At 74.8% G+C, this 57,671-nt stretch carries 45 protein-coding genes and 1 tRNA gene (1 of these 46 only partly in view); 33 read left to right on the plus strand and 13 right to left on the minus strand.

Annotated features, from left to right (window positions below; genetic code table 11):
• Positions 1-116: 116 nt before the first annotated feature.
• Entirely contained in the window at positions 117-1,124 is a 1,008-nt protein-coding gene (locus tag ACIRS1_RS09275; RefSeq protein ID WP_402838095.1) for an ATP-binding protein, read from the minus strand.
• A gap of 219 nt (positions 1,125-1,343) precedes the next feature.
• Here ACIRS1_RS09275 and ACIRS1_RS09280 point away from each other — a divergent pair, with 219 nt between their 5' ends.
• Complete coding sequence (locus ACIRS1_RS09280) at positions 1,344-2,234, plus strand: oxidoreductase (RefSeq protein WP_402838096.1); 891 nt, start codon at positions 1,344-1,346, stop codon at positions 2,232-2,234.
• Positions 2,235-2,669: 435 nt separating this feature from the next.
• On the opposite strand, the gene ACIRS1_RS09285 is transcribed toward ACIRS1_RS09280, so the two are convergent.
• Positions 2,670-3,467: an HAD family hydrolase gene (locus ACIRS1_RS09285; RefSeq protein WP_402838210.1), complete on the minus strand. Its 798-nt coding sequence runs from the start codon at positions 3,465-3,467 to the stop codon at positions 2,670-2,672.
• A gap of 827 nt (positions 3,468-4,294) precedes the next feature.
• Between ACIRS1_RS09285 and ssd the strand changes: the two genes are divergently transcribed.
• The 7 genes from ssd to ACIRS1_RS09320 all read left to right on the plus strand — a co-directional run bounded on the left by ssd (position 4,295) and on the right by ACIRS1_RS09320 (position 10,525).
• The gene (gene ssd, locus ACIRS1_RS09290; protein WP_402838097.1) at positions 4,295-5,419 is read left to right on the plus strand and encodes a septum site-determining protein Ssd; all 1,125 of its coding nucleotides are present in this window, start codon (positions 4,295-4,297) and stop codon (positions 5,417-5,419) included.
• Positions 5,419-6,780, plus strand: a complete 1,362-nt coding sequence (locus ACIRS1_RS09295; protein WP_402838099.1) for a TadA family conjugal transfer-associated ATPase — start codon at positions 5,419-5,421, stop codon at positions 6,778-6,780. Before ssd ends, ACIRS1_RS09295 begins: the two co-directional genes overlap by 1 nt.
• A 354-nt stretch (positions 6,781-7,134) precedes the next feature.
• On the plus strand, positions 7,135-8,007 hold the full coding sequence (locus tag ACIRS1_RS09300) for a type II secretion system F family protein (protein WP_402838101.1): 873 nt from the start codon (positions 7,135-7,137) through the stop codon (positions 8,005-8,007).
• 23 nt (positions 8,008-8,030) lie between these two features.
• On the plus strand, positions 8,031-8,777 hold the full coding sequence (locus ACIRS1_RS09305; protein ID WP_402838103.1) for a hypothetical protein: 747 nt from the start codon (positions 8,031-8,033) through the stop codon (positions 8,775-8,777).
• 173 nt (positions 8,778-8,950) lie between these two features.
• Positions 8,951-9,175, plus strand: coding sequence for a DUF4244 domain-containing protein (locus tag ACIRS1_RS09310; protein ID WP_402838212.1), 225 nt, complete (start codon positions 8,951-8,953; stop codon positions 9,173-9,175).
• A 424-nt stretch (positions 9,176-9,599) separates the two neighbouring features.
• The gene (locus ACIRS1_RS09315) at positions 9,600-9,944 is read left to right on the plus strand and encodes a TadE family type IV pilus minor pilin (protein ID WP_360217141.1); all 345 of its coding nucleotides are present in this window, start codon (positions 9,600-9,602) and stop codon (positions 9,942-9,944) included.
• Positions 9,941-10,525: an Rv3654c family TadE-like protein gene (locus ACIRS1_RS09320; protein WP_402838105.1), complete on the plus strand. Its 585-nt coding sequence runs from the start codon at positions 9,941-9,943 to the stop codon at positions 10,523-10,525. Before ACIRS1_RS09315 ends, ACIRS1_RS09320 begins: the two co-directional genes overlap by 4 nt.
• On the opposite strand, the gene ACIRS1_RS09325 is transcribed toward ACIRS1_RS09320, so the two are convergent.
• The gene (locus ACIRS1_RS09325; RefSeq protein WP_402838107.1) at positions 10,520-13,012 is read right to left on the minus strand and encodes a DEAD/DEAH box helicase; all 2,493 of its coding nucleotides are present in this window, start codon (positions 13,010-13,012) and stop codon (positions 10,520-10,522) included. The genes ACIRS1_RS09320 and ACIRS1_RS09325 overlap by 6 nt on opposite strands.
• Before the next feature lie 221 nt (positions 13,013-13,233).
• Between ACIRS1_RS09325 and bldG the strand changes: the two genes are divergently transcribed.
• The 14 genes from bldG to ACIRS1_RS09395 all read left to right on the plus strand — a co-directional run bounded on the left by bldG (position 13,234) and on the right by ACIRS1_RS09395 (position 31,602).
• A complete protein-coding gene (bldG, locus tag ACIRS1_RS09330) occupies positions 13,234-13,575 on the plus strand; it encodes an anti-sigma factor antagonist BldG (protein ID WP_049659132.1) in 342 nt (113 codons plus the stop codon).
• A gap of 161 nt (positions 13,576-13,736) precedes the next feature.
• Positions 13,737-14,153, plus strand: a complete 417-nt coding sequence (locus ACIRS1_RS09335) for an ATP-binding protein (RefSeq protein ID WP_360217132.1) — start codon at positions 13,737-13,739, stop codon at positions 14,151-14,153.
• 369 nt (positions 14,154-14,522) lie between these two features.
• A complete protein-coding gene (locus tag ACIRS1_RS09340) occupies positions 14,523-14,891 on the plus strand; it encodes a cyclophilin-like fold protein (protein WP_387900704.1) in 369 nt (122 codons plus the stop codon).
• A 107-nt stretch (positions 14,892-14,998) separates the two neighbouring features.
• Positions 14,999-15,748 (plus strand): small secreted protein, encoded by a 750-nt coding sequence (locus ACIRS1_RS09345; protein ID WP_402838110.1) that lies wholly within the window; start codon positions 14,999-15,001, stop codon positions 15,746-15,748.
• Positions 15,749-15,899: 151 nt separating this feature from the next.
• Positions 15,900-17,432: a methyltransferase gene (locus ACIRS1_RS09350; RefSeq protein ID WP_402838112.1), complete on the plus strand. Its 1,533-nt coding sequence runs from the start codon at positions 15,900-15,902 to the stop codon at positions 17,430-17,432.
• Between the two features lie 162 nt (positions 17,433-17,594).
• The gene (locus ACIRS1_RS09355; RefSeq protein WP_387900708.1) at positions 17,595-18,053 is read left to right on the plus strand and encodes a DUF3592 domain-containing protein; all 459 of its coding nucleotides are present in this window, start codon (positions 17,595-17,597) and stop codon (positions 18,051-18,053) included.
• 440 nt (positions 18,054-18,493) lie between these two features.
• On the plus strand, positions 18,494-21,358 hold the full coding sequence (gene topA, locus ACIRS1_RS09360; RefSeq protein ID WP_360217117.1) for a type I DNA topoisomerase: 2,865 nt from the start codon (positions 18,494-18,496) through the stop codon (positions 21,356-21,358).
• A 158-nt stretch (positions 21,359-21,516) separates the two neighbouring features.
• A complete protein-coding gene (tmk, locus tag ACIRS1_RS09365; RefSeq protein ID WP_402838114.1) occupies positions 21,517-24,951 on the plus strand; it encodes a dTMP kinase in 3,435 nt (1,144 codons plus the stop codon).
• A 198-nt stretch (positions 24,952-25,149) separates the two neighbouring features.
• Positions 25,150-26,361, plus strand: coding sequence for a DNA polymerase III subunit delta' (locus ACIRS1_RS09370; RefSeq protein ID WP_402838116.1), 1,212 nt, complete (start codon positions 25,150-25,152; stop codon positions 26,359-26,361).
• Positions 26,362-26,604: 243 nt separating this feature from the next.
• Positions 26,605-27,744 (plus strand): hypothetical protein, encoded by a 1,140-nt coding sequence (locus ACIRS1_RS09375; RefSeq protein ID WP_360217108.1) that lies wholly within the window; start codon positions 26,605-26,607, stop codon positions 27,742-27,744.
• 131 nt (positions 27,745-27,875) lie between these two features.
• The gene (locus tag ACIRS1_RS09380; RefSeq protein ID WP_402838118.1) at positions 27,876-29,492 is read left to right on the plus strand and encodes an alpha/beta hydrolase; all 1,617 of its coding nucleotides are present in this window, start codon (positions 27,876-27,878) and stop codon (positions 29,490-29,492) included.
• A 126-nt stretch (positions 29,493-29,618) separates the two neighbouring features.
• The gene (leuE, locus tag ACIRS1_RS09385) at positions 29,619-30,269 is read left to right on the plus strand and encodes a leucine efflux protein LeuE (RefSeq protein ID WP_402838120.1); all 651 of its coding nucleotides are present in this window, start codon (positions 29,619-29,621) and stop codon (positions 30,267-30,269) included.
• Between the two features lie 114 nt (positions 30,270-30,383).
• Positions 30,384-30,457: transfer RNA gene (locus tag ACIRS1_RS09390), tRNA-Thr, on the plus strand.
• Positions 30,458-30,741: 284 nt separating this feature from the next.
• Positions 30,742-31,602, plus strand: coding sequence for an AraC family transcriptional regulator (locus ACIRS1_RS09395; protein ID WP_360217084.1), 861 nt, complete (start codon positions 30,742-30,744; stop codon positions 31,600-31,602).
• 10 nt (positions 31,603-31,612) lie between these two features.
• Here ACIRS1_RS09395 and ACIRS1_RS09400 read toward each other — a convergent pair whose 3' ends face one another.
• The 3 genes from ACIRS1_RS09400 to ACIRS1_RS09410 all read right to left on the minus strand — a co-directional run bounded on the left by ACIRS1_RS09400 (position 31,613) and on the right by ACIRS1_RS09410 (position 34,715).
• Entirely contained in the window at positions 31,613-32,803 is a 1,191-nt protein-coding gene (locus ACIRS1_RS09400) for a ParB N-terminal domain-containing protein (protein WP_360217081.1), read from the minus strand.
• A 149-nt stretch (positions 32,804-32,952) separates the two neighbouring features.
• Complete coding sequence (locus tag ACIRS1_RS09405) at positions 32,953-33,792, minus strand: ABC transporter permease (protein ID WP_402838123.1); 840 nt, start codon at positions 33,790-33,792, stop codon at positions 32,953-32,955.
• Positions 33,789-34,715, minus strand: a complete 927-nt coding sequence (locus tag ACIRS1_RS09410; protein WP_402838125.1) for an ABC transporter ATP-binding protein — start codon at positions 34,713-34,715, stop codon at positions 33,789-33,791. Before ACIRS1_RS09410 ends, ACIRS1_RS09405 begins: the two co-directional genes overlap by 4 nt.
• Before the next feature lie 242 nt (positions 34,716-34,957).
• Here ACIRS1_RS09410 and ACIRS1_RS09415 point away from each other — a divergent pair, with 242 nt between their 5' ends.
• Both ACIRS1_RS09415 and ACIRS1_RS09420 read left to right on the plus strand, forming a co-directional pair.
• Entirely contained in the window at positions 34,958-35,701 is a 744-nt protein-coding gene (locus ACIRS1_RS09415) for a gamma-glutamyl-gamma-aminobutyrate hydrolase family protein (RefSeq protein WP_402838127.1), read from the plus strand.
• 135 nt (positions 35,702-35,836) lie between these two features.
• Positions 35,837-36,292: a carboxymuconolactone decarboxylase family protein gene (locus ACIRS1_RS09420; RefSeq protein ID WP_402838129.1), complete on the plus strand. Its 456-nt coding sequence runs from the start codon at positions 35,837-35,839 to the stop codon at positions 36,290-36,292.
• Positions 36,293-36,383: 91 nt separating this feature from the next.
• Here the strand turns inward: ACIRS1_RS09420 and ACIRS1_RS09425 are convergent, their stop codons facing one another.
• The 4 genes from ACIRS1_RS09425 to ACIRS1_RS09440 form a co-directional block, all read right to left on the minus strand.
• The gene (locus ACIRS1_RS09425; RefSeq protein ID WP_360217066.1) at positions 36,384-37,766 is read right to left on the minus strand and encodes an NDP-hexose 2,3-dehydratase family protein; all 1,383 of its coding nucleotides are present in this window, start codon (positions 37,764-37,766) and stop codon (positions 36,384-36,386) included.
• Positions 37,763-38,743 (minus strand): dTDP-glucose 4,6-dehydratase, encoded by a 981-nt coding sequence (gene rfbB, locus ACIRS1_RS09430; protein ID WP_402838131.1) that lies wholly within the window; start codon positions 38,741-38,743, stop codon positions 37,763-37,765. Before rfbB ends, ACIRS1_RS09425 begins: the two co-directional genes overlap by 4 nt.
• A gap of 205 nt (positions 38,744-38,948) precedes the next feature.
• A complete protein-coding gene (locus ACIRS1_RS09435) occupies positions 38,949-41,348 on the minus strand; it encodes an ATP-binding cassette domain-containing protein (RefSeq protein ID WP_402838133.1) in 2,400 nt (799 codons plus the stop codon).
• Between the two features lie 131 nt (positions 41,349-41,479).
• Entirely contained in the window at positions 41,480-41,836 is a 357-nt protein-coding gene (locus tag ACIRS1_RS09440; RefSeq protein WP_360217424.1) for a VOC family protein, read from the minus strand.
• Between the two features lie 163 nt (positions 41,837-41,999).
• Between ACIRS1_RS09440 and ACIRS1_RS09445 the strand changes: the two genes are divergently transcribed.
• On the plus strand, positions 42,000-43,541 hold the full coding sequence (locus ACIRS1_RS09445) for an alpha/beta fold hydrolase (protein ID WP_360217421.1): 1,542 nt from the start codon (positions 42,000-42,002) through the stop codon (positions 43,539-43,541).
• 134 nt (positions 43,542-43,675) lie between these two features.
• Here the strand turns inward: ACIRS1_RS09445 and ACIRS1_RS09450 are convergent, their stop codons facing one another.
• On the minus strand, positions 43,676-45,100 hold the full coding sequence (locus tag ACIRS1_RS09450) for a nucleotide disphospho-sugar-binding domain-containing protein (protein ID WP_402838136.1): 1,425 nt from the start codon (positions 45,098-45,100) through the stop codon (positions 43,676-43,678).
• Between the two features lie 67 nt (positions 45,101-45,167).
• Positions 45,168-46,373, minus strand: coding sequence for an MFS transporter (locus ACIRS1_RS09455; protein WP_402838138.1), 1,206 nt, complete (start codon positions 46,371-46,373; stop codon positions 45,168-45,170).
• An 89-nt stretch (positions 46,374-46,462) separates the two neighbouring features.
• Here ACIRS1_RS09455 and ACIRS1_RS09460 point away from each other — a divergent pair, with 89 nt between their 5' ends.
• A complete protein-coding gene (locus tag ACIRS1_RS09460) occupies positions 46,463-47,731 on the plus strand; it encodes an ATP-grasp domain-containing protein (RefSeq protein ID WP_402838140.1) in 1,269 nt (422 codons plus the stop codon).
• Between the two features lie 36 nt (positions 47,732-47,767).
• Here ACIRS1_RS09460 and ACIRS1_RS09465 read toward each other — a convergent pair whose 3' ends face one another.
• Positions 47,768-48,565 carry a phytanoyl-CoA dioxygenase family protein gene (locus ACIRS1_RS09465; RefSeq protein WP_402838141.1) on the minus strand — a complete coding sequence of 266 codons (798 nt, stop codon included), beginning with the start codon at positions 48,563-48,565 and terminating at the stop codon, positions 47,768-47,770.
• A 311-nt stretch (positions 48,566-48,876) separates the two neighbouring features.
• Here ACIRS1_RS09465 and ACIRS1_RS09470 point away from each other — a divergent pair, with 311 nt between their 5' ends.
• The 7 genes in view from ACIRS1_RS09470 to ACIRS1_RS09500 are tightly spaced (at most 6 nt apart) and all read left to right on the plus strand, a layout consistent with a single transcriptional unit that may run on beyond the window.
• Complete coding sequence (locus ACIRS1_RS09470; RefSeq protein ID WP_360217406.1) at positions 48,877-50,244, plus strand: SUMF1/EgtB/PvdO family nonheme iron enzyme; 1,368 nt, start codon at positions 48,877-48,879, stop codon at positions 50,242-50,244.
• Entirely contained in the window at positions 50,244-51,650 is a 1,407-nt protein-coding gene (locus tag ACIRS1_RS09475) for an MBL fold metallo-hydrolase (protein ID WP_402838143.1), read from the plus strand. The genes ACIRS1_RS09470 and ACIRS1_RS09475 overlap by 1 nt, the downstream gene beginning before the upstream one ends.
• Positions 51,647-52,651 carry an alpha/beta hydrolase-fold protein gene (locus tag ACIRS1_RS09480; RefSeq protein ID WP_402838145.1) on the plus strand — a complete coding sequence of 335 codons (1,005 nt, stop codon included), beginning with the start codon at positions 51,647-51,649 and terminating at the stop codon, positions 52,649-52,651. The genes ACIRS1_RS09475 and ACIRS1_RS09480 overlap by 4 nt, the downstream gene beginning before the upstream one ends.
• Positions 52,639-54,483: an asparagine synthetase B family protein gene (locus ACIRS1_RS09485; RefSeq protein WP_402838147.1), complete on the plus strand. Its 1,845-nt coding sequence runs from the start codon at positions 52,639-52,641 to the stop codon at positions 54,481-54,483. Before ACIRS1_RS09480 ends, ACIRS1_RS09485 begins: the two co-directional genes overlap by 13 nt.
• Entirely contained in the window at positions 54,425-55,522 is a 1,098-nt protein-coding gene (locus ACIRS1_RS09490; RefSeq protein ID WP_402838149.1) for a hypothetical protein, read from the plus strand. Before ACIRS1_RS09485 ends, ACIRS1_RS09490 begins: the two co-directional genes overlap by 59 nt.
• Positions 55,519-56,922: an aldehyde dehydrogenase family protein gene (locus tag ACIRS1_RS09495; protein ID WP_387900732.1), complete on the plus strand. Its 1,404-nt coding sequence runs from the start codon at positions 55,519-55,521 to the stop codon at positions 56,920-56,922. Before ACIRS1_RS09490 ends, ACIRS1_RS09495 begins: the two co-directional genes overlap by 4 nt.
• A 6-nt stretch (positions 56,923-56,928) precedes the next feature.
• Positions 56,929-57,671, plus strand: partial view of a threonine aldolase family protein gene (locus ACIRS1_RS09500; protein ID WP_402838151.1) — the 5' portion only. The gene runs 367 nt beyond the window's last position; only the first 743 of its 1,110 coding nucleotides appear in the window; the start codon lies at positions 56,929-56,931; the stop codon falls past the right edge of the window.

Consider the following 57,671-nt stretch of genomic DNA (forward strand, 5'->3'; position numbering starts at 1 on the left):
TGTTGTGCCCGGGGGGGCTTTGGGGGGGGGGGGGGGGGGGGGGGGGGGGGGGGGCGCGGGCGCCGCCCCCCCCCCCCCCGGGGGGGGGGGCCGCGGCCCGTTCGGGTGGTGCGGGGTCAGGCGGGCGCGCCAGCCGGGGCGGGGCGCACGTCGCCGGCTGCCGACCCGTCGAGCACGAAGGCCTCGTCCACCTGGGTCGCCAGGTCGATGCCGACCTTGGCGTTGGCCCAGCTCTCCGCGTTGCGCAGGTGGAAGAGGACGGCCTGCTCGGTGTAGCGGTGCGGGTCCCGCCGGCGGTGCGCCGCCTCGGCCTCGCTCCGCAGCTGCTCCAGCACGGCCCGGTTGGCCGGCTCCAGTGCCCGCAGCGGAGGCTCGGCACCCTGCTCCAGGCGGCGCACCCAGTCCGAGTGCCCGAAGGTGGCGAGCAGGTCGTCGCCGACCTCGCGGCGCAGGAACGCGAGGTCGTCGGGGCCCTGCACCTTGTTGCCGATCACCCGCAGCCGGACGCCGAAGTCGCGGGCGTAGTCCTTGTACTGCCGGTACACGGAGACGCCCTTGCGGGTCGGCTCGGCGATCAGGAAGGTCAGGTCGAAGCGGGTGAACAGCCCGGAGGCGAAGGAGTCCGAGCCCGCCGTCATGTCGGTGACCAGGTACTCGTCGGGGCCGTCCAGCAGGTGGTTGAGCAGCAGCTCCACGGCGCCGACCTTGGAGTGGTAGCAGGCCACGCCGAGGTCCTCCTCGGTGAAGGCGCCGGTGGCCAGCAGGCGGACCGAGCCCTCGTCCAGGGCGATCGGGCGGGCGCAGGCGGCGTAGACCGGGTTCTCCTCGACGATCCGCAGCAGGCGCGAACCGCGGCCGGGCGGCGTGGTCTTGATCATCTCGTCGGCCGAGCGGATCAGCGGGTTGTCGCCGCGCAGGTACTCCTTGATCTCCGGCAGGTGCGCGCCCAGCGAGGGCAGTTCCGCGGCCTGGGCGTCCGTCAGGCCCAGGGCGGGGCCGAGGTGCTGGTTGATGTCGGCGTCGACGGCGATGACCGGCCGGCCGGCGGCGGCCAGGTGGCGGATGAACAGAGCGGACAGCGTGGTCTTCCCGCTGCCGCCCTTGCCGACGAAGGCGATCTTCATCTGGGACTCCGACTCTCGCTCCGGGCCCGCGTGCGGGGCCGCCTGCTCAGGGGTCGCGCCCGCCCGGGGCGCCCTAACTGGAAATCGTTATCGTCTCCGATAGCGGTCATGCTAGCCGGGGTTTGGGCGTGCCCGGTGGAGGGAAGTGAGGATTGCCTCTAAAGGGTGATGCGGGGTTGCTGTTCCGGGAGGGGCCGCCGGTTCATTACTCTCGGGTAGGTGAGCACTGGAACAGATCCCCTCGCCCCGCTGGCCCAGCTCCCCGGGGTGCCCGACGCCGTCGCCGAGGTCCGCAAGGCCGTCGACCGCCTCTACGGCCACCGGGTGATGCGCCGCCGCGCCGCCGAGGTCACCTCCGAGTCCGCGCTGCGCGGCGCCCGCGCGTCGGCGGCGCTGGCCGGGGCGAACTGGCCGCTGGAGGAGGTCCGGCGCCGCAGCGACTTCAGCGCGGACCCGGAGGCCCGCACGGTCGGCGCGGCGCTGCGGATCGCCGCCGAGGCCGGTCAGCTGCTCAGCGTCTGGCGGCACTCGCCGCTCCAGGTGCTGGCCAGGCTCCACCTGCTCGCGGTCGGCGACGCCGACCCGGCGGCCGGGCGGCCCCGCCGGGCGGGCGAGGGCGCGGAGGAGCTGTTCCCGCTGGAGCTGGAGCCGGTGGAGGGCGTCGGGGCCGTCGTGGAGGACGGGCCGCCGCCCGTGCTGCCGCCCGGACCCGGCGCGGAGGAGGTGGCCGCCCGGCTGGACCAGCTCTCCCGGCTGCTGGTGGCGCGCGCGGAGGGCCAGGGCGTGGGGACGCCGGCCCTGGTGGTGGCCTCGGTGGTGCACGGCGAACTGCTCGCCCTGCGCCCGTTCGGCGCGCACAACGGGGTGATCGCGCGGGCCGCCCAGCGGATCGTGCTGCTCGCCGAGGGGCTGGACCCGAAGTCGATCTGCCCGGCCGAGGTCGGGTTCGCGGAGCTCGGCACCGACGCCTACCGGCGGGCCCTGGCCGGCTACCTGGCGGGCACGCCGGAGGGGATGGCGGCCTGGATCGCCCACAGTGGCAGGGCGCTGCGGCTCGGCGTGCGGGAGAGCACGGCGGTCTGCGAGGCGATGCAGCGCGGAATGGTCTGAGCGGCCCGGCGGATCCGCCCGCCGGGGCGTCCCGTCACGGGGGTCGGCGGGCGCGCTCCGGGCACACGGATGCGGCGGCACCTGATACTGCCGGGTGCCGCCGCTGGTGCAGATACCGGGTGACCATGCATGCACCGGAAGTGCCGATCAGACGGGGATCCTGCCCGTTCGTCTGGTCCGGCGGCCCGACAGCGGGTCGGCTGCATGTGGGTGCTCGGCTATCTGTACACGCGGTCCGTGGGGCCTGAACTGCGTTGTCGGTTTGACCTCTTCAGGTCCTGACCGGGTCTCGCGGGCCGTGCTTCCTTTGTATCGCGTTTCGGGCGAAAGGGGAACCCGAAACGAGAAGTCTGTGCCAATTGCCCGATTCGCCCGGAACTCCGGGCGGGGAGGAGAGCCGGGCCGGCCCGACCGGGCCCGACCGGACCGGTCCGGTCAGGCCGTCGGACGGCGCCGGCGGGCCAGGTGCCAGATCACCCCGGCCGTCACCGCGGCCGCCCCGACCGCCACGGCGGTCAGCACCGAGCCGCTCGGCGCGGAGAACTCCGGGAGCCGCCGCCGCAGTTCCACCGGCCGGTCGAAGACCAGCACCGGCCACTCCCGGGCCTGCGCCTCCTTGCGCAGAGCGCGGTCCGGGTTGACGGCCGACGGGTGGCCGACGGCCTCCAGCAGCGGCAGATCGGTGGAGGAGTCGCTGTAGGCGTAGGACTCGGTCAGGTCGTAGCCCTCGGACGCGGCCAACTCCCGGATGGCGGAAGCCTTGTTCTCGGCGTACGCGTAGTACTCGATCTCGCCGGTGTAGCAGCCGTCCTCGACCTTGAGCCGGGTGGCGATCACGTGGTCGGCACCCAGCAGCGCGCCGATCGGCTCGACCACCTCGGAGCCGGAGCTGCTGACGATCACCACGTCCCGCCCCGCCGCGTGGTGCTGCTCGATCAGCGAGGCGGCCTCGTCGTAGATGATCGGGTCGATCAGGTTGTGCAGGGTCTCCGCGACGATCTCGCGGACCTGCTGGACGTTCCAGCCGCGGGTGAGCGAGGAGAGGTACTCGCGCATCTTCTCCATCTGGTCGTGGTCCGCGCCGCCGACCAGGAAGACGAACTGGGCGTACGCGCTGCGCAGGACGGCCCGACGGTTGATCAGGCCGCCCTGGTAGAAGGGGCGGCTGAAGGCCAGCGCGCTGGACTTGGCGATGATGGTCTTGTCCAGGTCGAAGAAGGCCGCCGTTCGCAGCCCGCCCGGCCGGGGGGCGACGGCTGAGGGGGTCCGCTCGGGCCCGGTGGCCTCGCCCGGGGACTCGTCGGCGCGGTCGTCGGCGTTCTCGGTGGTGTCCACGGGAACCGAGGATAGAGGGAGCCACAAAACAGGCGGCCATTCGGCGTACTCGCGGGCGTGCGGGTTTGTGTTTCTGGCCGCTCGGGTACACCATGGAAGTCACGGATCGTTCGCGACCGTGCTAACCCGGTCCGGCTCCTCCCCCCCCGAGTCGGGCTGTGGATAGACGACCCCCGCTCTCCCCCCCGGCGGGGGTCGTCGCACGTCCGGGCCCATTTTCAGGGCCTGAAGGCCGCTCGCCGCGGGTGCCGCGCCGGCCGACCGGGCGGTGTACAGGGGGTGTCGACACTTCGGCCCATCGGCCCCCTTTCGTCACTCTGCGTCGCTGATTGCTCATGGCTGCCGCTGCCGGCCCGACCGGTTCCCGCCGGCGGTCCGGGGCGGTCGCGGAGGCGTGCCGCGGGACTCGTGGAGCCGCCGCGACCTGCCGCGGGGCGGGGCGGGCCGGGGTTCCGGTTCGGCCCGGTGATCCCCGATCGTCAATTCTTTGTCGAATAGCCCCCCGCCCGGGTGAACGTTTTCATCCACAGCCCCCGAGTTGTCCACAGGGATTCGGAACGTGGATGACGGAAACCGGATCTCCCCCCACCGTGATGGTCGGCGGCGGTCGCCAGGCGGATCCCATCCCCTTCCTCTCCCGGGGCCCGTCAGGCGGCCGCTCGCCGCAACCGTCCGACGTGCGCCGTCGGCCGCCCCGGCGGCCCGCGGCGCGGAGGGGAGCCACCATGTCGACGCCGATCGCCGACCACACCACCACCGAGGGGCCCGGGCCCGACGGCCCGCTCGTCGTCACCGAGGACGCGGGGCTGGCCGAGCACCTGCTGCGGGTCTGCGCGGCCGCCGGTACGGAGCCCCGGCTGATCCGGGCCGCCCCGCCGCCGCGCGAACTCTGGGAGGGCGCCCCGCTGGTCCTGGTCGGGGACGACCAGGCGGCCCGGTGCGCCGGGCTCGGCCGCCGCGCCGGAGTGCTGCTGCTCGGCCTCGACCTCGACGACCCCGGCGTCTGGGTCAGGGCCGTCCAACTCGGCGCCGAGCACGTGCTGTTCCTGCCCGACGCCGAGGCCTGGCTGCTCGACCGGATCGCCGACGCGGCCGAGGGCGTGGGCTCGCCGGCGCTCACCGTCGCCGTGCTCGGCGGCCGCGGCGGGGCCGGTGCCTCGACACTGGCCTGCGCCCTCGCCGTCACGGCCGCGCGGGCCGGCCGGCGGGCCATGCTCATCGACGGCGATCCCCTGGGCGGCGGCATCGACGTCCTGCTCGGCGGCGAGACGGCCCGGGGGCTGCGCTGGCCGGACCTCGCCGCCTCGCGCGGCAGGGTCAGCGGGGCCGAACTGGCCCGGGCGCTGCCGGTGCTCAGGAGGCTCTCCGCGCTCTCCTGCCTGTCCTGGGACCGCGGCGACATGCTGACCGTGCCCCCGGAGGCCATGCGCAGCGTGCTGGCCGCCTCCAGACGGCGCGGCGGGCTGGTGGTGGTCGACGTGCCGCGCCACCTCGACGCGGCCGCCGGGCAGGCCCTGGAGCAGTCCGACCTCGCGCTGCTGGTGGTGCCGGCCGAACTGCGCGCGGTGGCCGCCGCCGACCGGGTCGCCGCGGCGGCGCGGATGAGGCTCGCGGACGTCCGGGCCGTGGTGCGGTCGCCGCGGGCCTCCGGGCTCCCGGCGCACCGGATCGCCCGCGGGCTGCGGATGGAGCTCGCGGGGGAGTTGGGGCCCGAACCCGGGCTGGCGGAGGACGCCGAGAAGGGCGTCCCGCCGGGGATCCGTGAGGGCGGTCCGCTCGCCCGCTTCTGCGGGGCCTTCCTGAACGAGGTGCTGCCGCCGGTTCCGGCGGTCGGAGGAGGTGTCTACTGATGGTCCGTCTGCGCAGAACGGGATCCGCGAGCGGGCCGCCGGGTGGCGGTGACGGCCCGCGGGAGCGGCGCCCGCTCAGGAGCGTCCCGCCGCTCGGCGGGCCGCCCGAGGCGGGGCCCCGGCCCTGTCCCTACGGGCGGACGGCCCGGGAGGAACGGACGGCGGCCCTGGTGGACGCGGTGCGGCTGCGGCTGGCCGAGTCGGGCGCCGCCCCGACGGCGGGGTCGGTCGCGGCGGTGCTGCGGGCCACCCGGCCGCCGCTCGGCGGGGACGAAGTCCTGGACACCGTGCGCTCGCTGCGCGCCGAACTGGTGGGTGCGGGCCCGCTGGAGCGGCTGCTGGCGGCGCCCGACGTCACGGACGTCCTGGTGAACGGTCCGGACGAGGTGTGGGTCGACCGCGGCGGGGGCCTGGACCGGGCCACCGGGATCCGCTTCGCCGATGCCGAGGCGGTGCGGCGGCTGGCGCACCGGCTGGCCACCGCGGCCGGTCGGCGGCTGGACGACGCGCGGCCCTGGGTGGACGCCCGGCTGCCGGACGGTACCCGGCTGCACGCCGTGCTGCCGCCGATCGCGGCCGGCTGCACGCACATCTCGCTGCGGGTCTGCCGGCCCCGGCCGTTCACGCTCGACGAGCTGGTCGCCGGCGGGGCGCTGCCGCCCGAGGGCGCCGAGCTCCTGGCCGGCGTGCTGCGGGCCCGGCTCTCGCTGCTGGTCTCCGGGGGGACGGGCACGGGCAAGACCACGCTGCTCGCGGCCCTGCTCGGGCTGGTCGGGCCCGCGGAGCGGATCGTCGTGGCCGAGGACTCGGCCGAGCTGCTACCGGACCATCCGCACGTGGTCCGACTGCAGAGCAGACCGCCCAACCAGGAGGGGCGGGGCGAGCTCACCCTGCGGGATCTCGTCCGGCAGGCGCTGCGGATGCGCCCGGACCGGCTGGTGATCGGGGAGGTCCGCGGGGCCGAGGTGTCGGACCTCCTCGCCGCGCTGAACACCGGGCACGAGGGCGGGTGCGGCACCGTTCACGCCAACACGGCGGCGGACGTGCCGGTCCGGCTCGAGGCGCTGGGAGCGCTCGCGGGGCTCGACCGGCCCGCCCTGCACAGCCAACTCCGTTCCGCGCTCGACCTGGTGGTGCACCTGGTCCGGGAGCCGGGGTCGGGGCGGCGCCGGGTGGCGGAGATCCACACCCTGGTGGCCGGTCGGGACGGCCTGGCCGTCACCAGCCCCGCGGTGGAGTTCCCGGCGGCCGGGGGCCTGGTCCCCGGGGCGGGCTGGGAGCGGTTGGTGGGCCTGCTGGCGGCACGCGGGGTGTCGTTCCCGGCCGGGCGGGTCGGGCCGCCCGTGCGGGGGCCGTCGTGACGGCGGCGCCGGGGTCGGCGGGAGCCGTCGTGCGGGCGGCGGAACTCGCGCCGCCCCTGTTGCCGGGCGGGTGTGCGACGGGCGCCCCGGAGCTGCCGGGGGCGTGGGGTCGCAGGGGTCGACGAGAGGGAGGTACCTGAGGTGATGGATCGTCAAACGGCTTTCTGGTGGTCGGCGGTGTTGTGCCTGCCGGCCGCCGCCGGGTGGTGGGCGGTGCAGGGCCGCGTGCCGGGCGGGCGGCGTCGCGGGTTGGTGCCGGCAGGTGGTGGTCCACCGTCCGGGCCTGTGCCCGGGCCGCCCTTCGGTTTCCCGCCCGGTTTCCCGCCCGGGTCTCCGGTCGGCGTTCTCCCCGGCGTGCGGCCGGGGAGCCCGGGCGCGGGGCGCCGGTGGTGGTGGGCGGCCGGCCGGGCGGCGCCCGAACTGCTCCTGCTGGTGGCGGGATCGGTCGCCGGGCTGGCCACCGACTCCCCGGTGCCGGTGCTCGCCGGGCTGTTCGCGGTGCTGCCGCTGCGGCGGTGGCGGCAGCACCGGCGGCTGGCGGCGGAGGCGCGGCGGCGTGCGGCCGCCGTGGTGGAGCTCTGCGCCGGGCTGGCCGGGGAGTTGCGCGGCGGGGCGACACCGGAGCAGGCGCTGCACCTGGTCACCGTCCGGATCGCGGCCGAACCGGACGGGCCGCGTCGCCTCGGCGAGGAGGCGGTGGCGCGGCTCGCGGCGGGCCGGTACGGCGGGGACGTCCCCGCCGCGCTCCACCTGCTCGCCGAACTGCCGGGCGGGAGCGGGGCGTCGGCGATCGCGGCCTGTTGGCGGGTCGCCTCCGACGGCGGCTCGCAGCTGGCCGCCGCCCTGGACCGGGTGGCCGAGGCGCTGCGCGGCGAGCAGGCGCTGGCGGAGGAGGTCGCCGGGGAGTTGGCGGGGCCCCGGGCCACGATCGCCGTCCTGGCGGCCCTGCCGGCCGCCGGGCTGCTGCTGGGCGCGGCGCTCGGGGCCCGGCCGGTGGACGTCCTGCTGCACACGCCCGCGGGACTGGGCTGCCTGGCGGCCGGGGCGGTGCTGGAGGTCCTGGGGGTGCTCTGGACGGTCCGCATCGTCCGGGCGGCCACCAGGGGCGCGTTGGCGTCCCCTGGAGCGCCAGGGGCGTCCCGGAGGGCCGTCGGCCCCCGGGGCGGCGGCCGGGGCTGCGGGATCGCGCGGGTGCGGGCACCCGGACCGGGCGTGGTGTCGCCGTGACGCGGGGGCGGCCGGTCCCCGGGTTGCCGGCAGCGATCGGGCTCCCGGTGCCCCGGCGGGCGCGGTGGGGCGGGGTGCTCGCCCGGGCCCGGGCGGGCGGAAGGGGGTGGGAGGCGCCGGCGGCGCGGGCCGGGCCGTCGGTCGGAGGCGGCCGGGGGCGACGGCGGCGGGCCTCCCTGGCGGTCGGTGCCGGGGCCGGTGCGGCGCTGCTGCTGGGCGGGGTCGTCGGGGTGGTCGTCGGGGCCCTGACGACGGCGGGCACGTACTGGTGGTCGGCCCGGATGCCCTCGCCCGTGGACCGGCGGGCGGCGCTGGAGGAGGACCACCTGGCGCGGCAACTTCCCCTGGGTGCGGAACTGTTGGCGGCCTGCCTCGGGTCGGCGGCCTCGCCCTCCGCGGCGGTGTCCGCGGTCGGCCGGAGCCTGGGCGCACCGATCGGGCCCCGGCTGGTCGCCCTCGGCGGCGAACTCGCCCTGGGGGCGCCGCCGGAACTGTGCTGGACCCGGCTGGGCGAGCAGCACCCGGCGCTGGCACCGCTGGCGCGCTGCCTGGTGCGGACGAGCCTCGGCGGGGTGCCGGTGGCCGGGCCGCTGGTCGGGCTCGCGCAGGCCCAGCGGTCGGCGGCCGCCCGGTCCGCCCGGGCCGGGGTCCGCCGGGCGGGGGTGTTCGCGACCGCTCCGCTCGGGCTCTGCTTCCTGCCGGCCTTCGTGCTGATCGGCGTGGTGCCGGTGGTCATCGGCCTCACCGCGCGCTTCACCCAGGGCATGTGAACGGCGGCCGGCACCGACCCGGTACCAGCGGCGTGCGACGACCGGATCCACGGCGGCTTCGACCGCTGGATCGACATCGGAGACAGGAGAGGTCCATGACGGCAGTGACGGCAGTGACGACAGCGGCAGCGGTGACGACAGGGGTGACGGCGGAGACAGGGGTGACGGCGGAGATGTCGGTGACGGCGACGGGGTCCGGTTCCGGGCGGGCGCCCCGGCGGTCGCCGGCGGCGTGGCGGCGCCGGCGGCGGTCGGACGCCGGGATGACCACGGCGGAGTACGCCGTGGGCACCCTGGGCGCCTGCGCGCTCGCCGCGGGCCTGTACAAGGTGGTGACCAGCGCGACGTTCACGGCGGCGCTGACCGAGGTGCTGGAGCGGGCCCTTCATGCGACCTAGGACCTGTCGTCGGACCCGCGCCTGCGGGGCGGCGTCGGGGCGCGCGCTCCCACGGCCTTCGGCCGGGGGTACCCCCGACTCGCGTTGTCGCCGGTCGGCGGCACCCCACGGCCGTCGGCCGTGGGGTGCCCCCACCGCAGTGGCTCTCCCCCGGCCCGGCGGCCGGGAAGTGCCCCCGTCCTCCGCTTGGCGGTCCACACACCCCGGTGCCGCCCCGCCCGCCCTCCGGGCGGACGACGGGGGTGCGAAGACGGACCCTGGGGGGCCTCGTCGGACCGGAGTGCCCCGGCACGGGCGCGGAGGCGTGGGCCCGAGGACGGATCCAGAGGTCCGCCGGGCCCACCGGGCCGCCCGGTGGCGGTGGTCGCGACCGAGCGGGCGGCGGTGGCGGGGCGACGCCGGATTCGTCACGGCTGAGACGGCGGTGGCGCTGCCGGCCCTGGTGCTGCTCGCGGCGCTGCTGATCTGGGGCGTGCTGGCGGCCGCCGCGCAGATCCGCTGTGTGGACGCGGCGCGGGTCGGGGCGAGGGCGGCCGCCCGCGGGGAGGTGGACGCCGCCGGGCTCGCCCGTGCGGCGGCTCCACCGGGGGCGCGGGTGCGGGTGGAGCTGGCGGCCGACGTGGTGCGGGTCGAGGTCGACGCGCCGTGCGCGGCGCCGGGCCGGCTCGGCGGCCTGCTCGCGGTACGGCTGGGCGCGGCCGCCGTGGCGGCCAGGGAGGACACCCTCGTGGGCGCGGCCGGAGGGCCGATCGGAGGTGGTGGCGCATGAACGGGCCGAACGGGCCGGCGATGCCGAACGGACTGAACGGGCTGGGTGGGCCGGCCGGACGGGCGGTGGGGCGCTCGGCGGTGGGGTGGCCGGCGGTGGTCTGGCCGGCGGCGCGGGGCCTGGCACGGGCCCGAACCGCCCGGGCCGCCGCCCTCGGCGGGCGCGGGCCGGACGCCGGCTCGGCGACGGTCTGGCTGCTCGCCCTGGCGGTGCTGGGCACCGCGGTGTTCGCCGGGACGGTCGCGGTCGGGGCCGCGGTCACCGCCCGGCACCGGGCCGAGTCGGCCGCCGACCTGGGCGCCCTCGCGGCCGCCGACCGGCTGCTGCTGGACGGGGACGGCGGGTGCGGGCGGGCCGCGGGGATCACCGCGGCCCAGGGTGCCGCACTGGTGTCCTGCACGGTGGACCGCGACGCCGACGCCGTCGAGGTGGTGACCGAGGTGGCTCCCCGCGGGCTCCCGGCAGGTCTGCCGGTCGGCCCTGCCCGGGCGCGGGCCCGGGCCGGACCGGTGCGGGCCGCGGTCACCGCCACCGAGGACGGTTTCGGCGGGGCGACCGCCGCACCGGTGGCGGGGTCATGAACCGGCCGGCCCCGTGCCGTCGGCGTCGTCCGGGGGGTCGTCCGGGGCGGTGTCCGGCCCGGAGCCCACCGCGGAGCCGCCGGACGGGGCAGTCGGGTCCGCCGGGTCCTCCGGTCGCTGCTGGTCCGCCCCGTCCGCCGCCCTGTCCGCCGCGCTCGCCCCGTCCGCCGGGCCGGGGGCGCCGGACAGCAGGACGTCCAGGAGCCGGATGGCGGCCGCCTTGTCCAGCGGTTCGTTCCCGTTGCCGCACTTCGGGGACTGGACGCAGGAGGGGCAGCCGCGCTCGCACTCGCAGGAGGCGATGGCGGTGCGGGTGGCCGTCAGCCACTCGACGGCCCGTCGGAAGCCGCGTTCGGCGAAGCCGGCCCCGCCCGGGTGGCCGTCGTAGACGAACACCGTGGGCAGTCCGGTGTCGGGGTGCAGCGGGACGGAGACGCCGCCGATGTCCCAGCGGTCGCAGGTGGCGAAGAGCGGCAGCAGGCCGATCGAGGCGTGCTCGGCGGCATGGGCGGCGCCGGGCAGCCGGTCGAGCGGGATGTCCGCGTCGAGCAGCTGGTCCTCGGTGACGGACCACCAGACCGCGCGGGTGCGCAGGGTGCGGGGCGGCAGGTCGAGCTTGCTCTCGCCCATGATCTCCCCGGTGGAGATCCGCTTCCGGAGGTAGCCGACCACCTGGTTGACGACCTCCACCGAACCGAAGGTGAGCCGCCCCTCGCCCCACTCGACGGTGGTGTCGGTGCCCAGCACGGAGATGGAGGTGACGTCGCGGGCGGACGTGGTGTACGGCGGATCGGCGGCCTCGACCAGGGCGACCGAGTTCTCCAGGTCGAGCTCCCGGACCAGGAAGGTGCGCCCCTGGTGGAGGTGTACGGCCCCGGTGTGCACGGTGGTGTGGGCGGCCGCGGCGTCCACCGTGCCGAGCAGCCGACCGGTGTCGGCCTCGACGATCTGCACCGGGTCGCCGCCGCTGCCGCGCAGGTCGACGGCGTCGGCCGCGCGCTCGCGGCGGGTCCAGTACCAGGAGCCGTCGCTGCGCCGGCGCAGCAGTCCGCGTCGCTCCAGGACCGGCAGCAGGGGAGCGGTGGACGGCCCGAACAGGTCCAGGTCGGCGTCCGTGAGCGGGAGTTCGGCGGCGGCCGCGCACAGGTGCGGGGCGAGGACGTGGGGGTTGTCGGGGTCGAGCACGGTGGCCTCGACGGGCGCCGCGAACAGTGCCTCCGGGTGGTGCACCAGGTAGGTGTCCAGCGGGTCGTCCCGGGCGATCAGGACGGCCAGCGCGCCCTGCGCCTCGCGGCCCGCGCGCCCGGCCTGCTGCCAGAGCGAGGCCCGGGTGCCGGGGTAGCCGGCCATCAGGACGGCGTCGAGCCCGGAGACGTCGACGCCGAGTTCGAGCGCGGAGGTGGAGGCGACCCCGAGCAGCCGGCCCGACTGCAGGGCGCGCTCCAGCGCCCGGCGTTCGTCGGCGAGGTATCCGCCGCGGTAGGCGGCCACCCGCTCGGCGAGCGGCCGCCCGAGCTGGTCCTGGGCCTGCAGGGCGACCAGTTCGGCGGCCCGGCGGGAGCGGACGAAGACGACGGTGCGGGTCTGCTGCTCCACGAGGTCGGTCAGCAGGTGCGCGGCCTCGGCGGTGGCGGTGCGGCGGACGGGCGCGCCGTGCTCGCCGACGTTCTCGGTCAGCGGCGGCTCCCAGAGGCCGAAGACCATCGGTCCGCGCGGCGAGGCGTCCTCGGTGACGGCCCGGGCGGGCAGCCCGGTCAGGCGCTCCGCGGTGGCGGCCGGGTCGGCGGTGGTGGCGGAGGCGAGCAGGAAGGTGGGTGACGACCCGTAGCGGGCGCAGACGCGGCGCAGCCGCCGCAGCACCTGGGCGACGTGCGAGCCGAACACGCCCCGGTAGGCGTGGCACTCGTCGACCACCACGTAGCGCAGCACCTTGAGGAAGGAGGACCAACGGGCGTGGGCGGGCAGGATGCCGCGGTGCAGCATGTCAGGGTTGGTGAGCACGTACGAGGCGTACTGGCGGACCCACTCGCGCTCCTCGGGCGGGGTGTCCCCGTCGTACAGGGCGGCCCGGACCCGGGGCGGGGCGAGTTCGGCCGCCCGGCGGCGCTGGTCGGCGGCGAGCGCCTTCGTCGGGGCCAGGTAGAGGGCGGTCGCGCCGCGGCCGTTGCGGGCCTCGGTGCCGTCCAGCAGGTCGCTGAGCACCGGGGCCAGGTAACCGAGCGACTTGCCCGAGGCGGTGCCTGTGGCGATCACCACAGTCTGACCGGTTTTGGCCAGTTCCATCGCTTCTGCCTGGTGCGCCCAGGGCTGTTCCACCCCGACCTCGTGCGCGGCGGCCACGATCTCCGCCCGGATCGATCCGGGCCAGGGTGCATAACGTGCAGGTCGGGCGGGAAGGTGCTCCGTATGGGTGAGCCGGTCGGACCGCCCTCTGCTGGTGGACAGGGTCGTGAGCAGTGCCTCGGGCAGGCTGTGTCGGGGCGGCATGGGGACCCAGTGTGTCACCGGCGTGACGGAGAATCGTCGTAAGCCATCGTGCGGTCATGGTCACAGGTGGTTGAATGTGGCCGTGACGGCCGGATGGCCGTGGGTCGCAGCGCCGGGGTTCGCCACGCGTTGCTGGGCGTGCCCGGGCTCGCGACCATGCGGTGGCGGCTGCCCGGCCGAGGATCGCACATGACGTAGCAAGGCAAGGTGCTGGAGGTTCCGTGGACCTGTCCCTGTCGACCCGTTCAGTCGGCGATCGTACGGTCGTCGAGGTTGGCGGCGAGATCGATGTGTACACCGCCCCGAAGCTGCGGGAGCAGCTGGTCGAGCTCGTCAACGACGGCAAGTACCACCTCGTCGTCGACATGGAAGGCGTGGACTTCCTCGACTCGACCGGCCTGGGTGTGCTGGTGGGCGGTCTGAAGCGGGTGCGCGCCCACGAGGGCTCGCTGCGCCTCGTCTGCAACCAGGAGCGCATCCTGAAGATCTTCCGCATCACCGGCCTGACCAAGGTCTTCCCGATCCACACCTCGGTGGACGACGCGGTCAACGCGACCGACTGACGCGGCCGGGCCGGCCCGCGGGCCGGCCCGTTCGTTTCCACGCGTCCGGGTGCGCCGGGGTCTCGACGGCCCCGGCGCCCACCCGGCCGCCCGGGGCCGGTTCGACCGGCCCGCAGGGGCCGCACTGCCGGCCCTTGGCCGGAGCACCCCGAGGGGGAGAGATGGCAACCGTCGAACTTCGATTCAGCGCGCTTCCCGAGCACGTGCGGACGGCCAGGCTGGTCGCCGCGGCCGTCGCGAGACGGGCCGGGGTCGACGAGTCGGTGCTCGACGAGGTGCGCCTCGCGGTCGGCGAGGCGTGCTCCCGTGCGGTCGGCCTGCACCAGCGCGGTGGTGTCGGCGGCACGGTCCGGGTCGCGTTGACCGACCAGGAGAAGCGTTTCCTCATCGAGGTCGAGGACGAGGCCGGTCCGGTCGGCGTCCCGGCCTCCGGGGCCGCCGAGGGCGACCCGGACGAGGACACCCTGGGCCTCGCGGTGATCACCGGCCTGGTCGAGGACCTGGAGGTCACCGACGGCGCCGAGGGCGGTCTGATCCGGATGAGCTGGCCGCTCTCCGTCGAGTCCGTCGCGGTCTGACCGGCCGTCCGCGCCGGTCCGCGCCGGTCCGTACCGGCCTGCGCCGGTCCGCGGTCTCCTGCGGCCCTTCCCGGCCCTCCGCCGCCACGCCCGTCACCGAACGCCCCACAGCCCTGCGGTCCGTACCGCCCCCGCACGGCCCCTGCGGTCGTACGGCCCGCACGGCCCCTGCGTCTGAACGGCCCCGCACGGCTCGTGCGCCCGTGCCCGGTGCGATCGGTACGGGCCGCTCGGCCGCCGCTCGCGGAGCGGTCGCGCGGTGGTCCAGTCCCTGGGAACGCGTTGACAAACCGTCGCGCACGGCGATTCGCTGCTTCCGGCACGACCGGCTCCGATCACTGATCGGACCTGTCGCGGAAGAAGAAGAGCATGCGGATCCGCATCCTGTGGCCGGCCGGTCAGGCCACCGCCACGCTGGCGACCACGCCCACCGCCGAGGCGCTCTGGGCCGAGCTGCCGATCAGTTCCTCGGCCAGCACCTGGGGCGAGGAGGTCTACTTCGGCACGCCCGTCAGCGTGCCGCGCGAGGCCGGCGCCCGGCAGGTCGTCGAGCCCGGCACGGTCGCCTTCTGGACGGACGGCGACAGCCTCGCGCTGCCCTACGGGCCGACGCCGATCGCGCGCGACGGCGAGTGCCGGCTGGCCAGCCCCTGCAACGTCCTCGGCGCCCTGGACGGGGACGCCCGGGTGCTGCGCACCGTCCGGCCCGGTGACCCGATCCGGGTCGAACGCGCCTGAGCGGGCGCCGGGGCGGGCGGGCGGCGGCCGGAGCCGGGAACCGGGGTGCGGGTGACGGCCGTGTAGGTTCGACGACCGAAGACGACCGAACCGAAAGGCTTCTCCCGGTGAACAAGCGACTGCTGGCCGTACCCGCCCTCGGCGCGCTGCTCGCGTTCGGCGCCGTCGGCTGCGGCGACGACAACGCCAAGCAGCTGGAGTCCTGGGCGTCCAACGTCTGCGGGGCGGCCAAGGACCCGATCGCCCAGGCGCAGACGGCCCTCGCCGACACCGGCCAGGTGAAGACCGGTGAGGTCCCGGCCGATCTGCAGAAGCGGCTCTCCGCCGACATCGGGCGGCTGGCCAAGACCAACCAGGACATCGCGGCGGCCATCAACTCGGCCGGTGCGCCCAAGGTGGACTCCGGCGCGAACCTGCAGCAGGACACCGTCGCCGAGCTGACCAAGGCGGCCGACGGCTACCAGGACGTCCAGAAGAAGCTGGACGCGCTGCCCAACGACGACCAGGCGAAGTTCGCGGACGGGCTGCGCAGCGTCGCTGACCAGGTGCAGAAGCTGGCCTCGCTCTCCACCCAGGCGCAGGCCAAGCTGCAGCGCGGCGAGCTCGGTGCGGCGATGGCGAAGCAGGATGGCTGCAAGCCAGGGGCCGCCGCGGCCCCGAGCGGCGGCGCGACCGGCTCGCCGGACGCCGGGGCGACCGGGGCGACGGGTTCGCCGGCGGCGACCCCCGCGCCGGGTGCGACCGACGGCGCCGGCGCGTCCGGTTCCCCCGCCGCGGGCTCCCCCTCCGCCGGTGCCACCGGTGCTCCGGCCTCGCCGCCGGCCGGCCCGGGCAGCCCGGCGCCCAGCGCGAGCTGACCCCGGGACCGGTCCCGCGCCGGTCCGGTACCGGCCCCGCACCGGCCCCGGAACCGCAGCCCCTGCGGGCTTCGGGGCCCGGCCCCGAAGCCCCGCCGCCGGGCGGCCCGGTGCGGCGGCCGGGGCCCGTGGGGCGGGGGACAATGGCGGGGTGACCAGTAGCCCCGTTCTCGACCTGACCCGCCTCGCCAAGCTGCGGGAGGCGTTGCTCGCCGCCTCGTTCACCGCCGACGGGTGCCTCGACCTGCTCGGGCCCACCGGGTACGCGGCGCTGGCCCGCAGCGAGGCGGTGCCCGCGCTGCGCGCGACCCGGGGCGGCAGCCCGCTGGAGACCCTGGTGCGGCTGTTCCTGCTGCAGCAGCCGGTGCCGTACCGGGCGGCGGCCGCGGCGCTGCCGGTGGAGGACTGTCTGGCCGACGGCTGGCTGCGCCCCGACGGTGACCGGGTGCGAGCCACGGTGGACGTCCGGCCGTACGCCAACGAGGTGGCCGGCCTGCCCAGTTCGGACGCCTGGGTGGTCTCCGACCTGGGCTGCGCGGTGGGCGGCGCGGGCGGCATCGGCTCCGGCGAGACCGCGCACGGGGTGGCCCGCAGGGACCTGGTGCTGGGGGTCGGCGGCGCGTCGACCACGCTGGCCAACGTCACCGTGCGCCGCCCCGTCCGGGCCGCGCTGGACCTCGGTTCGGGCTCCGGCGTGCAGGCGCTGCACGCGGCCCGGCACGCCCAGCGGGTGACCGCCACCGACCTGAACCCGCGTGCGCTGCGCTTCACCGAGCTGACCCTGGCGCTGTCCGGTTTCGACCACGCCGAGGCGCTCGCCGGGAGCCTCTTCGAGCCGGTCGGGGAGCGGAGGTTCGACCTGATCGTCTCCAACCCGCCGTTCGTGATCTCGCCGGCCGGCCGGTTCACCTACCGGGACGGCGGCATGGCGGGCGACGACCTGTGCCGCAGCCTGGTCCGCTCGGCCGCCGCCCACCTGGAGCCGGGCGGCTACTGCCAGTTGCTCGCCAACTGGCAGCACGTCAAGGGCGAGGACTGGCACGAGCGGCTGGCCGGCTGGGTGGCCGGCACCGGGCTGGACGCCTGGATCGTCCAGCGCGAGGTCCAGGACCCGGCCCAGTACGCGGAGTTGTGGCTGCGGGACGGCGGCGACCACCGCGGCCCCGGCGGTGACTACCAGGCCCGCTACGGCGAGTGGCTGGACGCCTTCGAGGCGGGCGGGGTCGAGGGCGTCGGCATGGGCTGGATCACCCTGCGGGCGAGCGGCGCCGAGCGCCCGACCGTCCGGGTGGAGGAGTGGCCGCACCCGGTGGAGCAGCCGCTCGGCCCGCACATCGAGGAGTGGTTCGACCGGCAGGACTTCCTGCGCTCGCACGACGACGCGGGCCTGCTCGCGGCCCGGTACGTGCTGGCCGACGAGGTGGTGCAGGAGCAGGTCGGCGCGCCGGGCGCGGAGGACCCGGAGCACGTGATCCTGCGTCACAACCGAGGCATGCGGCGGGCCACCAAGGTGGACACGGTGGGTGCCGGTTTCGTCGGGGTCTGTGACGGGACGCTGTCGGCGGGCGAGATCGTGGACGCCATCGCGCAGCTGCTCGGCGAGGACCGGGTGGTGCTGCGCGACCGGGTGCCGGAGTCGCTGCGGCTGCTGACCGAGCAGGGCTTCGTCCGCCCGGTGGGCTGACCGGGGCCGCGGGCCCCGGAGGAGGGGCGGCGGGGTGCCCGGTTCACCCGCTCGTACCCGCCGGTTCGTCCGGTGGTCGCCGGGCGGCCGCCGCCCGTTGGCCCCCGGCTGTGAGGCTCTGTCCACAGGCTGTGGACAGAGCTGGGGAGCCGGGGGCCAGGGGTGGACACGACGACGGCGACGGTGGGCGGGCTGGTGCTCGCCCTCTTCGGTGGCGTGCTGCTGCTCTGGTGCGCCGCCGAAGTGCGCCTTCGCCACCGGGTGCGCCGCAGGGGGGCCGCGGCGGTGGCGACGGTGGTGGCCGAGGACGAGGCGCACGGTCACCTCGACAGCGCGCCGCTGCTCTCCTTCCCCGTGATGCCCGTGGTCGGCGGACCGGGTGGGGGCCGGATCGCCGAGCTCGTGCTCACCCGTCCGCGCGGTCACACCCCGTTGCGCCGACCGGACCGCTTCGTGCCCGGTGCCACGGTGCGGGTCTGCTACGACCCGAGCCGGCCGGACCGGGTGGTGCTGGCGGCCGGGGAGCTCCGCCGGGCTGTGCTCGCCGACCTGCTGTGGGGCCTGCTGGGCGCGGGCTGCCTGGTGGCGGGTGCCGGGCTGCTCGTCGCGGCCGGCGGCTGAGCTCCGGGCGGCCGGCCCGGAGCGGCGGTGCGGCGACGCTCCGCCGGGACGTCGGCCCGGCGTGGACACGCCGTGGACGCGGGGCCGGGGGGCCGTCCGCTGGGCGGCGCGGCCTGGTGCGCGGGGGGTGGGCCGCGGGGGCGGCGATTTTCCGTTGACAGATTTTGAAATCCGTCATTCCATCCTCCGGAACCCGCCGAAGCCCCCCTCCGCGGGGCGCGAACCTCCGTCATCGGGTTACCGTTCGAGTGGCGTCGGTGAGCCCGGCAAGCGAAAACGCGGGATCCGTCCGTTTGACAAGGGTGGCCGGGGTACGGTCACACTCCGCTGGTGGGGTCGTCGTGCAGCGGCAGCCCCGGGACGGTTGCGGGGTCGGGCGGAGCGCAGCCCGTGCTGCCGGCGCCGACCAGCCACATAACGACCGGGAGAGAAGAGCGAAGGTGTCCCCGAGCAGCGAGACCGCGCACGGACAGCGACTCGTCATTGTCGAGTCGCCGGCCAAGGCGAAGACGATCAAGGGCTACCTGGGCCCCGGCTACATCGTCGAGGCGAGCGTCGGGCACATCCGCGACCTGCCCAGCACCGCGGCCGAGGTCCCGGACAAGTACACCGGCGAGGTGCGCCGCCTCGGGGTGGACGTCGATCACGACTTCGCGCCCATCTACGTGGTCAACGCGGACAAGAAGTCCCAGGTCAGCAAGTTGAAGTCGCTGCTCGCGGAGTCCGACGAGCTCTTCCTCGCCACTGATGAGGACCGCGAGGGCGAGGCCATCGCGTGGCACCTCCAGCAGGTGCTCAAGCCCAAGGTGCCGGTGCACCGGATGGTCTTCCACGAGATCACCAAGTCGGCGATCCAGGAGGCGGTGGCCAACCCGCGCGAACTCAACCAGCGTCTGGTCGACGCCCAGGAGACCCGCCGCATCCTCGACCGCCTGTACGGCTTCGAGGTCTCGCCGGTGCTGTGGAAGAAGGTCATGCCGAAGCTGTCGGCCGGCCGCGTGCAGTCCGTCGCGACCCGCCTGGTGGTGGAGCGCGAGCGGGAGCGGATGGCCTTCCGCAGCGCCTCCTACTGGGACCTGGTCGGCACCTTCGGCACCGGCCGCACCCCGGCCGACGCGGCCAACCCGGAGACCTTCGGCGCCCGGCTCTCCTCGGTGGACGGCAAGCGGATCGCCAGCGGCCGCGACTTCGGCTCGGACGGCCGGCTGAAGGCCGCCAGCACCAACACCCTGCACCTGGACGAGCAGGCGGCGCGTCAGCTGGCCGCCGCCCTGGAGCAGACCTCGTTCAGCGTCCGCAGCGTCGAGTCCAAGCCGTACCGCCGCTCGCCGTACGCGCCGTTCCGCACCACCACGCTCCAGCAGGAGGCGAGCCGCAAGCTCGGCTTCGGCGCCAAGCGGACCATGCAGGTGGCCCAGAAGCTGTACGAGAACGGCTTCATCACCTATATGCGCACCGACTCGACCACGCTGTCGGAGACGGCGGTCTCCGCCGCCCGGGCGCAGGTCACCCAGCTGTACGGCGCCGACTACCTGCCGGACGCCCCGCGCACCTACGCCAGCAAGGTCAAGAACGCGCAGGAGGCGCACGAGGCCGTCCGCCCGTCCGGCGACCGCTTCCGCACCCCCGCCGAGACCGGCCTGGCCGGGGACGACTTCCGGCTCTACGAGCTGATCTGGATGCGCACCGTGGCCTCCCAGATGAAGGACGCGACCGGGCAGTCGGTGACCGTCAGGGTCGGCGGGGCCGCTGCGGACGGCCGGGACGCCGAGTTCTCCGCCTCCGGCAAGATCATCACCTTCCACGGCTTCCTCAAGGCCTACGTCGAGGGCGCCGACGACCCGAACGCCGAGCTGGACGACCGGGAGCGCAGGCTGCCGCAGGTCGCCGAGGGCGACCCGCTGGCCGCCGAGCAGCTCACCCCGGAGGGGCACGCCACCAAGCCGCCGGCGCGCTACACCGAGGCCTCGCTGGTCAAGGAGCTGGAGGACCGGGAGATCGGCCGCCCCTCCACCTACGCCTCGATCATCGACACCATCATCCAGCGCCGCTACGTGTTCAAGAAGGGGACGGCGCTCGTTCCGTCGTTCCTCTCCTTCGCCGTGGTCAACCTGCTGGAGAAGCACTTCGGCCGGCTGGTCGACTACGACTTCACCGCCAAGATGGAGGACGACCTCGACCGCATCGCGGCCGGCGAGGCGAAGTCCGTGCCGTGGCTGAAGCGCTTCTACTTCGGTGAGGGCGAGGGCGTGGCCACCGGCGGCGCCGCCGAGGCCGGCAACGGCGACGGCGACCACCTCGGCGGTCTGAAGGAACTGGTCACCGACCTCGGCGCGATCGACGCCCGGGAGATCAGCTCGTTCCGGATCAGCGACGACATCACGCTGCGGGTCGGCCGCTACGGCCCGTACGTGGAGCGCGCCTCCGAGGTCGAGGGCGAGCCCGGCCAGCGCGCCGACATCCCGGACGACCTGCCGCCGGACGAGCTCACCGTCGAGCTGGCCGAGGAACTGCTGGCCAGCCCCAGCGGCGACTTCGAGCTGGGCGCGGACCCGGTCAGCGGCAACCAGCTGGTCGCCAAGAAGGGCCGCTTCGGCCCGTACGTGACCGAGATCCTGCCCGAGGGCACGCCCAAGACCGGCAAGAACGCCGTCAAGCCGCGCACCGCCTCGCTCTTCCAGTCGATGTCGCTGGACACCGTCACCCTGGAGGACGCGCTGCGGCTGCTCTCGCTGCCGCGCGTGGTCGGCGCCGACGCCGAGGGCGTGGAGATCACCGCGCAGAACGGCCGCTACGGCCCGTACCTCAAGCGCGGCACCGACTCCCGCTCGCTCACCAGCGAGGACCAGCTCTTCACGATCACCCTGGACGAGGCGCTGGCGATCTACGCCCAGCCGAAGCAGCGCGGCCGGGCCGCCGCCGCCCCGCCGCTCAAGGAGCTGGGCACCGACCCGGTCAGCGAGCGCCCGGTGGTGGTCAAGGACGGCCGGTTCGGCCCGTACGTGACCGACGGCGAGACCAACGCGACGCTCCGCAAGGACGACGAGGTCGAGACCATCACGCCGGAGCGCGGCTACGAGCTGCTCGCCGAGAAGCGGGCGCGCGGGCCGGTGAAGAAGGCGGCCAAGAAGGCCCCCGCCAAGAAGGCGGCGGCCAAGAAGGCGACGGCGACCAAGACCACCGCCACCAAGACGGCCGCGAAGAAGACCGCCGCCAAGAAGACGGCGGTGAAGAAGACCGCGGCCAAGACGACGGCGGCCAAGAAGACCGCCGCGAGCAAGACCGCGACCACCGACGAGGGCTGATCCCCCGCCAGTGCCGCCGGGCCCGCGCCCCCCGCCCCGGGGGCGCGGGCCCGTGGTCGTCCGGGCTACGTGCGCGAATCGTCACAGGCCGGTGATGAGCGCGAACCGGAACCCCGTTCATCTCATTCCGGTCAAGCCCCGCCCGCTACGCTGACCGTATGACGAGCGAGGAGCAGCCCACCCCCAGCGCCGCCCCGGCCGCCAGAGCCGCGGCGCCGGACCTGCCCGGGGTCGCGCCCGCCGGAACCCCGGTCGACCGGGCCCGGGCGCTGCTGCGGACACGTCCCTACCGGCGCCTGTGGACCACCCAGCTGATCGGCGGCACCGGCGACCGGCTCGGGCTGCTGGTGCTGCTCGTGCTCACCGTGGTCTCCGCCGCCCTCGGCGGCCAGTTCGGCGACCTGCCGCGCAGCCTCGCCTTCGCCGTGACCGCCGTCCTCGCCGTGCGGCTGCTGGCCGCCGGCCTGGTCGGGGTGGCGCTGCTCGGCCCGGTGCACCGGCTGGTCGCCGGGAAGCTGGACCGGCGCTGGACGCTGCTCGGCGCCGACGCGCTGTGCGCCCTGCTGATCGGCCTCGCGCCCTGGTGGACGGTCTGGCTGTCCTCCGGTGCGCGGCCCTCCGCCGCCGCCACCTACGTGCTGCTCGCCACGGTGTTCCTCACCGGCGGTGCCGAGCGGGTCCGGGCGATCGCCAGGGACGTCGCCGTCCCGGGCCTGCTGCCGCCCGCCGACCCGTACGCGCCCGCCGCCGAGCAGCGGCCGGCCGCCGTCAACCTGGACACCGTCCGGAGCATCGACCGCTTCACCGGCTGGGCCACCGCGCCGCTCGCGGCCGCCGGCCTGGTCGCCCTCACCCTCCTGAACAACATCGGCGCGGCGCTCGGCTCGGACTGGCTCCGCGCCCACCAGGTCACCTTCGCCGCGCTCGGCGCGGCCGGCCTGTTCGCCGCCGCGGCCGTCCGCGACCACCTCCAGCAGCTGCCCGTCGGCCCGGTGACCGCCGCGCCGCACTCGCCGCTGCAGGGGCTGCGCGCCCCGACCGACGCCACGCCCGGGCCCGCGCTGGGCAAGGGCCGCACCGGCAGCGCCCCCTACTTCACCTTCGCCGTCGCGGCCGGCTTCGCCTCGATGGCCGGCGTCGCCGCGCTGGCCCTGCTCACCGCCGCCGAGCACCGCGCCGGGCCGATCGGGTACGGGCTGCTGGTGCTGGCCGCGACCGCGGCGCCCGCGCTCGGCGCCCGGCTGACCCGGGCCACGCTGCCCGCGCTCTCCCGCCGCCGGCTGCTCGCGCTGGCGCTGCTCACCGAGGGCGTGGCGCTGATCCTCGCCGGGCTGGTGCTGGACTTCGTGCTGGTCCTGGGGCTCACCGTGCTGGCCGGCCTGACCGCCGGGATCATCGTCTCCACCGGCCGCACCCTGCTCGCCCAGGAGGTCGAGGAGGCCCGGCTGCCGAAGGTCACCGAGCACCTGTACGCGGTGCTGCGGGTCGTGGTCGGCGCCGCGCTGGTGGTCGTCCCGCTGATCGCCGCGGCCTACGGCGACGTCGAGTACGGCACGGTCGAGCCCGGCTCGTTCACCTTCATCCACGGTGGCGCGGCGCTCGCCGTCGCCACCTCGGGGCTGCTCACGCTCGTGCTGGCCGCCGTCGTGCTGCTGCGGACCGACGACCGGCGCGGCACCGCGCCGTTCGGCCGGGACCTGGTGGACGCGGTGCGCGGCGCCGGCGGGCCGACCCCGCACCGGGGCGCCGGCACCGGCTTCTTCATCGCCCTGGAGGGCGGCGACGGGGCCGGCAAGTCCACCCAGGCGCAGGCGCTCGCCGAGTGGATCCGCGGCAAGGGGCACGAGGTCGTGCTCACCCGCGAGCCCGGCGGCAGCCCGGTCGGCCAGCGGCTGCGCGGCCTCGTCCTGGACGTCGGCAACACCGGCCTGTCGCACCGCGCCGAGGCGCTGATCTACGCCGCCGACCGCGCCGAGCACGTCGAGAACGTCATCCGGCCGGCCCTCGCCCGGGGCGCCGTGGTGATCACCGACCGGTACATGGACTCCTCGATCGCCTACCAGGGCGCCGGGCGCGACCTGGCCGCCACCGAGGTCTCCCGGATCTCGCGCTGGGCGACCGGCGGGCTGCTGCCCGACCTGACCGTCGTGCTGGACGTCGACCCGACCAAGGCCCGCGAGCGGTTCACCGAGGCGCTCGACCGGCTGGAGTCCGAGCCGACCGAGTTCCACCAGCGGGTCCGGGCCGGCTTCCTCGCCCTCGCGGCCGCCGACCCGGCGCGCTACCTGGTCGTCGACGGCAGCCAGGCCCCCGGCTTCGTCACCACCGCGATCCGGCACCGGCTCGACCGCGAGCTGCCCCTCTCCGAGCAGGAGAAGGCCGCCCGCGCCGAGCAGGAGCGGCTCGCCCGTGAGGAGGCCGAGCGCCGCGCCGCCGAGGAGGCCCGCAGGAAGGCCGAGGCGGAGGCCGCCGAGCGCAAGCGCCAGGAGCTGCTGGAGCAGCTGCGGGCCGAGCAGGCGGAGAAGGAGCGGCTCGCGAAGGAGGAGGCCGAGCGGGTCGCCGCCGAGGCCCGCCGCAAGGCCGAGGAGGAGGCGCGCCGCCGGGCGGAGGAGGAGGCCCGGCTCAGGGCCGAGCAGGAGGAGCAGCGCCGCCGTGCCGAGGAGGCCCGGCTGGCCGCGGAGGCCGCCGAGCGCAAGCGGCTCGCCGACGAGGCGGCCGCCCAGGCCGAGCTCCAGCGGCAGCGCGAGCTGGCCCGGGAGGAGCAGCGCCGCCGCGCCGAGGAGGCGCTGCAGCGGGCCGAGGAGGCCCGGCTGGCGCAGGCCGCCGCGCTCGCGGCCGCGGCGGCCGCGGCGCAGACGGCGGCGGAGCGGGCGGCCGGCACGCCCGGGGCGGGTGCGCCCGGGGACGCGGTGACCACCGAGCTGCGGGCCGTCCGGGAGGACCGGCCCACCGACGACGCGACCCGGGAGCTGGCGCTGCCGGACCACCGGGCGGGCGCCGGGGCGCCGGAGGCCGTCGAGACGACCGCGCCGCTGCCGGTCCCGCCGGCGGCGGTGGACGAGACCGCGGTGCTGCCGAAGGTCCCGGGGGAGACCGAGCGGACGGCGCTGCTGCCGAAGGTCCCCGCGGACGCCGAGCGGACGGCGCTGCTGCCGCGCGTCGAGCCGGACCGCCCGCAGCCGGAGCGTGCGCAGCCGCGCGGTGCGGAGTCCGGCCGTGCGGAGCGGGCCGGGGCCGAGCCCGTCCGGCCGCAGCCGGGCGGCGCCGGGGCGGACCGGACCGGGGACCGGGTGCCGCCGGGGCTGTGGCGCACGGAGCCGGCGGACGGCACCCGTGAGCTGCCCGCGGTCGACGCGGACCCGCAGGCCACCGCCGAGCGGCCGCGGCCCGAGTGGGCCGAGGAGACGCCGATGGATGACCTGCCGAGCCTCACCGACACCCTGCTCGGCTCGCGAGACGAGTGGGCGGACTGGGAGCAGCGCGGCGCCCGGCCCCCGCAGGACCCGGGCGCCGGTCGCGCCGGGGAGGGCGGAACGGACGGGGACGGGGACGGCGGCAAGGGCAAGGGCCGCCGCTGGGGCCGCCGGGGCTGACCCCGGAGCGGGCGCGGACGACGGGCGGCGCCGCCGGGGTGGGGAACCCCGGCGGCGCCGCCCGTCGCCGTCCGGGCCAGGCCTGGCCCGGACGGGCCGGGTCGGGGCGACGGCGCCGGGGGTGTCGCAGCGGACCCGTATGCTCGACGGCGGGGAAGGGGCGCCCGGAGCGCCGCCGTACGGAGCTTGGGAGCAGCAGTGGCCGTCTGGGACGACCTGGTGGGCCAGGAGCGGGTGGTCGAGCAGCTCACCGCCGCGGCCCGGGCGGCCGGGGCGACCGTCGCGGCCGGTCGGGGTGCGGCCCCGGAGCCGGGCGGGAACGCCTCCCTGATGACGCACGCCTGGCTGTTCACCGGCCCGCCCGGAGCCGGTCAGGTCACCGCCGCGCGCTCGTTCGCCGCCGCCCTCCAGTGCACCAGCCCGGACCTCGCGCTCGGCGGCACGCCCGGCTGCGGGTTCTGCGACGGCTGCCACACCGTGCTGGCCGGCAGCCACGCCGACGTCAAGTACGTCCGGACTGACGGTCTGTCCATCGGCGTCGGGGACATGCGCGAGCTGGTCCTGCGCGCCTCCAGCTACCCGACCGGCGGACGCTGGTCGGTGATCCTCGTCGACGCCGCCCACCGGCTCACCGAGGCCGCCGCGAACGCCCTGCTCAAGGGGGTCGAGGAGCCCTCGCCGCGCACCGTCTGGCTGCTCTGCGCCCCCTCCGTCCAGGACGTGCTGCCGACGATCCGCTCGCGCTGCCGCCTGCTCGTGCTGCGCACCCCGGCCGCCGAGGCGGTCGCCGACATGCTGGTCCGCCGGGACGGCGTCGAGCCCGAGACGGCCCGGCTGGCGGCGCTGGCGGGGCAGGGCGACGTCGAGCGGGCGCGCCGGCTGGCCGTCGACGACCAGGCCCGCAGCCGGCGCACCGAGGTGCTGCGGATCCCGCTGGAGGTCGGCGACATCGGCGGCTGCCTGGCCGCCGCCCAGCGCCTGGTGGACACCGCCAAGGCCGACGCCGAGGCGCTCGCCGAGACCCAGGACGCCAAGGAGACCGACGACCTGAAGGCCGCCTACGGCGCCGCCGAGGGCAGCAAGGCGCCGCGCGGCATGGCCGGGGCGGTCAAGGAGCTGGAGAAGCGGCAGAAGAGCCGGGCCACCCGGACCCGCCGGGAGACCCTCGGCGTCGCGCTGCTCGACCTGCTCGGCTTCTACCGGGACGTGCTCGCGATCCAGCTCGGCTCCACCGGCGCGCTCGCCAACGAGGACCAGCGGCAGGCACTGAACCGGGTCGCCCAGGCCGGCCCGCCGGAGGGCACGCTGCGCCGGATCGAGGCCGTGCTGGCCTGCCGCCGCGCGCTGGACCGCAACGTGGACCCGCTGCTCGCCGTCGAGGCGATGACGGTGGCGCTGCGCGCGGGCTGACCCCGCCCGTCGGCGCACCCCGCCCGTCGGCGCACCCCGCGGAGGGCCGACCCTAGGCCTCCCGGCGCTGGCCCGCTGTCCCACCTTCGAGTGAACGAGCGCCACGCGCCGGGCACACCCGCGTGTGACCGCCCGCCCGTTGTGCACGCTGGGGGCCGACTGCGCCCCGGTGCCGGGGCCGTCGTCTCCCGACGGAGCCGGGCCGCGCCCGGCCCCGGCCCTCCTCCCGAGGTGGTGCGTCCCATGGTTCGTCCGCTCCTCGTCATCCCCCTGCTGGCGGCCGCTCTGGGCGGGATCTGGCTGGCCCGCGGCGCGCTCCAGCGCTGGCGGGACCTGCGGGCCGCCGAGACCTACGAGCTGGCCGGGGACCGCTGGCCGATGCTGCTGCGGGCGGCCGGGGCGATGGTCTGCGGGGTCTGCGTCACCGCGCTGACGCTGCTCACCGCACTCGGGGCCTTCGGTGGCTTCGGCCACGGCGACCGGCCGACGGACCGGGCGGAGTCGGCCGTCGACGCGGCCGAGACGGTGCCGAGCGCGGTCGCCGCGGCGCGGCAGCAGGCGGCGCCGCCGGCCGCCGCCGAACCGGCCGCGGCCTCGACGCCCGCCGCACCGCCCGTCGTCGCCAGCAGGTTCGACAGCGTCGGTCGCCCCGGCGGCGGGGAGCTGCTGCAGTCCGCGGTGCTCGGCCCGGACGGACGCCCGCGCAACGTGCGGGTCTGGTTGCCGCCGCAGTACGCCAAGGAGCCGAACGCCCGCTTCCCGGTGGTGGTGATGCAGGCGGCCGCGCCGAGCAGGACCGCCGACGCCGAGGTCCCGGACGTCTTCGACGGGATCGCCTCGGCGCTGCAGGTCGGCCGGGCCCGCCCGTTCATCCTGGTCGCCCCCGAGGCGCCGAACGGCACCGCGCACCCCTGCGAGCTGGTCGCGGCGGCTCCGGCCGCCGTCGCCGACGACGCGGCGCTGCGCACCACGGTCGCGGCCTCCTTCCGGACCCTGCCGCCCGGCCCGGCCTCCTGGGGGACCCTCGGCGTCGAGGGCGGCGCGCCCTGCGCGGCCGCCGCCGGGCTGGCCCGCCCCGACCTGTACGGCGCGGCCGCCGCGGTCTCCGGCCGGTACGACACCGCCGCGCTGGCCCAGACCGGTGCCGAGGCCCCGGCCGGCAGCGCTGCGAAGCTGCTGCTGGCCGCGGCCAAGGGGGACGCCGCCGGGCTGGACGCGGCCCGCAAGCTTCAGGCCGGGCTGAAGGGCGGCGCCGGTGCGGCGGCCAAGGCCGACGTGCGGATCTCGGACAACGTGCAGGACTACACCCCCGACCGGGAGCGGCTGCGGCTGGTCCGGCAGGCGGCGCAGTTCCTGGCCGAGGCGCTGGCCAAGGCGTCCTGACGGCCGCGCGAGCGGGCTACGCTGCCCGGTACCCGGAGCGGGTACCGGGCGGCTGCTTTCCCGCCGGGCCCCACGGGGCGCCCCGGCGGACTTCTTCGTCTTCGTCGGACCGAGCGCTGGAGAGGAACCGGATGAGGGCCACCGGGCGGGTACTGGCCGCGGCGCTCGCCGCCGGGCTGCTGACGGGCGGCTGCGGCGCGGGCGCGTCCGGGGGGTCGGGGGCCGGGCCGTCCGGCCCCGCCGGGGCGGCCGCCACGGACGCGGCCGGTGCGGGGGCGGCCTCCGCGGCGGCCGGGGCCACGCCGCTGGAGCCGCTGCCCGCGGCGGTGCCGGCCGCGCTCGCGCCCTACTACGCGCAGCGGCCGGGCTGGCAGCCCTGCGACGGCGGGTTCGAATGCACCACCTTCCGGGTGCCGCTGGACTACGACCGGCCGGGCGACGGCGACCTCACCCTGGCCGCCGTCCGGGCCCCGGCGGCTCCCGAGGGGGCCGGCCGGGAGGGCCGGCTCGGCTCGCTGCTGCTGAACCCGGGCGGGCCCGGCGGGTCGGCGGTCGAGTACGTGGAGGCGGTGGCCCGGACGTACGACGGCGGCGTGCGCGCCCGGTACGACCTGGTCGGCGTCGACCCGCGCGGGGTCGGCCGGAGCAACCCGGTCACCTGCCTGAGCGGGGAACGGATGGACGCCTTCACGGCCGTCGGCCTCACCCCGGGCGACCAGGGCGGGATCGACGCGCTGGTCGCCGCGGACAAGGAGTTCGCCGAGGGCTGCCGGCAGCGGGTCGGCTCCGCGCTCGGCCACCTGAGCACCGTCGAGGCGGCCCGCGACATGGACGTGCTGCGGGCGCTGCTCGGCGACGAGCGGCTGAACTACGTCGGCAAGTCCTACGGCACCTTCCTCGGCGCCACCTACGCGGGGCTCTTCCCCGGCCGGGTCGGGCGGCTGGTGCTGGACGGCGCGATGGACCCGGCGCTCGACTCGGTCACCGGCAACCGCACCCAGGCGGGCGGCTTCGAGACCGCCTGGGCGGCCTTCGCCAGGGACTGCGCCCGCCGGGAGGACTGCCCGCTCGGCCGTACCGAGCAGCAGGTCGGCGAGCAGCTCACCGCCCTGTTCGCGACCGTCCGGGCGCAGCCGCTGCCGAGCGCGGACAACGGCCGCCGGCTCACCGGCGCGCAGGCGACCACCGGCGTCATCGAGGCCATGTACGCCGACTACCTCTGGCCCAAGCTGCGCGCGGCGCTCGGCGACGCCAAGGCCGGCGACGGCACCGCCCTGCTGCGCCTGTCCGACGCGTACTACGGGCGGGAGGCGGACGGCTCGTACCCCAACCTGATGTTCGCCAACACGGCGGTGAACTGCCTGGACCTGCCCGCCCCGTTCGCCGGGCCGGGGGACGTGCTGCGCGCGGTGCCGGACTTCGAGCGGGCCTCGCCGCACTTCGGCCGCGACATGGCGTGGATGGCGCTGACCTGCGCCTACTGGCCGGTCCGGGCGACCGGTGCGGCGCACACCATCCGGGCCGCCGGGGCCGCCCCGATCGTGGTCGTCGGCACCACCCGGGACCCGGCCACGCCGTACGCGTGGGCGCAGTCGCTGGCCGGGCAGCTGGAGTCGGGGCGGCTGCTCACCTACGACGGGGACGGGCACACCGCGTACGGGCGGCACGACGCCTGCGTGGACGGGGCGGTCAACCGTTTCCTGCTCACCGGCGAGGCCCCTGAGCAGGGGAAGCGCTGCGGCCGCTAGGGCGCGCCCCGGGCGCGGGGCGGTGCGCGGGTGCGGCCGCGGGGCCGGATGGTTGCAGCTTCAATCGATCACCGGTGCGACGTTACGATGAGCGCCCCCCTGCCCCCGTCCCCACCGGAGCGCACCGTGCTCGGAGTCAACGACCTGGCGACCTACGTCCTCGGCGCCCTCGTCATCATCCTGCTCCCCGGACCCAACTCCCTGTACGTGCTGTCCGTCGCCGCCCGCAAGGGCGTCCGGACCGGCTACCGGGCCGCCGCAGGCGTCTTCGTCGGCGACTTCACGCTGATCAGCCTCACCTCGCTGGGCGCCGCCTCCCTCCTGAAGGCCAACCCGGCCGTCTTCGCGGTGGTCAAGTTCGGCGGCGCCGCCTACCTGCTCTGGATCGGCTTCGGCATGCTGCGGGCCGCCCGCCAGCTCTGGCGCGAGCGCCGGGCCGTCGCCGACCCGGAGGCGGAGGCGGCTCCCGAGGCCGTCGAGCGGCCGTTCCGCCGGGCCCTGGTGATCAGCCTGCTGAACCCGAAGGCGATCCTCTTCCTGCTCTCCTTCTTCACCCAGTTCGTCGACCCGGGCTACGGCCGCCCGGTGCTCTCCTTCGCCCTGCTCGGCGGGATCCTGCAGACGTTCAGCATGCTCTACCTCTCACTGCTGATCTTCGCGGGCACCACCCTGGCCACCGCCTTCCGCCGCCGCCGGAGGCTGTCCGCCACCCTCACCAGCGGCGTCGCCGTCCTGTTCGCCGGCTTCGCCGCCAAGCTCGCCGTCTCCTCCGCCTGACCGGCCCGGCCCGGGTGCCCGGCGGCCGCCCGGTCGGCCGCCGGACCGTCCCGTTACGGATCACCCGCGAACCTGTGTAGACTGGCCCGCGTTGCCGCCGCACGCGGCATCGGTGCCGCCTTAGCTCAGTTGGCCAGAGCAACGCACTCGTAATGCGTAGGTCGCGGGTTCGAATCCCGCAGGCGGCTCGGTGAAGGCCCAGGTCATCCACGTGATGACCTGGGCCTCTTGCGTTCCCGCCGCCGGTGAGTCGCCCCGGCCGGCCCGTCGCGTGTTCGGGGACCCGGGCGTTTTCAAGACCCCCGGACGTGTTCAGGAAAAGGGGCGGAGCACGGATTCGGATATTCGTCCACAGTTGTTCCAGGCCATTGCGGACGGTGAACGTATGTGTTCAGATCACCGGCACTACTCGAGTCGAGCGCGATGTGCGAAAGTCATTCTGCTGCTTGGTTCACACGTAGTGAGGTGACATATGGATACTGCAGTAGAAAGGGCCATCGAGTGCATTCGGGCGCGTTACGGCGATCCGCTTACTCTCACCGAGATCGCCGAAAGCGCCCTGCTCAGCCGCTTCTATTTCACGCGGCTCTTCAAGGAGGAGACCGGGCTCACTCCCGGCAGGTTCCTGGCCGCGATCCGCATCCACGAGGCCAAGCGGCTCATCGCGACCACCTCGATGAGCATCACCGAGGTGTCCTTCGCGGTCGGCTACAACAGCCTCGGTTCCTTCACCAACTCCTTCACCGCCGGGGTCGGGGTGTCGCCGAGCCGGTACCGCCGGCTGGCGCGCGGAGGGGGGGAGGGACTTCCGGAGCCCGATCCGGGAACGTGGACGGGATTCGGGACGGTCGCGGGCACGATCAGCCTGCCGGAGGGCCACGGGAACGCCCGGGTGTTCCTGGGCGCCTTCCGCACGCCGGTCGTCCAGCACCCGTCGCTCGCCGCGGCGGTGATCGACGTGCCGAGCGGTAGGCCGTCCTGCTACTCGCTGACGGACGTCCCCGAGGGGACCTGGCACCTGCTCGCGGTGGCGGTGGCCGACGGGGTCGGGCCCGACGCCAGGGCCCGGCGGACCGCGCTCTTCGGCGGGCACGGCCCGGGGCCGGTGACGGTCACCGCCGACACCGTCACCAGTGCGGCGGTGCGGCTGCGCCCGGGTCGTCCGTCCGACCCGCCGGTGCTGCTGGCGCTGCCGGAGCTCGAACCGCCGGCGAACGTCACGGCCCACCCCGGGTGCGCCTCCGTGGTGCCGGCCCCGGAGCGCGCCGAACGGCACCGGGCCGCGGGCCACCTCCGGGTGGCGTCCGCGGCACCGGTGCCGGCGCGGTCGTGACCGGGCGGGATCACCGCACCATTTCCTGGTTGGTCTTGAGCTGCTCCGCGAGCAGGCTCCACTCCCGGCCGATCCGCTCGGCGATCGAGGCGATGACGCCGCGCCAGTGCGGCGGGACCGCGTCGACCAGGTCGCGCCAGTCCTCGTCGAGGTCGGTGGCGTGGAGCTGCATCCAGCGGAGGAACTCCCGGCCGCCGGTGGTGTAGCGGATGGCGGGGTCGCCGGCCATCTTGGCCGCCACCGTCGCCCACGCGGGCGGCGCGTCGGTGTGGTTCCGGCGGTGCGTCGAGGCGGAGTCGACGCTCGGCGCCACCCGCAGCGGCACCCGGGTGGCGCCGCCGGGGACCCCCACGGGGACCCCGGCGGGCCGGACCGCCCCGTCGACCGGCCGCACGGCCTGCACGGACCGCACGGGCTGCACCGCCTGGACGGCCTGCGGCCGTGCGGCCGTCTGGCGTCCGTCCCGCTCCGGGCTGTCGCCGCGCCGCAGCCGGGCGCTCACGTCGTGGACCGTGCCGAGCGACACGTCGGTCTCCCGGGCCACCTGACGCAGCGGCGCGTTCGGGTTGGCGGCGATGTACTCGGCCGCCCGGCGCCGCCCCTCGCCCGCGTCCACCGGGCGCCGCCGGCCGTCCCGGCCGATCCGCTTGCCGCCCAGCTGCGCGCCCCCGGCCGACTGGTCGCGCAGCGAGGCGATCGTCTTCGCGCTGAGCCCGGTGATGCCGGCGATGGCCCGGTCGGACCAGTCGGGGTGGGAGCCCAGGACCCGCTGGGCGCCGGAGACCCGGTCGGCCTTCGACAGCGGCAGCCCGTGCGAGCCGTTCGCCTTCATGGCGATGACGAGCGCCTCGGAGTCCGAGCAGTCGAGGAAGCGCACCTTGATGCTGTCGTCGCCGCGCAGCCGGGCGGCCTCCAGCCGGTGCAGGCCGTCGATGACGCGGTAGCCGTCCATCTGGACGAGGATGGGCGGCAGTTCGGCCGAACCCGCCGCGTCGATGAGGAGTTGGATGTGGGCGGCGTCCGTGCCGCCCTGGCGCAGGGACACTCCGGGCGACAGCGCGGTGATGGGGACATCGCGTGCCGGCAGTTTCTCGAAGTTCTTCAGATCGAATTCGGTGTGGGCCGATGATTCGGCGTTGCCGGTCCTGACGGGGCTGAATGCACTCGTCACCAGGACGGCGTGCCCGTTGCTCTGAGCCATTCCGTTCTCTCCCTCTCTGCTGCCGCTGCGTCGAGCGTCGCAAGCGGCTCTTCAGCGGCAGTCGAGGGCAGGTGGACGTTCCCTGGAAGCACGACACCGCGGGTGTCCGCCGGTTCGGCGGACACCCGCGGTGGACGCGGAGGGCCTGGTCAGGCGTCCCTGCGCTGGAGCAGGACACCCGCGATGACCAGCACGGCGGCCGTCCAGAGGGCGAGCACTCCGAGGCCCTGCCACGGCCCCAGGACGTCGGAGGCGCGGGAGTGCTGCTGGGTGATCAGGAACCCCGCCTCGGTGGGGAGGTAGCCGTGGACGTGCTTGCCCACACTACCGGGCAGCATCCGGGTCATCGGGGCGATCACCAGGACGAAGGCGATGACGCCGGTGATGCTCGCCGCGGTGTGCCGGATGATCGCGCCGACCCCGAGCGCGAACAGGCCGAGCAGGGACAGGTACAGGCCGCAGCCGAAGACGGCCCGCAGGACGCCCTCGTCGCCGATCGAGACCGGCGCCTTCTCGTTCAGGATCGGCGCGCCCAGGAAGAACGACAGGAAGGCGGTCAGTTCGCCGACGACCAGGACCACCAGGCCGAAGACCGCGCCCTTGGCCACCAGGACCGGCACCCGCTTGGGCACCGCGAGGAGGCTGGCCCGGATCATTCCGGTGGAGTACTCGGAGGCGATCACCATCACGCCCAGCACGCAGACCGCGAGCTGGCTGAGCAGGATGCCGCTGCCGAGGATGGTGCCGGTCGGGTCGAGCCGCATCTCCGCCTGCTGGGCCGCGTCGCTCTTGTCCCAGTTGGCGACGCCCATCTGCATGAACAGCGCGGTGGCGATCAGGGTCAGCACGATCAGGATGACGAGCGACCAGACGGTCGAGCGGACCGAGCGGATCTTGGTCCACTCGGAGAGCATCAGGTCGGCGAAGCCCGGTTCGCGGGCCCCGCCGGTGACGGTGGTCGCGGGGGCGGGTGCGGTCACGGTCGTCACTTCACACCTCCGGCGGTGGTCACGCCGGCGTCGTACTCGACGGCGTCCTTGGTCAGTTCCATGAAGGCGTCCTCGAGCGAACCGCGGCGGGTCGAGAGCTCGTGCAGGACCAGGCCGCCGGCGGCGGCCAGTTCGGCGATGCGCGGAGCCTCGAGCCCGACGACGTCCAGGTCGCCCTCGTCGGTGTCGGTGACGGTGGCGTCCTCGGAACGCAGCAGCTCGGCGAGCCGCTCGCGGTCGGGGGTCTTCACCAGCACGCTCTGCTCGGTGCTGTGCTCGATGAACTCCTCGGTGGAGCAGTCGGCGACCAGCCGGCCCCGGCCGATCACGATGAGGTGCTCGGCGGTCACGGCCATCTCGTTCATCAGGTGGCTGGAGACGAAGACGGCGCGGCCCTCCGCCGCGAGCGACTTCATCAGGTTGCGGATCCAGACGATGCCCTCGGGGTCCAGGCCGTTGAGCGGTTCGTCCAGGATCAGCGCGGCGGGGTCGCCCAGCAGCGCGGCGGCGATGCCCAGCCGCTGCCCCATGCCGAGCGAGAACCCGCCGGCCCGCTTGCGGGCCACCGAGCCCAGGCCGACCTGGTCGATGACCTGGTCGACCCGGCGCTTGCCGAAGCCCTGGGTCTGGGCCAGGCAGAGCAGGTGGTCGTAGGCGCTGCGCCCGGTGTGGACCGCACGCGCCTCCAGGAGCGCGCCCACCACCCGCATGGGGGCGGCGAGTTCGCGGTAGGGCACGCCGTTCACGGTGGCCGTGCCGGCGTCGGCGCGGTCCAGGCCCAGCAGCAGCCTCATCGTGGTGGACTTGCCCGCGCCGTTGGGGCCCAGGAAGCCGGTGACCCGGCCGGGCTCGACGGTGAACGACAGGTCGTTCACCGCGGTCTTGTCGCCGTAGCGTTTCGTGAGGTTCTTGGCCTCGATCATGGTCACCTCGGTTGAAGGGGCTGCGAGAGATTCCGGGGGATAAATCCGCCCCGCCCACCTGTGGTACCAGGAATCCGAATCCGTTCAGTAGGGGCCGGCCCGCTCCGCCGTGAACGGCGGCCGCCGCCCACGATGGCCTCGGCCGCGTCGGCGTGGCAATTTTGACGGCGGTGACGGCCGGCCCGAGCGGCCGTTTCATCTGCTCGTTTTCCTCAGTTGAACCCGGAACCCATGAGGATGTCATGAATTCAGTCGTGAGTGATCCGGCCGCCGCCCGGCGGCCGGTGATCGGGGTCTGCGCCCGGACGGCGCCGGTCACGCTCCAGGGCACCGACATGGTCGTCAGCCTCGCGCTCCAGGCGCACCTGGCCTTCCTGGCCGGGGCGGGCTGCACACCGCTGCTGCTCCCGCTGCTGCCCGGCGTCGAGGAGGTGGTCGACCGGCTCGACGGCCTGCTCGTCCCGGGCGGCCCCGATCTCGATCCGACGCTGTACGGTGAGGCTCCGCACCCGGTGACCCGGGCGGTGACCCCGGACGCCGATCGCGTCGAACTGACCTTGGTCAGAGCGGCACTTGACGCCGGGTTGCCCGTCCTGGCGATCTGCCGCGGCATGCAACTGCTGAACGTGCTGCACGGGGGCAGCCTGCACCAGCACCTGCCGGAGGTCACCGGCCACGAGGGCCACCGCCCGGCGGATCCGTCCTTTACGCTCGGTCGGCACCGGTTGAAGCTCCAGCCGGGCAGCCGGATCGCCGGCGTCCTCGACGAGGACGAGCCGGAGACGGCCTGCCACCACCACCAGGCCGTCCACCGGCTCGGTGCCGGTCTCACCGCCACCGGCTGGGCGGAGGACGGCACCGTCGAGGTCGTCGAGGTCACCGACCACCCCTTCGCGATCGGTGTGCAATGGGAATCCGGGCACACCGCCGACAAACGACTCCATCAAGCACTCGCACGAGCCGCAGGTCGCCCGAAAAACAACTAGCCGCCGAAATTCGGATACTTGAGAAAAAGGCGGCCCTGAGGGCAAGCTGTTTCCTGATCCCAATCCGAAGGAGAATTGCAGATGTCGCCGCGGATGCCTAACCCGTCACTGGTGGTTCCCGATGTCCTGCCGCCCATGCGCGAGCTGGTCAAGGCCGTCAACAATGTCGGTGTGCCGTTGCAGACCCTCGTGCTCATCCACCTGCGGGTGAGCCAGATCAACGGCCGCGAGGTCCAGATCCCCGTGAAGCAGCGCGAGTTCGAGGAGGCCGGCGAGGAGGACTTCCGCCTCCCCCTGGTGGCGACCTGGCGGGAGCAGACCTGCTTCACCGACGCCGAGCGCTCGGTGCTGGCGCTGGCCGAGGGTGCCACCCGCATCGCCGACCGGGAGAACCCGGTGACGGACGAGGTGTGGAACGAGGCCGCCAAGCACTGGAACGAGGTGCAGCTCGGTGCGGTGGTCCTGCACATCGGCCTGGTCAACCTCTGGAACCGCGTCAACGTCGTGACCAAGCAGGAGCCGGTGGACTGGCGGATCAACCCCAAGAAGTGGACCCCGATGACCTCTCGGCTCGCCACGACCACCAAGTAAGCGCTCCACACCAAGAGGCCCTGTCCGGTGATTCCGCCACCGAACAGGGCCTCTTGGTGTGCCCGGCCGGTCGCCCGGCCGGGCAGCAGGATCAGCGCGGCAGCGGGGCGCGGCCGACGGCACCGGTGTTGATCGCCGCGAGCAGGCTGCGCGCCTGGACGTTGACGTAGCGGCTGTGCCCGGTGAGCACGTTCAGCTGGCCCGGGGTGACCCACTGGTACCCCGCCGGGGCCCGGGTGGGCGTCGTGGCCTCGTCCGTCTCGACGACCAGGTAGCGGCTCTCGGCGTCGAGGAACCGGCCGCCCTCCTCGGAGTGGACCGCCGAGTAGCGGACGCGGTCCGGGGCGGCGTTCAGGAACAGGTCCAGGAACGGCGGCCGGTGCCCGGCCGGCAGGTGGGCGTAGTTCTCCGGGACGTACTGCACGGTCGGCGCGAGCTCGACGGTGTCGAGGAAACCGCCCTCGACCCGGGCGTGCACCAGGACGTGCGGGACGCCGCCGAACTCCCGGTAGGCGAACCCGACGACCCCGGTGCCGACCGGTTCGATGATCGGCTGGGTCCAGCCGGCGACCTCGCGGCCGGCGCCCTCGACGGAGACCGCCACCACCCGGAAGAACCGCTCGTCGACCCGGTGGACGGAGTGCTCGTCGCGCCGCCACCCGGAGATCCCGCGCAGCGGCACCCGGCGGACGTGGACGTCCTGCCGGGACCGCTCACCGGTGAACCAGGCCAGCAGGTCGGCGTCGGAGGACAGCGCGCCCGGCTCGGGCGGCGCCATCGGGGCGCTCGCCAGGACGGTGCGCGCGTCCATGTTGACCACGTTGTCCAGCCGCAGCAGCGCGGCGATCTGGCCGAGCGTCAGCCAGCGGAAGTCCTCGGCGACCGGCACGTCCCCGTGCACCTCGACGATCATGTTGCGGTTGCGCTTGCGGTAGAACCAGGCGCCGTGCTCGGACTGCAGGACGTCGGTGAGCACCCGGCGCCGGTCCGGGTCGAGGAAGTGCTCCAGGTAGCGCACCTCCGCCCCGCCGTGCGCCTTGGTGTAGTTGCTGCGGGTGGCCTGCACGGTGGGGGAGAGCTGCACCAGGTTCGGGTTGCCGGGCTCCATCTTCGCCTGCATCAGGAAGTGCAGGACGCCGTCGAACTCCTTGGCCAGGATGCCGAGGATGCCGATCTCCGGCTGCACGATGATCGGCTGCTGCCACTCGGCCTCCGGGCGGACGACGTGCAGGCCCTCGACGGTGAAGAACTTCCCGCTGCGGTGCCGCAGGTCGCCGGTCTCCGGGGCGAACGACCAGGCGTCGAGCTCGGCGAACGGGATCCGGCGGATCTCCGTGCCGCAGCTGCGCCGGTGGTGGTCCAGCCAGCCGGTGACGTCGGCCGTCGCGATGTGGACGCCCTCGGCCGCGGCGGCGGACCGGGCCAGCCGGTCGGCGACCGAGGCGCTGGAACGCGGGATCAGCAGGGTGCTCACGACCGACCACCGCTCTCCTTGACCGGCTTCCACCACTGCGGGTTCTCCCGGTACCAGGCGACGGTCTCCGCGAGGCCGCGGTCGAAGGCGGTGAGCGGCCGGTGGCCAAGCTCCTGCTCGATCTTGGTCTGGTCGAGGGCGTACCGCCGGTCGTGGCCCTTGCGGTCGGTGATGTGCCGGACGAGGTCGGGGGACGCCCCGCACAGCTCGACCAGCCGGTGCGCCAGCGTCAGGTTCGGCACGGCCGTGCCGGAGCCGATGTTGTAGGCCTCGCCGGCCCGGCCGCCGGTGAGCACCCGGTGCACCGCGCGGCAGTGGTCGTCCACGTGCAGCCACTCGCGGATCTGGCCGCCGTCCCCGTAGACCGGGATCGGGCGACCCTCCAGCAGGTTGGTGACGGACAGCGGGATGAACTTCTCGGGGTGCTGGTAGGGGCCGTAGTTGTTGGAGCAGCGGGTGACCGAGACGTTCAGGCGGTGGGTGCGGAAGTAGGCCAGCGCGATCAGGTCGGAGGCGGCCTTGGACGCGGCGTAGGGGGAGTTCGGCAGCAGGGGGGACTCCTCCGTCCAGAACCCCTCGTCGATCGAGCCGTAGACCTCGTCGGTCGAGACGTGCACGACCCGCTCGACACCGAGCGCCAGGCAGGCCTCGAGCACGGCCTGGGTCCCCTCGACGTTGGTGCGGACGAACGCGGCGCCGCTCTCGATCGAACGGTCCACGTGGCTCTCGGCGGCGAAGTGCACCACCGCGTCCTGCCCCTCCAGCACCGAGCGCAGCAGCCCGCGGTCGAGGATGTCCCCGTGCACGAAGGTGAGCCGGGGGTGGGAGGCCGGGAGGTTGTCGCGGTTCCCCGCGTAGGTCAGCGCGTCCAGCACCGTGACGTGCGCGTCCTCGTAACCCGGGTACCCCCCGTCGAGCATGGTCCGTACATAATGCGAGCCGATGAATCCGGCGCCGCCGGTGACGAGGATTTTCATGAGACCACGCCGCAGTCGGAATTCCACGATCGAAGCATGTGCTTGCCCTTTTCGGTGAGGGGGGTGGATGCCGTGCAATTACGCTAAAGAATCGCCTGATTCCGGGCATCTTTCAAATTGCGTTCAGCCGCCGAAAACGCCGCAGGGGGGTGGTGGGGGGGGGGGGGGGCCCCCCCCCCCCCCCCCCCACCCCCCTGACCGGGCGCTACCGGCCGACGTAGGCGGCGAGGTGTTCACCGGTGCGGGTCGAACGGGCGGCGACCAGCTCGGCCGGGGTGCCCTCGAAGACGACCCGGCCGCCCTCGTGGCCGGCGCCGGGGCCGAGGTCGATGATCCAGTCGGCGTGCGCCATCACGGCCTGGTGGTGCTCGACGACGATCACCGACTTCCCGGCGTCCACCAGCCGGTCCAGCAGTCCGAGCAGGTTCTCGACGTCGGCCAGGTGCAGCCCGGCGGTGGGCTCGTCCAGGACGTACACGCCCCCCTTGTCGGCCATGTGCGCGGCCAGTTTCAGCCGCTGCCGCTCGCCGCCCGACAGCGAGGTGAGCGGCCGGCCGATGCCGAGGTAGCCGAGGCCCACGTCGGCGAGGCGCTCCAGGACGCGCCGCGCCGCGGGGATCCGCGCGGGGCCGGCGCCGAAGAACTCCAGCGCCTCGTCGACCGGCATGGCGAGCACCTCGCTGATGTCGCGGCCGCCCAGCAGGTGCTCCAGGACGGCCGGCTCGAAGCGCCGGCCCTCGCAGTCCTCGCAGGTGGTGGCGACCCCGGCCATCACCGCGAGGTCGGTGTAGATCACGCCGGCGCCGTTGCAGGTGCCGCAGGCGCCCTCGGAGTTGGCGCTGAACAGCCCGGGCTTGACGCCGTTGGCCTTGGCGAAGGCGGCGCGGATCGGGTCGAGCAGGCCGGTGTAGGTCGCCGGGTTGCTGCGCCGTGAGCCCTTGATCGGCGACTGGTCGACCGCCACCACGCCCTCCCGGCGCGCGACCGAGCCGTGGATCAGCGAGCTCTTGCCGGAGCCGGCCACGCCGGTGACCACGCACAGCACGCCGAGCGGGACGTCCACGTCGACGTCCCGCAGGTTGTGCCGGGTGGCGCCGCGGATCTCCAGCCGGCCGGTCGGCGTGCGCACCGCCGCCTTGGGGGCGGCCCGGTCGTCGAGGTGGCGGCCGGTGACGGTGCCGCTGGCCCGCAGCCCTTCGAGGGTGCCCTCGAACACCACCTCGCCGCCCTCGGAGCCGGCCCGCGGCCCGAGGTCGACGACGTGGTCGGCGATCGCCATCGCCTCCGGCTTGTGCTCCACGACCAGCACCGTGTTGCCCTTGTCCCGCAGCCGCAGCAGCAGGCCGTTCATCCGCTGCACGTCGTGCGGGTGCAGGCCGGTGGTCGGTTCGTCGAAGACGTAGGTGGTGTCGGTGAGCGAGGAGCCGAGGTGGCGGATCATCTTGACGCGCTGGCCCTCGCCGCCGGACAGGGTGCCCGCGGGGCGGTCGAGCGAGAGGTAGCCGAGCCCGACCTCCACGAAGGAGTCCAGGGTGTGCAGCAGCCTGGCCAGCAGCGGTGCCACCGACGGTTCGTCCAGCCCGCGGACCCAGGCGGCGAGGTCGCTGATCTGCATCGCGCAGGCCTCGGCGATGCCGGTGCCGCCGATCCGGGCGGAGCGGGCCTCCTCGTTGAGCCGGGAGCCGTCGCACCCGGGACAGGTGGCGAAGGTGACGGCCCGGTCGACGAAGGCCCGGACGTGCGGCTGCAGCGCCTCGCGGTCCTTGGAGAGCATCGACTTCCGGATCTTCGGGATCAGGCCCTCGTAGGTCAGGTTGACCCCGTCGACCTTCACCTTGGTCGGCTCGCCGTGCAGGAAGTCCCGCATCTCCCGGGCCGTGAAGTCACGGATCGGCTTGTGCGGGTCGAGGATGCCCGACTCGGCGTAGACCCGGGTGGTCCAGAAGCTGTCGCGCGTCCAGCCGGGGATGGTGAACGCGCCGTCGGCGATCGACCTGGAGTCGTCGTAGAGCTGGGTGAGGTCGATGTCGGAGACGGTGCCGCGGCCCTCGCAGCGCGCGCACATGCCGCCGTGGTAGACGGCCTTGCGCACCACGACCCGCTCGCCCCGCCCCTTGTCGACGTTCATCGCCCCGCTCGCGGTGCGCCGCGGGACGTTGAAGGCGAAGGCGCTGGGCGGGCCGACGTGCGGCCGGCCGATCCGGCTGAACAGGATCCGCAGCATCGGGTTGACGTCGGTGGCGGTGCCGACGGTGGAGCGCGGGTCGCCGCCCAGCCGCTGCTGGTCGACGGTGATCACGGTGGTCAGCCCGTCCAGGACGTCGACCTCGGGGCGGGCCGGCGTCGGCATGAAGCCCTGGACGAAGGCGCTGTAGGTCTCGTTGATCAGCCGCTGCGACTCGGCGGCGATGGTGCCGAACACCAGGGAGCTCTTGCCCGAGCCGGACACGCCGGTGAACACCGTCAGCCGGCGCTTGGGGAGCTCGACGCTGACGTCCTTGAGGTTGTTCACCCGGGCCCCGTGCACCCGGATCAGGTCGTGGCGGTCCGCGGGGTGCGGCCCGGTCTCGGTGGAGGCCTGGTCCGCCCCGGTGTCCTTGCCCATGGTCTCTCCATCTCGCGGGATGGGGACCGTGCGCGCCCGGCCCCGTCCGGCGAGCCTGCGGCGCCGCCCTCGATTCCCCCTCAAGGAACGCTCGAGGGGCGCTCGAGGGGGATTCGAGGCGTTGCCCCGGGTCAGCGGTCCTGCAGCAGCCCGAGCACGTTGCCGTCGGCGTCGGTGACGGTGGCCACCAGCCGGCCGCCGCCCACGTCGGCCGTGGCGTTCTGCACGGTGGCGCCCGCGGCGGTCACTTCGGCCAGCTTCGCCTGGATGTCCGGGACGTGCCAGTAGGCGACCGGCCCGGTCATGCCCTGCGTCCCCGCCCCGGGCACCAGACCGATGTGCTGACCCGCGATGTCGAAGCCGACGTAGAAGTCCTCGTCGGTCTGCGGCTCGACGCCGAGCAGGGCGGTGTAGAGCTTCTTGGCCGTTGCCAGGTCCTTGACGGGATGCAGAACGGTCTTGATTCCCTGGGTGGCGGTGTCAGCCATGGTCACTCCTGGGGTTGAGATCATGTCAATTGATGCTAGGGAGCATTCCAGACGCGGCGCTTCTCCATTTGTGCTCACTCCAGTGCCGGTCCAGCCGCCGTCGACCGGAAATAAAGACGTCCTTGTCAGGCTGCGAGCGCGTTGCATCCAGAAGGGGAATCACGTGAAAAAGCTCGCATTGGTCACGACGGTGATCGCGGCCAGTCTGGTGGGGTCGACCGTCGCCCCGGCCGCGGCGGACGCTCCCGCGCCGGCCGCCGGCAGCGTCTCCTGGACGCTGTGTCCGGACAACGACCCCGTTCTCGGCGCCCTGCTCAAGGGCCTGGAGTGCGGCTCGGTGCAGGTGCCGCTCGACTACGACAAGCCCAACGGCCAGAAGATCAGCCTCGCGCTGACCCGGGCCAAGCACACCGCCCCCGACGCCCAGTACCAGGGCGTCGTGATCCTCAACCGCGGTCAGTGGCCCGGCGGCATCGGCCGTGACCTGCCGACCCGTTACGCCAAGGGCACCACCGGGCTGGCCAAGGACGTGGGCGCCGCCTACGACTGGATCGGCTTCGACCCGCGCGGTGTCGGGGCCAGCGAGCCGTCGGTCGTCTGCGACCCCGACTACGTGGACCCCGGCCACGCCAAGCCGGACCCGGTGCCGAGCTCGCCCGCCGCCGAGCAGGCGCTGGTGGAGCAGGCCAAGGCCTACGCCAAGAGCTGCGGGGACAAGTACGGCGACGTCCTGAAGCACCTCAGCACCAAGGACGCCGCGCGCGACCTGGACCGGATGCGGATCGCGCTCGGCCAGGACAAGATCACGTACTTCGGCACCGACTGGGGCACCTACCTCGGCTCGATCTACGCCTCGATGTACCCGAACCGGGTCCGCCGGATGCTGCTCGACAGCGTGGTGAGCCCCGGCGGCGCCTGGTACGACGACAACGTCGACAAGAACGAGACCTCGGAGGAGAACGCGAAGATCTTCTTCACCTGGGTCGCCAAGTACGACTCGGTCTACCACCTCGGCACCACCGAGCAGGCCGTCGAGGCGAACTACTACAAGGGCCAGGACGCGCTGCGCGCGACGCCGCTCGACGGCAAGATCGGCCCGGCCGAGTGGACGGACGTCTTCGAGCCGGTGCTCTACCGCAGTTGGACCTGGATATCCCGGGCGAAGGTGCTCTCCGACTGGGTCGTCAAGGGGGACGGGACCTCGCTGAAGGCCACCTTCACCGTCCCGGGCTTCCCGCACCAGAACCGGCAGGCGATGAACAACGCCTCCCAGTGCACCGACGCCTCCTCGCCGCGGGACTGGGACACCTGGCACGACGACTACGCCGGCCAGTACGCCGACGGGAACCGCTTCATCACCTGGACCAACGCCTGGTACAACGCCCCGTGCGCCTTCTGGCCGGTGAAGGCCCAGCCCACGCCGCGGATCGGCAACCGCCAGGTGGACGTGCTGCTGGTGCAGCCCCAGTACGACACCGCGCACGGCGTCTACGGCGCCTACGAGACCCACTGGCTGTTCCCGAACTCCCGCCTGATCGTGGAGAAGGACGGCCACAACGTCGGCGCGGCGCTCTCCGCGAACGGCAACACCTGCCTCAACGCCTACGCCAGCGACTACCTGCGCGACGGCACCCGCCCCGCGGCCGGCGCCTTCGTCGACGCCACCTGCGCGGCGGCGCCGGACCCGGTCCCGACCGCCTCCTGATCCGGATCCCGGCCGGGCTCCCGGTCCGGCTCCGGCACCCGTCCGCCGGGCGGCCCCGCATGGGACAGACATGCGGGGCCGCCTGCACGGGGGTTCGGTGACCGATGATCAGCCCGGTTTCGGCGGACGGGTGTTCAGCGTGCGCCGGCGGGGGCGGCGCCGGCCCGGTGGGCGAGCACCAGCACCTCCAGGGTGCGGGTCAACTCGTTGGGCGACGGCATGGAGAGCACCTCCTGGCGCAGCCGCTGCGCGTTCGCCCGGAGGCCCTCGTCCTCCAGCAGGCGGACGATCGCCTCCCTGACCCCGGGGCCGTCCACCTCGGCGGGCTTCATGGAGAGCCCCGCGCCGGACCGTTCGAGGCACTGGAGCTTCAGCGGGAGGTCGAACGCCCGGCTGATCAGCAGCTGGGGGACGCCGTAGCGCAGCGCGCAGCCGAAGGACCACGTCCCGCCGTGGTGCACCATGGCCGCGCAGCCCGGCAGGACCTCGGAGAGCGGGACGGACTCCACCAGGCGGGTGTTGGCGGGCACCTCGGTGAGCTTGCGCTGGGACTCCTCGGGCAGCGTCAGGACCAGCTCCATCTCCAGGTCGCCCACCGAGTCCAGGATCTCCTGGATCTTCTCGACCGGCAGCAGGTGCTGCACCGGGCCGTCGTTGACGGAGTCGCCGAAGGTCATCAGCACCCGTGGCGCCCGCGGCGGTTCGGCCAGCCAGCGCGGCATGACGGTCGGCCCGTTGTAGGGGACGAACTGCATCGGCAGCGTGGTCGGGCGCGGGTCGGGGCGGAACGCCTCCGGCAGCGGGTCGATGGTGAACTGCCCGTTCACCAGGTCCTCGGAGAACTCGAAGCCGTACTTCCCGGCCCAGCCGCCGAGCCACTCGCGCAGCCCGTCGACGCGTTCCTCCGGCGGCTGCTGGGCCATCGCGTGCAGGTAGTCCTCGCGCATCCTGGTGTAGACGTCGACCGAGTACAGCACCCGGGCGTGCGCCGCCCCGACCGCCGCGGCGGCCACCGCACCGGCGAAGGCCTTCGCGCCCCAGAGGACGAGGTCGGGCCGCCACTCGCGGGCGAAGGAGACCAGGTCGTCCATCATCGAGTCGTTGGAGCGGCGGGCCTGCGGCAGCACCAGGTCGTCGAAGACCTTGGTGACGGCCTCCCAGCCGAGCCGCTCCCGGCCGGGGTCGGCGTCGAACAGCGGGCCGAGGTCGTTGCCGGCCGGGCCGCCCTTCGCGGGACCTCCCTTCGCGGGACCTCCCTGTGCGGGACCTCCCTGTGCGGGACCCCCTCGGCCCGGGCCGCCGCCGGCCGGGCTGCCCCCGGCCGGACCGCCCGCCGCCGGCGCGGGACCCGCCCTGCGCTGGTCCCGCCGCTTCCGCTCCTCCGGGGTCTCGCCGGGCCCGACGCCCAGACCCATCAACCCGGCCCCGGTGACGGCGTCGAGGAGGTCGGGCCAGCCGGCCACCCGGACCTCGTGCCCGGCCGTCTGCAGCGACCACGCCAGCGGCACCAGGTTGAAGAGGTGGGTCTTCCAGGGGAACGGCACGATGAGAACGCGCATGGCGGACGTCCTTAGCTTCAGGGGCGGAAGAATTCGCGGGCGAACGCCTCGCTCACCGCCGCTTCCATCATCCTGACGCGTCCGCTACAGATCTTCTCCAGACTTGCCTGGTGCTCCCGGTCGCCGCGGTCACCACGACGGTGACGGCGGCGACCACGAGGGTCGCCGGCAGCGGGCCCGTCAGGTCGCAGAGCGCGCCCACGAGCAGGATCGACACCGCCACGCCCGACGGCAGCAGCGTGGCCCGCAGCGTGACCACCGAGGACAGCTCCTCGGCCGAGGCGGTGGCCAGCAGCCGGTTGTTGTAGTGCACGAAGGCGATCTCGAAGAACACCAGGAAGAGCGCGTACAGCACGAGGGTCGGCACCGTCCGGCCGATCAGCACCGCCGCCAGCAGCGGCGGCAGCGGGAGCAGCGCCCAGGCGGCGGAGGGCACCCGGTCGAGGTGGCGCTGGACCGGCAGGGCGGCGAGCGAGCCGGCGAAGACGGCGACCGCCGAGACCGCGACGAACACCCCCACCAGTCGGGTGCCGCCGTGCAGCAGGTCGAGCGGGACGACGGTCACGGCCACGGTGTGGAAGCCCTGCCAGAACGCCACCAGCAGGAACCGCCCGAGCAGCCGGCGCAGCGCGGGGTCGTCCACCCGCAGCCGGGTGCCGCCCGCGGCGCCCGAGGCGGCCCGGCCGCCGTCGGATGCCACCGCGGTGGCCGGGGGCAGCGCCCAGGCGAGCAGTGCGGAGAGCGCCAGCGTCGCCACGTTCAGCGCGACCAGCCCGCGCAGGGACAGGACCGAGGCGGCCGGCCCGGCGAGTGCGGCGCCGACGCTGACCCCGGTCAGCTTGCCGATCTCGGCGACGGTGTTGGCCCGGTCCAGCCGCTCCGGCGGCACGGCGCCGCGCAGCACGACCGCGGTGGCCGAGCGGGTGATCGCCTCGAAGTACCCGCGGACGACCACGAGTACGGTGGCGGTCACCAGCAGCGCGCGGCCCGGCGCCAGCAGGGCGGCCGCGGTCAGGGCCAGGCTCGCCGCCTCGGCCAGCCGGACCAGCCGCTCGGGGGCGGGGCGGGCGAGCAGTCGGTTGAGCGGGGCGGCCAGCAGCAGCGCGGGCAGCCAGGGCGCGCTGAGCAGGGCTCCGGCGAGCAGTCCGGAGCCGGTGTCGGAACCGACCCGGGTGGAGAGGCTCACGAGCAGCAGGAAACTCCCGCAGGTATTGACGAACAGTAATGCGGGAGTGGAATTCGGCGAGCGCAGTGCCGTGGGAAACAACGTCATCTCTTCCTCCTTGCGTCCCCCTTCAGGGGTGGAGGATGGCAGAGCTGAACGGATATCGGCGACGGCCGATCCTGTCTATCGTTGAACACATGACAGCAGCTATTGGGGAAGACCCGTGCATCGTGCTGGTGGACGCCTACGCCGGGGTCCGCTCGCTCGTCCTGGAATTCCGTGAGCAGGGATGTTCGGTCGTCCGTGTGCAGAGCACGCGGGATGTTCCGGCCGCGTACCGCGGTGCGCCGCACGTCCCCGGGGACTTCATCGCGGACATCGTGCACGACGGCGATCCGGCGGCGACCGCCGCGGCCGTCGCGGCGTACTCGCCGGTCGCCGTGCTCTCCGGCGGCGAGGTCGGGGTGGAACTCGCGGACGAGCTCGCCGAGCGGCTCGGCCTGCCCGGGAACGGGACCGCGCTCAGCGCGGCCAGGCGGGACAAGCACCTCATGGTCGAGGCGGTGCGCGCCGCCGGCCTGCGGGCGGCCCGGCAGCTGTGGGCCACCGACGCGGACGAGCTGGCCGCCTGGCACGCGGAGCTCGGCGGGCGGGTCGTGGTCAAGCCGCCGCGCGGCGCGGCCAGCCAGGGCGTCCACTTCTGCGACACCCCGGAGGAGTCGGTCGCCGCCTTCCGCTCCCTCGTCGGCGCCGACGACGTCTTCTCCCGGCCCAACCGCGGGGCGGTGGCGCAGGAGTACCTGGCCGGCACCGAGTACATGGTGAACACGGTGAGCCGGGACGGCCGCCACCACGTCTGCGACGTCTGGCGGACCAGCCGGGTCAGCGCCAACGGCGTCGTCGACCTCTGCGACGCGCTGTCGCTGATCGACTCCGACAGCCCGGTCGTCGAGCCGCTCACCGCGTACGGGTTCCGGGTGCTGGACGCCCTCGGCATCGCGCACGGCCCGGCGCACCTGGAGATCCGGATGACCCCCGACGGGCCGTGCCTGGTCGAGGTCGGCGCCCGGATGGCCGGCGGCGGCATCCCGGCGACCGCCGGGCTGGCGATCGGTGAGTCCCAGCCGGAGTGGACCGTGGACGCCTACCTGCGGCCCGAGCGCTTCCACGCCCGGGCGGGCCGCCCGTACCGGGTGCGGAGGTACTGCGCGATCTTCGGCATGGTCTCGCCGGTGGAGGGACTGCTGGAGGAGTACCGGGGGATCGAGCGGATCGAGGCGCTGGAGGGTTTCCACGCCCTGGCGACCCTGGTGGAACCGGGCCAGCCGATCCGGCGGACGGTCGACGACCTGACGTACCCGGTGATCGTGACGCTGCTGCACGACCTCGACGAGGTCGTGCAGCGCGACCTCAACACCATCCGGCACCTCGACGGGGCCGCGTTCTACGGGCTCGAGCGCGGCTGAGGCGGCGTTCGAGCGCGGACCGGCCGCAGTCGAACCTCAGCGGTGGACGGCGGCCGGCTCCAGGCTCGACCAGGACGGCAGCGGCACCCGGTAGACGAAGCTGACCGCGGTGCGCGGCTCCGCCGCCGTCGTGTTGGGCGCCGAGCGGTGCAGGACCAGTCCGTCGAACACGACGGCCGAACCGGGTTCCAGCGGCACCGGGACCGGTTCGGTCGTGCGCGGCAGGTGCTCGTCCGCCACGTGCGGCTCGACCGCCCGGGCCAGCGGCGCCTCGCCGGGCAGGCGCTCGCGGTCCCCGGAGTGCGGGAGCAGCCCGAGCAGGTGGGAGCCGGGGTGGAACTCCAGGCAGCCGTTGCGCTCGGTGGCCGGGTCGAGCGCGATCCAGACCGTCACGATGCCGTGCTCGCCGGTGCCGAAGCCGGGCGGCGCGAAGGCCATGTCCTGGTGCCAGGGCTTCGCCGAGCCCACCATGGGCGGCTTGGCCCACAGGAAGGCGTTGACCAGCGTGCCCGGTCCGCCGACGGCGCGCCCGACCACGCCGTCCGCCAGGCCGAGCGAGCGCTGCACGGCGTCGAACTCGGGGACGTGCTCGTGGATCCGGTCGGCCGACCGGAGCACTCCGGTCAGGGCCCCGGAGCCCTGCTGCCAGGCCGCCCAGCCGCCGATGCCGGGCGCCTCCAGCACGAAGTCCCCGGTGGAGACGGTGCGGTCGCGGACGAGGTCGGCCAGCCGGCCGGCCGCGCCGCGGAGCCGGTCGAGCGCCTCGCCGGCGGCCAGCCCGGGGAGCCGGGCGAACCCGTTCTCCCGCAGGTCAGGGGAATGGGGATCAACCATTTCTCTCTCCCTCGCTGATGTCGGATCCTTGCGGACCCACCCACAGGAATACCGGACCGTTCATGTTCAAGTGATGCCGGAATGCGGCCGTTGCCGCGTTCCGGCGGCCCTGCCTAAGCTTTCGGGCCATGAGGTCGTCCGGCCTCGTGAAAACTGGTTCAGGAAGGAGTGGAACATGTCCGACGGCACTTTCATGGACAGCCGCGACGCCCAGCAGGAGACCAGCAAGTGGTAATCCGCTGACCAGCGAATGCGCCGCCCGTATGGAATTCGATTCCGTACGGGCGGCACGTCGTCCGAGAGAGGTTGAGATGGTAGGAAATCGCGTAACACAGGTCATCGACGTCCCCGCCGACTTGCTGGTGATCGACGACTCCGCCGACGACCGCTACTGGGCCTCGGTCGAGCGCGTCCTCGGCCTGGCCGAGGAGAAGGGCCGGGCCGCCGACGGGGTGCCGCTGCTGGCGAGCCTCGTGGTCTCCCACCCGGAGTGGCCGGTGCGGGCCGGCGCGGTGCGGCTGCTCGCCGAGCACCACCTCGGCGACTCCGCCGCGGACACCGCCGTGGCCGCCGCGACCCATGACACCGTCGACTGGGTCGCGTTCACCGCGCTCAAGGTCATCACCGAGCACCGGATCGCCACCGCCGTCCCCGACCTCATCCGCATCTCGGGCTGGCCCAGCAACTTCACCCGGCCCGACTGGGCGCGCAAGCCCGTCGGCTGCGGCGCCGCGCTCACCAAGCGCGCCCTGATCAGCATCTTCGGCACCCGCGACCCCGCCGAACTGCGCCGCCTGGAGGACGAGTACTTCACCGACATGCGGGCCCGGCTGGACGCCGTGCGCAAGCGCCCCCGGCGCAACCCCGACGTCGTCCTGGTGCCCGGCGGCCCGGCGATCATCGGCGCCGACGAGAAGCCCGACGCCTTCCGGATGGCGCAGGACGACAGCACCCTGCGCGCCGTGGACGTGCCCGCGTTCCTCGTCGACCGCACCACCGTGACCAACGCGCGCTACCGCGAGTTCCTGGAGGAGGTCGGCGACTCCGGCGAGTTCGACCACCCCGACCAGCCGCTGGAGCGCTCGCACCGTCCCGTGCACTGGCACGACCCGCGCTTCAACGCGCCCGACTTCCCGGTCGTCGGCGTCGACTGGTACGACGCGTACGCCTTCGCCCGGTGGGCCGGCGGCACGCTGCCCAGCGAGGTGCAGTGGGAGAAGGCCGCCCGCGGCGTGGACGGCCGCCGCTACCCGTGGGGCCAGCAGTGGGACCCGGAGCGGGTGAACTACGTCGAGCGGTCCTTCGGCGAGCAGGTGGCCGACCTCGACTCGCTGGAGGCCCTGCTGATCACCATCGAGCAGGGCGCGAACCCCGAGCACCCGGTGCTGCCCGCGGACGCCCTCCCGCAGGGCGCCAGCCCGTACGGGGTGCTCCAGATGTCCGGCAACGTCTGGGAGCTGACTCGGACGAACTTCTACACCGGCGAGGACATGGACCCCTTCTTCAAGGGCCGCCACCCGCTGGACTTCATGAACCGCAAGGAGGCGTTCCACGTCCTGCGCGGCGGCACCTGGACCTCGCCCCCGGCCTGCCTGACCACCTTCTACCGGGGCAAGGACCTGATCACCGACCGGCACAACGAGGTCGGCTTCCGCTGCGTGTACGAGGCGGCGGACTGATGCGGCTCACCTCCCTCGGGCACGCCGCCGTCCTGGTCGAGACGGGGACGGAGCGGATCCTCTTCGACCCGTGGCTCACCCAGCGCCTGGACCGCTTCTGGGAGCACCACCCGCCGCTGGGCGACGACCTGGTCCGGGAGGTGCTGGACGAGGGCGTCGACTACGTCGTCCTCAGCCACCACCACTTCGACCACCACCACTTCCCCTCCCTGCGGCGCCTGGTCGACGGCGCCGACGTGGACTTCGACGACAGCCCGCGCCGGAGCACCGGGGTCACCTGCCTGTACCCGGCCGGCCCGGTGCCGCCGCAGCTCACCGCCTCCGGGCTCGGCCACCAGGCGATGGCCTGGACGCTGCGCCGGCTCGGCTTCGAGCGCCTGCACCCGGTGACGCCGGGCGACACCGTGACCCTCGGCGGCGCCGTCCTGCGGACCTTCCCCTCGGCGGTGTCCTTCCCCGAGATGAGCGTGCTGGTGGAGACCGCCGACGCGTCCGTCATGCTCTGCGGGGACGCCCTCCTGCACGAGGCGACCGTGGCCGCCTTCCGCCGCGAGGACGCCCCCCGGCTCGACGCGGTGCTGGTGCCCGCGCACAGCGTCTCGCCGCCCGGCGTGCTCACCGAGCGCCGCCCGCTGACCGACCCGGACGCCGTCCGCGCCCGCGCCGTCGCCAACTTCGACCGCTACGTCGCGTCGATCCCGGCCGCCGTCACGGTGCCCTCCTCCTTCGGCTGGCGGGTCAGCGGCGAGGACGGGCACGACTACGACTGGTGCAACCGGGCGATGTTCCCGTTCACGCCCGTCCAGGCCCTGCGCCGCCTCGCCGACCTGGGCCGCGACGGCCTGCTGTGGGGCCCGGGCCAGGTGCTGGAGGTGGCGGACGGCAAGACCGCCCTGGTCGACGGGCCGGTCGGGCCCGACGGGTACGACTTCGAGCAGGTCTACGCCGCGGTGACGCTCGACCCCGGAGTGCGGGTGCCGCCGTTCGACGCCGCCGCGGACCGGGTCGGCCGGCAGACCCGCAACTGCGAGGACCTGCTGCGCGACCTGCTGGACCGCCTGGTGGCGACCGACTACTGGTACCGGGCGATGGACGGCGGTGCCGGACGGCACGTCGTCTCGCTGTACGAGAACCCAGGCGGCGAGAGCTCCTTCCTGCTCGACCCGGTGGCCGGCCGGGTGACCAGGCTCGGCGCCGGGCCGGCCCGCAGCCACCTGACCGGGGCGGAGGGCTGGACGGAGATCGCGGCCAGCACGCTGGAGGCCCTGCTCTCCGGCGAGCTGCTGTTCGGCAGCTCCTTCGCGCTGTGGGCCAGCGACGGCGTCCTGCTCTCCGCGGTCTTCCACCACCCGTCGTTCTACACGCGGCACGTGGACCGCGCGCTGAGGGAGGCGAGCGGCACGTGAACGACCCGGTCGTCCTCGACCTCGACAGCGGCAGCCTGCGCGGCAACCCGCTGGGCGACCCGCACCGGCGCCGGGTCGAGGTGCACCTGCCGCCCGGGTACGACGGGATCCGCCGCTTCCCGGTGGTGTACTGGCTGCCGGGCTTCGGCGCGTACCCCGGCCTCGGCGGCCGGGCGCTGTCCTTCGGCGCCTCCGTCGCCGACCGCCTGCGCGAGGCCATGGCGGACGGCCGGGTGCCGGCCGCGCTGCTCGTCGTCCCCGACTGCACGACCGCGTACGGCGGTTCGCAGTACCTCGACTCCGCGGCCTCCGGCCGGTACGCCGGGTTCCTCGCCGAGGTCGTGGCGGAGGTGGACCGGCGGTTCGCGACCCTGGCGGAGCCGGCCCGGCGGGCCGTCGGCGGGAAGTCCAGCGGCGGCTACGGCGCGCTGGTCGCCGGGATGACCTCCGAGCTGTTCGGCTCGGTGGTGGCCTGCTCGCCCGACGCCGGCTTCGAGCACTGCTACCTGCCGCTGGTGCCCGGCACGCTCGACACCGTCCGGGCGGCCGGCGGGGTCGACGCGCTGCTGGCCCGCCGCGCGAGCGGCCCGCACGACGTCCCCTTCATGGTCGCGATGAGCATCATCGCGATGGGCATGTGCTACGCCGACGACCCGGCGACGACCCCGGCGGACGCGCTGCCCTGCGACCCCGGCACCGGCCTGTTCCGGGACGCGGTCTGGCGGCGCTGGCTGGAGCACGACCCGGTGCGGATGCTGCCCGCCCACGCCGACCGGCTGTCCCGCCTCGGCCTGCTCCACCTGAGCGTCGGGCAGCGCGACGAGTACGGCATGCACTGGGGGGTCCGCGCGCTGCGCGCCGCCCTGGAGGCGCACGGCGTCCCGCACGACTACCGGGAGCACGAGGGCGGGCACCACGGCATCGAGCACGTCTTCACCGACGCGCTGGCCGGGCTGTGGCGGGTGTGGCCGGAACCGGAGCGTGACGCATGTGCGGCATAGCGGGCTTCATCAGCCTGGACGGGCGGCGCGACCCGGGGTGGCTGGACGCCCTGGGCCGCACGATGACCGCGGCCATGGCGCACCGCGGTGAGGGCGCCGGCGCCCCGTACGTCTCCTCGTGCGGCACCGTCATGCTGTGCGCGACCCGGCTGGCGGTGCGTGACCGCAGCGACGCGGGGGCCCAGCCGATGACCGACCCCGGCGGCCGGGTCGTGCTGGTGCACAACGGCGAGGTCTACGGCTCCCGGGCGCCCGGGGCGCCGCTGTGGCCCCGCCGCACCACCTGCGACACCGAGTTCGCGCTCCAGCAGGTCTGCCGCGAATCCGACCCGGCGGCCGCGCTGCGCCCGCTGTCCGGCATGTTCGCCCTCGCCTGGCACGACACCGCGACCGGCCGCGTGGTGCTGGCCCGCGACCACTTCGGGGTGAAGCCGCTGTTCTACGCCTTCACCCACGGCGGACTGCTGTTCGCCTCCGAGCAGGGCGTGCTGCTGCGCACCGGCCTGGTCACCCCAGAGGTGGACCCGGAGGAGTACGTGCTGCGCTCCTGGATCCGGATGGACGCGGCGGACGACCACACCTGGCTGCGCGGCGTGCGGTCCCTGCAGCCCGCCGAGTACCTGGTGGTGGACCGGCCGGACACCCGGACGCACCGCTACTGGATGCCCACCCCGGTGGACGGCCTGGTCTCCCCGGAGGAGATCCGGGACGCCTTCGACCGGGCGGTCGCCGAGCGCGCCGTCTCCGACGTCCCGCGGGCGGCGGTGATCAGCGGCGGTGTCGACAGCACGGCCGTCGTCTCGGCCCTGACCAGGGCGGGCGTGCCCGTCGACGGGTACGTGCTGCGCTACCAGGACGGCATCGGCGGCTCGGGCGACGACGTGGCGTACGCCGCCGAGGTCGCCGCCGGCCTCGGTGTCCCGCTGACCGTCTGCGACCTGGGCCGCGAGGCCGCCGCCGACCTGGTGCCGGTGCTGCCCACCCGGCTGATGCGGCCGCTGCTGCACGGCGCCGAACTGGCCATGCACCACCTCTACGGGACCGTCGCCGCCGACCGGAACGTGGTCGTCTACTCGGGCCACGGCGCCGACGAGCTCTGGGGCTACCAGGCCGGCCGCTACTTCCCCGTCGTCGACCCGTACGCACCCACCCACATCCACGGGCGCCACTACCTGACCCACCGGCTGCACGCCGACGAACGGCCGGTCTGGGCCCGGCTGGTCGGCTGGATGGCGCACGAGCTGGGCGTCGACATGTCCGCGGTCACCGACCAGGTGTGGGCCCGCACCATGGACGAGTACCGGGCGCTGAAGACGGCGTCCCCGCTCAAGCGCGGCCGGCACCACCTGCTGCGGCGCTTCCTGGTCTACGTCAACGACATGGTGGACGCCACCTCGTCGACCTTCACCCTGGAGGACCGGCCGGTCTTCCAGGACGTCGCCCTCGCCGAACTGGCCTTCCGCTGCCCCGAGCACCTGAAGGACACCGGCGAGCCCGGCAGCAGCCACAAGGGGCTGCTGAAGGAGGCGCTCGCCGACCTGATGCCCGAGTCGGTGCGGCACCGCCGCAAGCAGGGGTTCCCGACCCCCACCGACCCCGGCTACCTGCGCCGGCTGACCGAGCTCGCCGACGGCTTCGGCGCGCCCTTCGGCCTGCCGCCGCTGCCGGCCGGGCTCCGCGCCGAACTGGGCGTCGGCGAATGGATGTTCCTGGCCTCAACCTCCGCCTGGCTGGACCACCTCGCGGAGTTCAGAACCCACCCGAGGAGTCACGGTGAGCAGTTCCGTCCCGCAGTGGCGCTGGCAGATCCTGGACAGCCCCGCCGACCTTGACCCGGTGCCCCCGGTGATCGCGGAGGAACTGGCCCAGGACTGGTGCAACTTCGTGGTCTGGCGGCCGACCGCGCTGCCCGCGGGCTGCACCGCCGGCGCCGGGACCCTCCGCCGCGAGGCCCCGCCCGGGCGGGTCGACGCCGAGGGCCGCAGCCCGTGGAGCGACGCCAACCCGGCCGGCTACCGCACCGAGGTCGCCGGCGGCGGGCGCCGGCTGCGGCTCAAGCAGTTCCGGTACGACTGGGCCTTCCCGGCCGCGGACCACCCCTGCCTGTGGGGCAGCGAGAACCGGGCGTCCGGGATCGGCGGGGGCCGGGTGGCGTGGCTCGGGACGGACTACCTGCGCAACCGTGCGGGGAGCGCCCGCCTGGCCGGGACGACCGTCGAACTCTCCGTGCTGGAGGGCGAGTTCACCGACGAGGAGCTGGTCGCCCTGTTCGCCGGGCTGCGGCCGGCGGTGCCGGAGGCGGTGCCGCGGGTACTGGCCACGCCGTTCTCCGAGCTGAGCTACTGGGCGCGGCACCGGGCCGACATGGTGTCGGTGCCCACCGGTGTCTTCCTGTTCCACCGCCGGGGGCGGGAGCACGAGGGCGAGTGGGTCCCCGCCGGGGAGGTCGACGCCTTCCTCACCGGGCAGGGGGTGCCGCTGTCGGTCGCCGGGTACCGCGCCGACAGCGCCGCGACCTTCGGCGACGGCGCTGCCGTCCGCGAGCTGGAGGTCGTCTACACCTGCGCGGACGGCGGCGAGCTGCGCCTCACCGCGCAGCGCGGCGGCGGCGGGCGCCTGGAGTTCCCGCCGGTCCGGGACAAGCACCCCGCCACCGAGGAGCTGCACGACCTCGACGGCCGGCCCCTCCACCTCGGCTACGTCAGCGCGGAGTTCGGCGCCTGCGACGCCTGGTGGGAGCACCCGGACGGCTACCGGCTGCGGCTGCTCGGCAGCGCCGGGGCCGGTCTGGGGCCCGCGGACTTCCGCGGCCTGGTCGCCGCGCTCGACGCCGGGCTGCGGCTCGCCGGCCGCGCCGGGGTCCTCGGATGACCGCCGGGGGGCGGACGCTCCTCGACCCCGCCACCGGCGGGCCGGTCACCCGTCTGCCGGACACCGACGCCCCCGGCGTCGCCGAGGCGGTGCGCCGGGCCGGGGCGGCGCTGCACGGCGACTGGGCGGACACCTCCCCGGCCCGCCGCGGCGACCTCCTGCGGGAGCTCGGCGGCCTGCTGCGCGCGGAGCGCACCGAACTCGCGGCACTGGAGCGGCGCACCACCGGCAAGCCCACCGGGCGCGCCCTCGGCGAGGTGGACTTCGCCGCCCGGGTGGTCGACTGGTTCGCCGCGGCTGCCCGGTACCCGGTGGGGGAGACCCACCCGGCCGGCCCGGGCGTGCGCAGCTACACCGACCGGGTGCCGGTCGGGGTGTGCGCGGCGATCGCCCCGAACAACTACCCGCTGCTGCTGGCCGTCTGGAAGGTCGCCGCGGCGCTCGCCTACGGCAACACCGTCGTGGTCAAGCCGGCGCCGGAGACCCCGCTCTCCGTCCGCCACCTGGTCGGGCGGGCCGCCGGGCTCTTCCCGGAGGGCGTGCTCGGCGCCGTGTACGGCGGCGCCGACACCGGACGGCAGCTCTGCGACCACCCGGCCGTCGGCATGGTGTCGTTCACCGGCTCGACGGCGGCGGGGCGCGAGGTCGCGCGGCGCTGCGCGGACGGGCTCAAGCCCGTCACGCTGGAACTGGGCGGCAAGAGCCCCGTCGTGGTGTTCCGCGACGCCGACCTCGACGCGGCCGCCCGGGCCGTCGTCACCGGGTTCACCGGCAACACCGGCCAGATGTGCGTGGCCGGGACGCGGCTGGTCGTCGACCGGGCCGTGCACGCGGAGTTCGTCGAGCGGGTGGCCGGGCTGGCCGCCGCCCTCCGGGTCGGCCGGCCGGAGGACCCGGACACCGACCTCGGCCCGCTGATCAGCGCGGCCGCCGCCGCCCGCGCTGCCGAGGTGGTGGAGGAGGCGGCGCTGCGGGGCGCCAAGGTGATCCTGCCGCCCGGGCGCTCCGGGGTGCGGCGCGACCTCGACGGCGGGTTCTTCGTCGACCCGGTCGTCCTGGACGGCACGCCGTCCGGGTGCCGGGCCTGGCGGGAGGAGCTCTTCGCGCCGGTGCTGTCGGTCGTCCCGTTCGGCGGGGAGGACGAGGCGCTGGCGCTCGCCCACGACACCGGGTACGGCCTGTCGGCCTCGGTCTGGAGCTCGGACGCGGACCGGGTCGAGCGCTTCGGTCGCGGCCTGCGGGCCGGCATGGTCTGGGTCAACACCTGGGGCGACACCGAGGAGTCGGTCAGCGTCGGGGGGCTCGGGAGCTCCGGCTACGGGCGCGAGTTGGGCGTCCACGCGGTGGAGGGCTACACCAGGCCCCGCGCCGTCTGGGTGGCCCACCGGCCGGGGCGGTAGGGCGCGGTGGCGCCGCCCGGGGCCGGGCTCGACTTCCGCAGCGACACCCGGACCGTGCCGGACGCGCGGATGCGCGCGGCGATGGCCGGCGCGGCCGTCGGCGACGACGTCTACGGCGACGACCCGACGGTCACCCGGCTGGAGCGGACGGTGGCCGAACTGCTCGGCACCGAGGACGCCCTGCTCACCCCCACCGGCACGATGGCGAACCTGCTCGCCCCGGTCGCGGCGTTCGGCCCGCCGGGCGCCCCCGGTCCGCGGCTGATCGTCGGAGCCGGCGCCCACATGGCCTTCCTGGAGTCCGACGGGCTGCGCCGGTTCGGCGGCGCGGAGCCGCTGACGGTGCCCCAGCTGGACGACGGCCGGCCCGAACCCGGGGCGCTGGCCGCGCTGCTGGCCGCCGGGGCGGGCCGGCCGACGGTGGTCTGCCTGGAGAACACCAGCATGATGCGCTGCGGCAACGCCCTCGACGCGGGGGCGACCCGCGCGGTGGCCGCGCTCGCCCACCGCTACGGCGCGCACCTGCACCTCGACGGCGCCCGGTTGGCGAACGCGGCGGTGGCGCTCGGCGTCCGGCCGGCGGAGCTGGCGGAGCCCGCGGACAGCGTCGCCTTCTCGGTCTCCAAGGGGCTCGGCGCGCCGGTCGGCGGACTGCTGTGCGGGACGGGCGAGTTCATCGCGCGGGCCCGTGAACTGAGGACCTGGCTGGGCGGCTCCCTGCACCAGGCGGGCGTCCTCGCGGCCCCCGC

It is taken from the genome of Kitasatospora sp. NPDC101176 (assembly GCF_044768035.1).
In the GTDB taxonomy this organism is placed as follows: domain Bacteria; phylum Actinomycetota; class Actinomycetes; order Streptomycetales; family Streptomycetaceae; genus Kitasatospora.

Coding starts and splice junctions, on each gene's coding strand:
- ACIRS1_RS09460 (WP_402838140.1), top strand. CDS start 46,463: ATGACAGCAGCTATTGGGGAAGACCCGTGCATCGTGCTGGTGGACGCC.
- ACIRS1_RS09310 (WP_402838212.1), top strand. CDS start 8,951: ATGTCGGTGACGGCGACGGGGTCCGGTTCCGGGCGGGCGCCCCGGCGG.
- ACIRS1_RS09420 (WP_402838129.1), top strand. CDS start 35,837: ATGCGCGAGCTGGTCAAGGCCGTCAACAATGTCGGTGTGCCGTTGCAG.
- ACIRS1_RS09485 (WP_402838147.1), top strand. CDS start 52,639: ATGTGCGGCATAGCGGGCTTCATCAGCCTGGACGGGCGGCGCGACCCG.
- ACIRS1_RS09395 (WP_360217084.1), top strand. CDS start 30,742: ATGGATACTGCAGTAGAAAGGGCCATCGAGTGCATTCGGGCGCGTTAC.
- ACIRS1_RS09410 (WP_402838125.1), bottom strand. CDS start 34,715: ATGATCGAGGCCAAGAACCTCACGAAACGCTACGGCGACAAGACCGCG.
- ACIRS1_RS09335 (WP_360217132.1), top strand. CDS start 13,737: ATGGCAACCGTCGAACTTCGATTCAGCGCGCTTCCCGAGCACGTGCGG.
- ACIRS1_RS09295 (WP_402838099.1), top strand. CDS start 5,419: ATGGTCCGTCTGCGCAGAACGGGATCCGCGAGCGGGCCGCCGGGTGGC.
- ACIRS1_RS09275 (WP_402838095.1), bottom strand. CDS start 1,124: ATGAAGATCGCCTTCGTCGGCAAGGGCGGCAGCGGGAAGACCACGCTG.
- ACIRS1_RS09400 (WP_360217081.1), bottom strand. CDS start 32,803: ATGGCTCAGAGCAACGGGCACGCCGTCCTGGTGACGAGTGCATTCAGC.
- ACIRS1_RS09380 (WP_402838118.1), top strand. CDS start 27,876: ATGAGGGCCACCGGGCGGGTACTGGCCGCGGCGCTCGCCGCCGGGCTG.
- ACIRS1_RS09325 (WP_402838107.1), bottom strand. CDS start 13,012: ATGCCGCCCCGACACAGCCTGCCCGAGGCACTGCTCACGACCCTGTCC.
- ACIRS1_RS09440 (WP_360217424.1), bottom strand. CDS start 41,836: ATGGCTGACACCGCCACCCAGGGAATCAAGACCGTTCTGCATCCCGTC.
- ACIRS1_RS09435 (WP_402838133.1), bottom strand. CDS start 41,348: ATGGGCAAGGACACCGGGGCGGACCAGGCCTCCACCGAGACCGGGCCG.
- ACIRS1_RS09495 (WP_387900732.1), top strand. CDS start 55,519: ATGACCGCCGGGGGGCGGACGCTCCTCGACCCCGCCACCGGCGGGCCG.
- ACIRS1_RS09375 (WP_360217108.1), top strand. CDS start 26,605: ATGGTTCGTCCGCTCCTCGTCATCCCCCTGCTGGCGGCCGCTCTGGGC.
- ssd (WP_402838097.1), top strand. CDS start 4,295: ATGTCGACGCCGATCGCCGACCACACCACCACCGAGGGGCCCGGGCCC.
- ACIRS1_RS09340 (WP_387900704.1), top strand. CDS start 14,523: ATGCGGATCCGCATCCTGTGGCCGGCCGGTCAGGCCACCGCCACGCTG.
- tmk (WP_402838114.1), top strand. CDS start 21,517: ATGACGAGCGAGGAGCAGCCCACCCCCAGCGCCGCCCCGGCCGCCAGA.
- ACIRS1_RS09320 (WP_402838105.1), top strand. CDS start 9,941: ATGAACGGGCCGAACGGGCCGGCGATGCCGAACGGACTGAACGGGCTG.
- rfbB (WP_402838131.1), bottom strand. CDS start 38,743: ATGAAAATCCTCGTCACCGGCGGCGCCGGATTCATCGGCTCGCATTAT.
- ACIRS1_RS09470 (WP_360217406.1), top strand. CDS start 48,877: ATGGTAGGAAATCGCGTAACACAGGTCATCGACGTCCCCGCCGACTTG.
- ACIRS1_RS09415 (WP_402838127.1), top strand. CDS start 34,958: ATGAATTCAGTCGTGAGTGATCCGGCCGCCGCCCGGCGGCCGGTGATC.
- ACIRS1_RS09455 (WP_402838138.1), bottom strand. CDS start 46,373: ATGACGTTGTTTCCCACGGCACTGCGCTCGCCGAATTCCACTCCCGCA.
- ACIRS1_RS09475 (WP_402838143.1), top strand. CDS start 50,244: ATGCGGCTCACCTCCCTCGGGCACGCCGCCGTCCTGGTCGAGACGGGG.
- ACIRS1_RS09465 (WP_402838141.1), bottom strand. CDS start 48,565: ATGGTTGATCCCCATTCCCCTGACCTGCGGGAGAACGGGTTCGCCCGG.
- ACIRS1_RS09450 (WP_402838136.1), bottom strand. CDS start 45,100: ATGCGCGTTCTCATCGTGCCGTTCCCCTGGAAGACCCACCTCTTCAAC.